This window comes from Xenorhabdus khoisanae (assembly GCF_001037465.1).
Lineage (GTDB): Bacteria > Pseudomonadota > Gammaproteobacteria > Enterobacterales > Enterobacteriaceae > Xenorhabdus > Xenorhabdus khoisanae.
The window spans coordinates 1-45,438 of sequence record NZ_LFCV01000032.1; the positions used below are offsets into that span (position 1 = coordinate 1).

Here is a 45,438-nt window from a genome sequence, read left to right on the forward strand (position 1 = left end):
ATTCGATTTCAATTTCATAAGAACAGGCGGTAAGTCATCGGATGACCGATTATAACATCAATGTAGATCATTTATCCGATCAGCTTAATATTTAATAAATTAATTTTATTAAAAAAGTTACATACCCCCAGTTGTACCCCCACATTATTTTGTTACATCAAATTTGGTATATTTTGCGTAGAAATTAAATTTATAACTTTTTAATCATCACGTTAAAGCAAAAAAGCCATGAGATTTGGAAATGGTCAAATTTGGCTGCCATTTCACGCTCAAGGCTTCATATAAACATTTATCATTTTTACGAACTAGATCACAAACTAAAACGGGTTATTCCTGTGGTTTATCGCGAACCTTACGCTCAATTAACCGACCATACATATCAAAGTAACGGCTAGGCCAGATTTCAGAGGGGTGTATACCGAGATAATCCGCGATTATCCATTCACCTTTAGGCCAGGGACGACTGAGAGTGTTTGCTAGTGTAGATGAACTGAGTCCCGACTCACGAGAAACAGCCGCTAAAGTTGTACCACGTTTACGCAATGCAGCAATAATATCGGCCTGATGCCAGTCGTTTTTAACATTGTTATTCATTCCTGCTACCCCTTCCATTAATTGATCATTGATGGTGGTGATTCAAGACAGGGTTCGCGGACTGGGTTCACACCAGCGAGGCATAGCCTCCCCCGCCTGAATCACCATTGAAAAGGCGAATGCAGGCACACTGGTAAAACTTCTTACCAGTGTCTGTGAACACAAGGCCGCGACGCCTTGACCATTGGATTGTGCCAATGGCGGGAATACTTTAACTGATTGTATTATCGGACTCAATAACCGAACGGCTAAGTTTAACGACTATAAACACGCTCAACATTCCGAATGCTTAATTCTTCAATCAACCAGTCCATCAATTTTTTTACTTATACCTAACAGCATGCAATCTCTGGCGCGCGACAATTCGGACAAAACAGAAAATATCTACTTTGCCCTTGACGAATATCTGTGCGCCAGAGTGAACGCAAGTTGAGGTATTGCGGGGTATCGGTTGAGTACTCAGTACTGCCGCCTGCGTTTGCAGGTCATCCCCACCGGCTAAAAGCCAGCCTCGATATCGTCAAATTCTCCTTTTTCAATCTATAAAATGCAGTGTCAGATTCACTGCGTGGTTAATCAGGCCAGAGTCTGTCAGGGTTGAGGGATGCTATGGCTGCGGCGTCACTTTCAGCGGTAAACCTGCAAAAAGTGACGCCTTGAATTCCGCGAACAACCAGCAAAGGTTATACAAGCGTTGAAGTGCTATCAGGCACAGCAAAACGCCGTAAGGTTAAATGTCAAAACGGTAGTCATGTGAATATGGATTAGTTGTAGAAAAATTGTCTGTTGAATAATTCAAACAGGATAGATAAAAGTATGAACGGATGCGTAAAAGCCATCCTGTTGCTCATTGAAGATATATAGGATTTATGTTGATTTGAAATGCCAGTGTACGAACCCATGTTCAATACACTTTGGTAGCAAGATAAAGATATCCTTTTGGGTTATCTATTAGTTTAAAAGACCTTCATTGCCAGACGAGGGTTTAGGTGTCTTGACAATATCTGCTTCCAAAGGTGGGCAGATGTACCGCAATTCTTGCTCTCTCTTTCAGGCTACGAGAGTTTTGTTTCGCCACCCGAAGGCGATCCTGACAGGCGATGGATCATTAGTGTAAGTGAAATATTAGCGGCTGTGGTGAGTGGGGTCAATAGCTTATGTTATAGGTTAGTGGAAATTTAATCTGTCAAATATAACTTGTATTAGCGGCGATTTGCCCTACCGTTATACTACAGTAGGGCACGATTAAACTTGACTCGGCTATGAGCGAAAAGCAGGCGTCAGATGCATATTGCTTAAACTTCTGGTGTAATTGGGCAATCGACGTAACCTTACTGGTGCTGAGTGCGGCAATTAGGCTAAGTATCAATGTGTGCGGTTCAATATTCCTGATGCGTTGAATGAATCCGCATCCAAACGCTATTTTTTGCAAGGAACTACCACTAAAAAATTGCATTAATTGGTATTTTACAGAAATAATCTTCACAGACTTCATCCGTGTTTATGGTATTAGTTTGGCGACGATTATCAGATCATAAATGAAGCCTTTTTTCTATCTAAAATAACTGATTACTGCTTAAAATCCTGTATATACATTTGAGATGAGAACTACAAGCATAATTACCAACAATCAGGGGTAATTATCCGCATTCATTTATTAATCACTTAGATTTTCCTCTTTAGTATCTACATTGCATTCGTTGTTAAAATAATTTTTTGTTAGCAGAGTTGTAACTCTGAACTTCCCAAAAAATAGGTGATTAATAGTTATATTTGATTTAAATGAAGAATTTTCACTTATAGAAATAAAATCCACCCCCATGATATTCACTTTATATATCTCCTCACTAAATCCTTTTTTTACTTTTATTGAACACTTCAATAATTCATAGGCTGAATTATCTTCAAAATAGCTTTTAAATTGATTAAAAAAGAAGTCATTCGTTTTTTTTGGCAATGAATTTTCATTGTTAAAGTCTAGATATACATTATTTATCACATATTTATTTAAATTAATTTTTTTCCCAGTTTTCTTGAATAGAACCCCTAATGTTAAACAGTTTAGGAAATTATCCATTCTTTCAGTATCAACTGGAACACTGACTCCTCTTGCGCTAAACTTAGAGTTTTTGAAAATAGTTCTTTGTAGCGCCTTGTTATTATGCTGCAACTGTTCAATTACACTTTTGCTGAAAACTTTATTAATATTTTGTTCTTCATCAGAAGTTAAACAACACAAACAAATTTGAGTTAAGGCATAAATATCATCTTTAGTTTTTGAGTTGTTGTGATCCTCACATGACTTAACAGTCATTAAATTTAGTTTTTTATCACTAGGGAAGAATGACTTGGGTGGGATATGCTCTTTAGTATTTGCAATTTTTTCACAACCTGGATAATAACAGCTAGTCATTGTTTGATCCTATTAGCCAATAGATTATTTTATTTATCGAGTGTAATTTATTTACCAATACATCATTCCCCATAATGCTTGCCTTATCAACTCATTAAGTTAAAAAATTGAGGAGATCAACAAAAAACTGCTTCCCAAGGGAAAAATGCGTTAGGGGAACGAATAATTTATGAATACCTATTAGTTAGCCCAAGAAAACATGTTGGATAGATCATGGCGTGTTTGACCGGCCTAATTCAGAGACACCCGTTTCTGGCATAGTGCGGACATATGTTTCTAACTTATTTATATCCCGTGACGGGTTAAGGCAAAAGGATGCGAAGCTCGGCTTGGTGTTTTTACCTTACGAAAAATTATGGATGCGTAACAGAAAAAATTTATACCGTGCAGTTATTTTATTGTGGATATAATCACTTGAATTTGCTATAAATGCGCTGGGGCTACCGTCTACTACCAACAACAAATGCAACAGTTACAGCTTGTAAATGGTTTGCAAGGGTTGTCAGTGACTATCACTGTCGCAGATATGCGAGGTGGCTAACATGAAACCTAAAGTGGTTAACGTTAGAAGATATCAACGCTATCGACGGGGAAAATGGGAAGATGTTTGTCAACATCTTCGCTCACTCCCTAGACGGTAGGTGTCATCGGTAGCCCCATCTAGCTTCAATTAAGCAGGATCTGCTTCTGCGACAACCTCACCCGTGTTTTCAATCCCTATCATGCTATTGTAGTGCTCTTCGAAACCAGTTTCTACAAATATCTGTTTGAATTTTTCAATGTATTTTTCAGCATTGATCCTTTCAAAGTCTACTAGGTTAATCGAATTAGAATGAGACTCCCTATTTATGTACCTAAATAAAGGCTTAAAGTCTGCCTCTGTTTGCCCTAATTGCTCCAATGTTTTCTTTAGCGACTCTTTCTTATGAACAAAATTGAAGTAGTGCTCCAGAATATTTCTCATCGCGTTGGGTAGCATGTGTGCGTAGCTTGGATTAGAAGTGCTGTCTTTGACGATTTGCCAATACATCTGGTAATCATTTTGAAGTTCATCTCTTTTTAAATCATAAAGTTGACTAAACTGCGACTTGGTAACTCTATAGAGTTTATATCCAGCTGGGCATTTGTTAGATGCGTTCTTGAGCATCAATAACTCGTGAAAAAAGAACAGGTTATGAGTCAGCAAGAAAACTTGTTTGAAATTTTCGCTAAAGACTTTGTGATGTATCAGGGCTGCAATGTCATAAACGTAGTTGTGCGACAAACTAGAAATAGGATCATCAATTACAACGATTCGGTTGCTCAGCAAAACAGGAGAGGATTCGTTTATTGAACCTGAAGCATACTCTAGGAAGTAAAGAAAGCTAATGAGTGTTTTTTCTCCTTCACTAAGGGTGTTATATACGTTAACACTTTCACCTGAAGGGCGGGCAATTTTATATCGTTGCTGATCGTTTGCTGCTTTAACAATTTTAAAACTGTGTATACCTAGCTCAGAAAGTTGTTGATTGATATTGTTTATCGATGAATCAATGTTAGTTATTTTTTTCTGATTTTCAGTGATAATATTTCTTTGATCAATTTTTTGGCTACGAAGCAGCTCTATTTTATCGGATAGTTTTTTTACTTCAGCATGAAGGTCGTTAACCTTTTCATCTGAAGCTACAATGAGATCACTAAACCGCCCATTAAGAATAACCCAAAACTCCGAAGCTATTCTATCTAAATGGCTTTCCTTGTTTCTGATCCTATCGTTGAATAGATCTATGTCTCTTTGTATTTCAGCTATCGCAGTATTAATATCTGCAACTAGATCGCTCGTATCGGTAAGCGTAACAACTGTACTCGGGTTGCTTATTTTAAGATCAATCTGAGATAAGTTGGCTGATAACTTTTCGAGCAGTAGTTCTCTCTTATCTACGAAGCCATATGTAATTACATAGTCTTCAAAAGTGTATACTGGAGCCGATAATTTGCTCTTAATATCCTCAACTAAAGCTTTATAACTGCTATACAACCCTTTAATCTGGCTGATTTTTTGGGAGTATGTCTCATCAAATAGTTGATTGATCGCTTCAGTAATCGATGAGCTTAACTCTTGTTGGCAGAAAGGACACGGATTATAGGGTTTCATATATTCCAGACCTGATTTTACCCAGTCAGAATTGCCCAGTTTTTCGACTAAATCGGATAGATATGAGTCCTTAGACCCCACGATAACTTGAGTCAAAATCGGATCATTTTCAAAGCTCCGGACATCAAGACTAATCTTGGGCACGCTTGGAAGTAGACTACCGTCTTGTCCAGATAACTCACGAGCCTCTTTTTGTAGCAATTCAATCGTAGATGTGACACTTCCACGGCTTGATCTGACCTTGTTCAGAAAATCAACTTTGTTTCTTCGTAGTCTATCTAGACAAAAATCTAGTGCGCCATTTTCATATATAGTTTTTGCTTTCCAGACAGATTCCTTTAGTGAGGTCTCTTCGTTCTTTATGTCACTTTCTTTGCGACTTTTCTTTGTTTCAGAAACCTCGATGTTTTGACTTAGGTGAGCTATTTTCTCTGTTGCTTCTTCAATTGCTTGTTCGGCTTCTTTGTTTTCTTCGCTCAGAGTGAAAACACCCTGAAAGTCGGGGATCTCATAGAAGTTTCTACGTATAAATTCTTGATTATAAACTAATATTTCCTCACCTAACTCATGGGGTTGAATGGAACAGTTTCGGTATTCTGGTAATTCAGGAGAATGTAAAAATTTACCTATTGTTGATTTACCAGAACCGTTTAAACCATAGAACAAGTTTATCTTCTTGTTGTCAGTTTGAATAACCACTGGCGAAGTTGGTGAGTAACTAGCTACACCTTTTAATGTTATGGTATTAATCATTTTCTTTAGCTCTTTTACAATTTAGCGCACAATTACAATCAGTTGCATTTTTATTTTTCTCGCCTAGAAAAGCCGTGACGTAGATCAGTTCCTGCGACTTTGGGTACTTATGCAAGGATGGTTACAATATTTCATCTAATCCGTAACTTACTAATTTAGTAAAGCGTATAGCTCACTTTTGTCCAGAATCAGGCTAAAGGTAATTTCTAATGATTTAGATGTAGTAGCTCAAACCCACACTGACGCGCTGCGCTTGTCTTCTCCGAGTTACCGGGCTAATGCATTAGCCCGGTAACTCGGAGAGCTAAAAGATCACCTGCCAGAGAAAACATTTTTACCTATACCCCCTCCCTATTAAAGAATTATGGGTAAAACTGTTCACCCTGTTCACCTTTGAATAATCTTATTTAAATTCATATTGTTAATGGGTGATGAGTTGAATTTAAACTCTTCACTACTCTTCACCCAACCGTTCACCTCCAACCAGAATAAAGGTGAACAGTGATGAATAGTTGTGAACAGTTTAAAAATAACTGTTCACCCTATAATATATTGATATATCTGGTTTAAATAATAGGGTGAACAGTGATGAACACTTTTTTATATTTCTTTGAAAAATACCTGTAATCAGAAAAAAATTATTCTTCTGGCTGGCTATTCCTTGTCAGTTTCGGCATCCATTCGATAGCAGTATCAAGATTCAGGCTCAGATTGCTACGAATTCCCTGTTTGCTTTTCTTGCGTAAATATTGCTGGCTGTATTCTGCCAATGCGCCGGGCATATCCATGCCAAAACGAGTCACGGAAACAGGTTTATTCAGGTTATTGCCTTTCATATAAGCAAGATAGGAGTGATAAAGGTACTTACAAGGATTGAACGGCATAATTTCCGCATTGCCGATTAATAAACCGTCAGCTTCATGGGAAGCAATAAGATAACCGCAAAAATCGACCAGTGGATCTGTGCCGCGTTTGATATCCAGCGCCTCCGCCGATTTCTGTTGCTCTGCCAGTAAACGCCTTGCGGCTTGTGGATCAGTGAACCGATGTAACAGATGCCGGATAATCACAGGCAATTCTGCCGCAATTTTATCCCGCAGGAGTGGATCACGTTCATTTTCTGGCACGACTTCGGAAAAATTAAAAATCACGCGACGCCGCGATACCCCACCACTGCGATCACTGAAACTCATGGCATTATTATTTACTGCCAGCACCACCGCAGGAATGCGGGTTGAATAGGGCTGTTTATGCTTTGGATCGATAGCAACTTCATCACCACCCGTAATTGCCTTGATACCGGAACCATCACCCACATAGCGGGTCTGGTCTGGCAGGATGATCAACGAATAGCCAACAATCAACGCCCGTTCTCGTGGGTTTTCCAGTGCTGCCATACTTGCGGAAACGGTATTACCTTTACCTGCCAACATGGAACAAATTTCGGCAAAGATACTTTTGCCATTGCCTCCGGCTCCGGTGACTTCCAGAAAAAGTTGCCAATCATAGCGATTCGCCAGCACCATAAACAGCGCCGCTAGTACTCTATCTGCTTTGCTTTCACAGTTGGCTGTTGCCTGATTAAGCCAGCGCCAGAACTGTGGCGCGTGATCTTGCAGGGTTTCCCTCAAAACAGGGGAATTGAATTCAACGTCATTGGCAAGCAATAGCCAATCATTTTTGCGGTGAGGCCGGAACTGACAAGCTTTCAGATCAAATACTCCGTTACTAAATCCGATTAAGTAGCGTTCTGGAGACTGCATCATGGGAAGCTGTAATTTCAGGGCATCCACGGCAGAGCTGATACCATGTGGCGAGTATGGTAGTTTCTCTTCCATAAAAGCAGCGACCATCTCCCGTCTTAAATCGCGGTCACTGACCGGACGCCAGATAATATCGTCATAGTAATGAACGGTTTCCGAAGCACCATCTAGTGCTAAATCACCGTTATAACGTGACAGCAACACTTCCCCGCGCTGGCTGGCTCCCATCTGACATAGTGTCAATTTTGAAGGCTCGGCATCATTATTAAGCTGAGTAACTGATTTTTTCTTGGTTGATGTCGGTTGATAAAGCCCCTGAGCAAAGGCTTGTTGTGCTATTTCCACACCGTGTTGCTGGCGATAATCGTCCCAATCGGCTTTATACTCTGTAGGTGGTAATGTTACCCATCCGTTGATCGCTATGGCGGTTTTCTCTGCTGCAACCTTGCCGATATTCTTTTTCAGCCTGCTATTTTTGTCTCGTTCATCCGGTTCGTGCCAGTCGTTATCAGCGGCAATTATGATTCTGGAGTTTGGATACTGCGCCCTAACCTGCCCGGCAACAATTAATAGGTTACTTTCATCAATCGCTGCCAGTACCACGCCTTTATGTAGTTGACTGACAGTTAAAGCTGTAGCGTAACCCTCGGTAATAATGAAAGTATCCGGCGTTCCGGTAATCTCAGATACAGGGATAAAACTGCTTTTTTTCTGCGAACCGGAAACAAGACGTTTTTCGCCGTTCGGCTTGATGATCTGTGCGCCTGTGATTGTGCCACCCAACGTTTGAGTAACCAACAATAACGAACCGTCTTTTAACAACCGCTGATTAGGGCATTGCAATCCCTTTTTCATCAGATATTGAGATTCCCCCGTAACAACAGTGGCAACCAGTTCTGTGATGTGTTCTGTAATCGGTTTAGCGTTATGAATCGGCGTTTTGGCCGGCTTGGATTCAGACAAAGGAAATGCCAGAGCATCTGCAACAACCTTTGCTGCTTCAAAAATTGAGATCCCTTTGGTTTTAGCCACTAAATCCAACCCATCACCATAGTTCGGAGCGTCACACTGGCGGCAATGCCAATTGCCGTGATGGTGATCGTCGATAAAGTGGAAACGGTCAGTACCGCCGCAGAAAGGACAAGCGCCATGTTTACCTTTTGCCGGAATATCAATACCACATGCAGGTAGCAGATTTTCCCAGTGATACATGGCGGATTTTTTCACGGTTTGGATAAATTCGAGCGGTTTTTGTTCGTCTGCTTTATCTGAAGATGTAAATTTAGGGTGAGTTTGGTTAGACTGTGTATCAGCCATCATCGTTACCTCGTATAACGGTTATTGGTCAGACGCCTCAGATGTGTGACAGCACTCTGGGGCGTTGCTTTTTATGTTACTTTTCTTAAAAAATCTCTATCGTTATGCCCTTTTGCCAAATTTTCCGATCAGCACATTTTCTTCGCCTCGTTCCAGCATCTCCATATAATCGGCATACCATTGCAGCATTTCCCGACGACCATCCAGATATTGAGCGTGGTTGTAAGTACCCCGAATGCTGTTTTTATCGACGTGAGCAAGCTGTTTTTCAACCCATGCAGTGTTGAAGTCTTGATCATGCAGGATAGTACTCATGGTGTGGCGGAAGCCGTGACCTGTCGCTCGTCCTGAATATCCCATACGGCGGATCATGGTATTGATTGCCATATCAGAGAGATGCTTTCTGTAATCTGTCCGGCTTGGAAATACATATTGATAACTGCCGCTGATAGGCTGAATTTGCTTCAATAAATCGATAACTTGCTCTGACAATGGCACTATATGAGTGCGGCGCATTTTCATTTTTTCGGCGGAAATTGTCCAAACAGCTTTATCTAAATTAATTTCTGACCATTCAGCTTTGCGAAGTTCTCCCGGACGAACGCCCGTTAATATCAGCATTCGCAAAGCCGTTCTGACTATCTGGCTTCCCATATATTTATCAATAGAGCGCAGAAATTCAGGTAATTCATCTACTGAAAGGTGAGCGTAGTGTTCGCGTTGATGGGGGATAAAAGCACTCGCTAAATCTGGAGCCGGGTTATATTCAGCTCTGCCAGTAATAATTGCATATGTCCAAACTTCACCACAGCGTTGGCGGACTTTTTTTAATTTATCGGTGACGCCTCTCTTTTCCATAATAGAAAGGAGGTCTAATAATTCGAGGGGTTTTATTTCAGCAATCGGGCGATGACCAATATAGGGGAAAACGTCTTTTTCGAATGCGTCCATCATATCTTCACGATAACCAACAGACCATCTGTCTTTTCTTCCCTCGTACCATTCACGCGCAATGCTTTCAAAGGTGTTACTGATTTCTCCCTGAGCCGCCAGTTTTTTCTGTTTTTTATCTTGGTTGGGATCAATGCCTTCGGCTATCAGTTTCTTGGCTTCATCACGCTTTCTTCTGGCCTCTGCCAACGTAATAAGCGGAAAAGTGCCAATGGCTAGTAACTTTTCTTTTCCTGCAATGCGGTATTTCAACCGCCAATATTTAGAACCGGTTGTCTTTACCAACAGATACAAGCCACCGCCATCCGACAGCTTAAAATCTTTATCTTGGGGTTTTACTGTTTCGACTTGTCGGGCTGTTAGTTTCATATTTCTAGCATCCTTGCCCCTCACAGTAACGGGGGTATTTTTTTAGGGGGTACAGAAAGTTACCCCTATATATACCCCCTGACTGGGGTACATTGCAATAGATGCCAGTAGACGTTAGTAGAGCTTTACTTGGGAGTTTTCGTTGATTTTACTGGGGAAAGTAGACTTTAAGAGATGCTGCTAGAAGTGTAGATGGCGGAGGAGGAGAGATTCGAACTCTCGGATGGTTTCCCATCGGCGGTTTTCAAGACCGCTGCCTTCAGCCGCTCGGCCACCCCTCCGCGATGTCGAGCACTATAAACATCACTGTTCCCAATGTAAAGCATTTATCTGTTCAACTGCCGTCAATTTATTCACATTGCTATCTGTTGGTCTATTTATTCAGCATATCTAGCAATCTTTCTTGGGAATAATGGTGATTTTTGCTAAATTGCAGCCATCGTAATGAGATGGTTAAAAAATTATGTTGGTATTTGAAGGCCGTGAAATCGAAACCGATGCGCAGGGTTATCTAAAAAATAGCAGTGACTGGCAAGAAGCCATGGCTCCTATTCTTGCTGAACAGGAAGCAATCACTCTAACCGAACAGCACTGGGAAGTGATACGTTTTGTGCGTGAATTCTACGAGGAATTTAATACTTCTCCCGCTATTCGTATGTTAGTTAAGGCAATCTCTCAAAAATATGGTGAGGAAAAAGGGAACAGCCGTTACCTCTATCGACTATTCCCCAAAGGGCCAGCAAAACAGGCAACAAAAATTGCGGGCCTTCCGAAACCAGTCAAGTGTATTTGATCTCTTCATCCGTCTTAATGGCGGATGCTAAAATCAGCCATCTCTTCTACTTCACAAAATTGTGACTGGAAATGTTCGATCTTGGCACCCGGTGGCCCTCCCTGTTCCAACCAATGCGTTAACATTTTGATTTGCGTGTCATCACCACAAGCAACAATTTTAACGCTGCCATCATTCATATTACGAACATATCCCACCAGCTTATTTTTCTTTGCCCAATGGTAAGTTTGATAACGGAATCCAACGCCTTGTACCCGACCGTAAACATAAATAACAATGCTGTATTTGGTCATCATTACGTCCCTCCCAAAGCAGATAGTAAGAACTTTAAAACGTTAAACCCACTTTTGGTATTGTATTTTATATACGCAACAGCTAACCTGAAATTATGGGGTGGCGATCACATGCCATCTTAGTTTCAAAAATCATGCAAAAATTCCGGCTACCGGGTATGCACTTGAAATTTACCTTACTGTCCTTATATAAGAGTCATTGCAAGGTTTCTTTGGAGGTGACTATGATGATCGCCAGCAAATTCGGTATCGGCCAGCAAGTACGACATAGGCTGCTGGGTTATTTGGGTGTTGTTGTAGATATTGATGCTGAATATTCTTTAGAACAACCGCAGGAAAATGATATTGCATCTAATGCTACTTTACGTTCAGCTCCGTGGTACCACGTTGTGATGGAAGGTGATGATGGGCAACCCGTCCATACTTATCTGGCAGAAGCTCAATTGACTTATGAAACATCAGATGATCACCCAGAACAACCTTCCATGGATGAGTTGGCCGAGTCAATCCGCAATCAATTGCAAGCCCCACGACTACGCAATTAAACGCTCTTATTTACCCTTGTTCAAATTATTCCAGTAAGGTGGTGCATAATAAAATGATCACCACCTTATTTATTTCTCCATGCCTAAGCGTGGGATTTCAATTTTAGGGCAACAATCCATCACAACATCCAATCCCTCGTGTTCTGCCAGTGATTTTGCTTCTTCATTGATGATGTCTTTTTGTAGCCAAAGCACTTTTGCACCTATAGCGATTGCTTCTTCAGCAACACCGTAAGCCGCTGTCGCATTACGGAATACATCAACCATATCCACGGGTTGATCAATATCTGCTAATTGGCTTACAACAGGCTGCCCCAACAAAGTTTGCCCCGCCAATTTAGGGCTGACAGGAATGACTTTATATCCCTGATTCAGTAAGTATTCCATTACCTTATAGCTTGGGCGCTCTGGTTTATTACTCGCTCCTACCAACGCTATTGTTCTGACCTTTTTCAGTATGGCCGCTATATATTGATCATTCATTTAGCCTCCTATATTACCTTTGGCCGTTACTCCATGACGCAACAGCTATTTTCATTTGGTTTATCTGCTACAGTGTTTAGGATAATCACGGTTGTTTTTTATTATCTTGCCATTTTAAAAAATGGTAAATAATTTATTCATATAAAGGTATCACCATGGAATCAACGGTTCGCACCCTGGCAAAATCAAAAAATATCGCCCTTGTCGCACATGACCACTGTAAAAAAGCCCTACTAGATTGGGCCAATACACATAAGTCCTTATTAAGCAGGCATACACTGTATACGACAGGAACGACAGGGCATTTAATTCAGCAAAAGACGGGGCTAACTGTTACAAGTATGCCGAGTGGGCCAATGGGAGGTGATCAACAAATTGGTGCCCTAATTTCTGAAGGAAAAATCGATGTTTTGATTTTCTTATCAACTCCGCGCTTTTTGCAGAAGAAGTCGATATCAGCGTACCCGATTATCAACGCTATCTTAATGAAAGACTCCAGTAATCAGAACAGAAATGGGAGAGCCAAACTCTCCCCCATTTTTTAATCTTATTTTTTCTGATGTTGATACAACTTTAAGGTTTACGCTGAGTAGGTACTCCTAATTGCAACAATTGATGAATGAATATCGATGGATTTTTCGGTTCCTGCATCAACCAAACCTGTTTTTTTGCCCGTGTCAGTGCAACATATAAAAGACGGCGTTCTTCCGCATCAGGAAAATCTTCAGGTTGTGGCAATAAAACTTGCTCTATCACAGATTCCCTCGCGGGTGCCGGAAAACCATCTTTTCCCTGATGCAATCCCAGAATAATGACATATTCTGCTTGTTGCCCTTTAGCTGCATGAATTGTCATAAATTCAATCTGCAAATTTGGCCAGCGGGTTGATGCTTTTTTCAATAGTTCTGGCTTGAGATGATGATAGCGTGCCAATAATAAGATGGTTTCCTGCTTGGTAACATTACCGCTCATTTTATTAAGCAGTGCTTCCAACTGTTCTTCCGGCAAAATCACAACCGATTTTTTATTACCTTTTATCAGGCTATTGAGCGGCTTAGCTAATTGATGGGGGTTTTGTTGCACAAATCGGTTGGCTATTTCACCGATACGATCATTGAAACGATAAGTCATATCTAACGTGCATTCTGTGCCATCACCAAAATAAGTTGGAAAAGCTGTTATTAAAGTTAATTCAGCGCCACTAAAACGATAAATTGCTTGCCAAGCATCTCCCACAGCGAATAGATGGCTTTGCTTATTCTGCGCCTTCAACGCTGCCAATAACTTGAACCTCAGCGGTGAAATATCCTGAAATTCATCAATCAGAATATGTTTCCATGGGCTGATAAATCGCCCTTTTTGTAAGATGTTCACAGCCTGATGGATTAAACCAGAAGAATCGGTTGCGCCTTCAGATTTCAGTGCCGATTTCCAAGCCTTCAACAGAGGAGCCATAAGCCGTATACGTTTCTGAAATAGATCAGCATAAGCAGCAGGTGCCTGTTCAATCATCTCTTTCTGACTGCCGCCATGCATACGCATCAATCCCAGCCAGCGTTCCAGACGAACAGATAAGCTATCTGTTAATTGGTTATCGTGCCAATATTCACCTTCTGGTAATTGCCAATCCAGTTCTTCATTCAACCATTCCCGCCAACCTTTCGCTTGTGCTTTTTTTTCTCCACACTGCTTTTGCCATTCCTGAATGAGAAAGCTACGACGCTTCTGAGCATCAATTTCCAGTTCACTAATCTTGGTTTCTTTATTGTTTCCTTGCTGAATAATATGCAGTGCCAAGGCATGGAATGTTTTTGCTTTTACCTCTTTTGTTCCCAAGCGCTCCTGAATACGTTCATTCATTTGACCAGCAGCCTGACGATCAAAAGCCAACAGCAAGATCTGTTCAGGAAGAGCCTGTTGACGCAATAACAACCACCCAGTACGCGCCATCAAAACAGAGGTTTTTCCGCTCCCCGCACCGGCTGAAACTAAAATATTTTTCTCACCATTAATAACCGCCTGACACTGAGAACGATTAAGTGGCGAAGTTTCTATGGTTCGGAAAAATTCTTCATGTTGTGCCAAAACACGATCCATCCAACGCTGGTTCATAGTCTGAATTGTTTTTTCACCCTCATATAACCAATCCAAACAAATCTGATAATCCTCACGGCAGTTCTCAAATTGTGCAATTCGCTGTAATGGAAGAGGCAATGCCTGAAATGTTTCTTGGATTTGTTGCTGCAATGAAGTTAATTCTGCAATTTTCAACCAGCGATCTTGTTGGCCGATTTTATGAATTTCATTCATTTGAGCAGCCAATACATCCGCACTGACATCGCTCATATCGAGGCTCCATTTTTGCCATTCCTTTAATAAGTAATGGTAAAAATGTTGTGTTTGCTGCCATTCAGTACCATGCAGGCGCACCACTTTTCCTTCAGGTAATTCAAATTCCAGTTCCCCCCAGACAATCCCTCGCTTACACTGAATGCCAATCAATTGATTAAATGGAATAAGGTACTGGTGCTTATCACCACTGACTTCAATGCCAGCATTAAGCAGACGCACCCTATTATAAGGATGTTGGGCGAGGCGTTGCCCGATTTGCGTTGATTTGAGTTCCATTGTCGTGGCACCGTACCTGAAAATTGTTGAACTACTTCATCACGTAAATGTTGTTAGGGGTATTTTGTGCTAACGGTTTTATCCAGCTCCCGCCATTTTCTGTATAACAGTCATGTCCTCTATTATATCCGTATATTCATTGCACTGACAGGAACTACCCTGATCCCCTGGCTATTAGGAGAAGAACTTAAAATAACCATTCCTTTGCTGCTAGGTGTCGTTGCGGCGGCATTAACAGACTTGGATGATCGTTTAGTTGGTCGTTTGCGCAATCTCATTATTACCCTAGTCTCTTTCTTTGCCGCTTCCACTTCGATTACATTGTTATTTCCCTATCCATGGTTTTTTATGCTCGGTCTGGCAATATCAACCTGCGGCTTTATTCTGTTGGGTGCATTGGGGCAACGCTACGCTACTATTGCCTTTGGTGCTTTACTGATAGCGATTTATACCATGCTCGGCTCACCCATATTTCCTGTTTGGTATCAGCAACCTGTATTACTGCTCATTGGTGCCATCTGGTATAACTTGCTGACATTAACCGGCCATTTATTATTTCCGATTCGCCCTTTGCAAGAAAACCTGGCACGTTGTTACCAGCAACTTTCAACCTATCTTTATGCGAAAACAAGTCTGTTTGATCCTGATTCTGAAGCTGAAGAATATAAGCAAGCTGTGTTTGATGTTGCCATGGCAAATAGCACGTTAGTCACAACACTCAATCAAGCTAAGATCTCTTTATTGAGTCGCTTGAAAGGTGACAGAGGGCAGCGAGGAACGCGCCATACTTTGCATTATTATTTTGTTGCACAAGATATCCATGAGCGAGCCAGTTCATCCCATGTTCAGTATCAAAAACTGAGAGAAATTTTTCGTCACAGCGATATTATGTTTCGTATTCAAAGATTACTTTCTATGCAAGCACGAGCATGCGAGCAGATTTCGCAATCCATTATTTTGCATAAGCAATATCAACATAATCCACGTTTTGAAAGTGCGTTCAGTTACCTTGAAAGCTCCCTTGAACGCTTAAAAAACCAGCAAGTCACTAATTCCAAAATAATGGCATTTGATAATCTGCTGAAAAATTTACGGGCAATTGACGCCCAATTAGCAGGGCTTGGTTCGGATCAAGACCTTCTTTCCCCAAATACTCCCCAAAATACCCAACAAGAAGAAACGCGCTTATCCGGTGAAGATTTAACGGGTTGGCGTGATGTATGGTTCAGGATCAGCCGTAATTTGACACCAAAATCGGCTCTCTTTCGCCATGCTGTTCGAATGTCTGTCTTGCTATGTACTGGCTATGCCATTATTCAACTGTTTGATTTGCAGCGCGGTTATTGGATCTTACTAACGAGTTTATTTGTCTGCCAACCTAACTATAGTGCTACTCGCCGACGTCTGGCTTTACGTGTCATTGGTACATTGGCGGGGATTTTGATTGGCTTACCAATTCTCTATTTTGTGCCTTCTATTGAAGGGCAACTGGTGTTAATCGTCATATCTGGAGTGCTGTTCTTCGCTTTTCGCAATAGCCAATACGCACATGCAACGTTATTTATCACTCTTCTGGTCTTATTGAGTTTCAATTTATTAGGTGAAGGTTTTGAAGTCGCATTCCCCAGAATTATCGACACATTGGTAGGTTGTGGCATTGCCTTACTTGCTGTCAGTTTCATCTGGCCAGACTGGAAATTTCGCCAATTGCCTCAAGTGATTAACCGAACAATGTTGGCTAATTGCCGCTACCTTAATGCTATTTTAATACAGTACCATCAAGGAAAGAGCAACAGTCTGGATTACCGCATTGCTCGCCGTGATGCTCATAATTGCGATGCTGAATTAGCATCGGTGATCTCTAATATGGCATCAGAGCCAAAAAGTTACCGTATTTCTCAGGAAGCCGCTTTTCGTTTATTGTGCCTTAACCATACGATGCTGAGCTATATTTCTGCATTGGGGGCCCATCGTGACAGGCTCAATGATCCAGAAATTCTGGATATTCTTAATGATGCTATCTGTTCCGTTGAATCCGCATTAAAACAAGGCTGGATTGATGACGAAACACTGCAAATCATTGCAAATAACTTGGCAGATAAAATCAATCTGGTGCCTTCTGAAAGTAACAATAAAGTTCAGCTTGTGTTACAACAAATAGGATTGCTCATTGAGCTATTACCTGAAATTGTTTGTTTAACAAAACAAATTGGTGAACAAGAGCCACACTAAAAAATTATCTTATAGGGGCATTTAGCCCCTAACAATATAAGGTGGATCCGCATAATAAATGCAATACCATTACTCTCGGACTAAACGAATACGTATTAAATAATTCATTGGGTGATTTTGAGCATGGCCCGGCTATATTAAGTCATACAATTCGAGCTATTACAGAAAAACTATCTGTTACAGAAAAACAATCTATTACAGAAAAACAATCTATTACAGAAAAACAGTTCATCGCAGAAAAAGAGTTATCCCAAGAACGTCAATCGTCGCCTGATTCTGGAAAATAGGGGCCATTGCCCCTATTCATCAAATATCGCTTATTACGAATGATAGTCCGAATTTTGGTGGAGCCATTCGTCGTGCCAATTGATTAATTCATCACGCAATTGCTCCGGTAATACCGCGACATGGCATCCTTCTATTGCACCAGCCAAAGCAAGTAACAAACTGACATTTGTTTTTTTCCTGTGCTGTTGTAGTTTGAGATAAGTTGCTTTGGCTCCCAGCATTTTCAAATCTTCTACTTTAGAGATGCCCACTTTCCATAGTTGTCTCTCTAAAGCAATTCCTAAATTGGGGAGATCTTTAAGCCTGAGAGGCATTTTCTGTCTATCAACAATTTCTTCCATAGTATACTGATAGGCTAATTGCATATATTCAAACAACTGTTTTTGATCTTGCCAAAGTGATTCATTAACGCGGTAATACCGCAAAGTCACAGGTATCCCCCTTTTTGAATAAATAAATTTTTCCATGCCACTAGCCTTAAATAACACTTCAGCACGGCTACTTCCTCGTAGATAAAGTTCCCCCTCAGAGCTGATAGCAAATAAAACACCGTCAATTAACAACCCAATGCCACCAAATTGAGATTTCTTCTTAAGCTTTCCCAATAAAGATACGCCGTATTGTAATTGGGTAAAACGCGGTTCGGATAAAAACATTTTTATCACTCCATGAATCACATTCCAACATAATGTTTAACCATGCCTGCTATTAATAAAATAGATAACAAGAACAATTAATTAAAACCATACGCAATCTATTTCCAACTGCCAACCGTTAAGTCGGAAAAATCCGAATTTCTGTGAATTTTTGCGAAGCGCTTTGAAAAAAAGAGACTTGCTTTTAATCAAATAGCGTTATACTGTATAAATATACAGTTCATTATGGCGAGGAACATTATGGGCACTCAATCATCGTGGAGATATCTCACTAAGCATAAAACGGTAACTGTGGACACGGCAGCTAACGAACATAAAACAGACAAAACAATGGTTGGGATGACCGTGAAAAGACTGTCTTTTGTAGAATCACTCCAATGCTCTTCATCAACTGTCACTTCATCAATTGTAAAAGGTATGGTCAGTGAATTGATTTACAACGAGCACCAACCAACGATTAATCACATTCTGCTTCCTTTATTACGTCAGACTGGAAATGAAAATCGATGGCTACTTTGGGTAACGCCCAACAAGAGGTTAAGCCGCCAGTGGTTGATAAGCTCAGGGCTTCCTTTAAATAAGATCGTCCAGCTAAACCAGATCCGCCCCATTGCTTCGATTAGTGCCATGGAAAAGGCTTTAGCAAGTGGTAATTACAGTATTGTATTGGGTTGGTTGCCTGAATTGTCTGAATATGAAGTGAACAGATTACAATTGGCGGCGCAAAGAGGCACTGCGCTCGGTTTTATTATGCGGCCACAAAATTTAACTCATCAATTGGTTTCACCATCAAATAGGTTACATATTCACTCTATTTACTATCACTAACAAAATTTAGGATTTATCCCAATATTTTTTATAAAAAATAAGCTACTAATTGATAATCAGTCCTCTTTACAATAAAAATCAACATATTGATAAGGTCAATATTGTAAATGTTTGTCAGAAATATTTTTTATTTGTATAGCGCTAATTAAAAATTTTGTGTCACTAGTCACAGTGTACTTGTAACTTTTTAAGTTCGTTGTAGACTTTACACAGTTTAGGTTTGTGCTTACTACTCTTATATTTCAGGAAACATCTTCTGACAGGAGCACAGTTACCTAATCGAACATTTTAACCAATGGCTAATAATAAGGCTTTTAAGGCCAATTGCCTATTTGGATGATAACGAGGCGTAAAATGAAAAAGACAGCTATCGCAGTAGCAGTGGCAGTGGCAGCTTTCGCAACTGCTGCTCAAGCAGCTCCAAAGGATAATACCTGGTATACCGGTGCTAAGCTGGGTTGGTCTCAATACCATGATGTAAATTTCTACGGTAATGGCTATGATAATCGAATTGGCAACGGCCCAACTCGCAAAAGCCAACTAGGCACAGGTGCCTATGTCGGTTATCAGGCAAATCCATATCTGGGCTTTGAACTGGGTTATGATTGGTTAGGTCGCATGACTTATAAAGGCAGCGTTGATAACGGTGCTTTCCGTGCTCAAGGTGTTCAACTGACAACAAAATTGAGCTACCCAGTGATGAACAATCTTGATGTCTATACACGCCTGGGTGGTATGGTGTGGCGTGCAGACTCTTCTGCAACTTATGACGCCAATGCTGCATCTCCTAAACAAGTAAATAAGAAAGACCATGACACGGGTGTTTCTCCTTTGGCTGCGATTGGTGTTGAATACGCATTGACCAAAAATCTGGCAACCCGTCTGGATTACCAATGGGTTAATAACATCGGTGATGCAACTACCGTTGGTGCACGTCCAGATAACGGCCTGCTGAGCGTTGGCATTTCTTACCGCTTCGGTCAAGATGAAGCTGTCGCTCCGGTTGTTGCTCCAGCAGCTCCGGCTCCAGTCGTTCCAGCACCAATTGTTGAAAACAAGAGCTTTACTCTGCGCTCTGACGTTCTGTTCAACTTCAACAAATCAACGCTGAAAGAAGAAGGTAAACAAGAGCTGGATAACCTCTACAACCAACTGGCTCAAATCGACCCAAATCAGGGGAACGTTGTAGTAATTGGTTATACTGACCGCATCGGTAGCCAGAATTACAACCTGCCGTTGTCTCAAAAACGCGCTCAATCTGTTGTAGATTATCTGGTTGCTAAAGGCATCCCAGCAAACAGCATTCAAGCAGAAGGCCGCGGTAAGGAAAGCCCTGTCACTGGCTCTACCTGTGACAACATCAAAGTTCGCGCTAAACTTATCGACTGTCTGGCGCCAGATCGCCGTGTAATTATCAATATTCAGGGCACTAAAGAAGTTGTTACTCAACCAAAAGTAGCACAGTAATCTTGTTCTGATAGATTGATCAACAAAACCCCATTTCAGATGGGGTTTTGTTTTTTCTGCCCATATTTTCTTTTCTGTGCGTAGATTGAGTTTGTGAGTAAGTTGAGACTATTTTCTCAATATAGCTTCTAAATCCTGCTTCAAATTCGACATCTGGTGCACATACTTTTCTCTATATTCAGCGTCTTCCAGCAACTGTATTATCGTTTCCGATAAAGTATTACCCCGACGTCGAGAGAGAGCAGAAAGTCGCTGCCAAACATGGAAGTCCAGATCGATGGATTTTTTACGTGAGTGCTGGTGTTCTGCATTAAAATGACGTTTACGCCGTGCCCGAATTGTTTGTTTCATCCGGTTAGATAAATCCGAATTCATGTGCAGCGAGATCCATTCCAACACCTTAATTGGTTCACGTTCCAGCTTCATCAATTCATTGACTGCATCCTGCGCTGCACTTTTTTCAATATATTTGGTAACCTGTTCACCTTCACGGTGTTTTTTTGCCAAATATGCCCATTTCCAGCCACATTCCAGATTTTCCAATTGTTGATATTTCATTTCATCTCTCAGTGACAGCGTAACTTAAATTAAGCATAGCAATTATTTCTTTGAATTGCTCATAGCAACACAAAATATTGGCTTATTTTACAAGCAATAAATGTGTTAGCTCAAATGTCGTTTCTTTTAAGATTCTGGCATGTTGGTTCATTGTCTAATCTTGTATAATAAATGTTTCCCTTTTCACTATATGTAGCTACCACTTTGACGAATATAAAACTAGACTGGCAAGCATTACAGCCAAACAATACGCCTTATCAAGCACTCTTTAATTCTGTCGCTGAACTGTCCCCCATCACAATGGATGAGGTTCAGCCCAGACTGCACAGTGGGTTAACTCTTTTTTGTCAGGCTAATCTGCGCCAACCTTTTATGCTGCTAAAGGCGGAAGAGAGTGATGCTTATCTGTCTCTTTTATCTCATACGATTTCCTCTCTACTACCGAAAGATCGTCCAAGTATCGGTGGCTATTATCAAATAGAACACCAAACCCTTACTTGGCATGCATCCGGGGAAGGTATGTTTGCTCCGACTGAGCGAGTTACTTATCGTGAGTGGATTGAACCAGAGCAATTATTTGGCAATATCTATACGCATCAAGGTGTAATTCAATTGCAGCCCGGGCTTATCCATCAAGTAAATGGTGGTATTCTGATTTTGCCTCTTCGGACTCTGCTTTCTCAGCCATTAATGTGGGTTCGTCTCAAACAGATGATTACCCAACGCCGATTTGACTGGCTGTCACAAGATGAAAACCGCTCCCTTCCCTTTCCTGTACCATCAATGGAATTGAATCTGCGTCTGGTTTTAGTGGGAGACAGGCTAAGTCTTGAAGAATTACAATCCCTTGAACCCGAACTGGCAAGCAACGCACTGTACGGTGAATTTGAGCCGGATATCCTCTTTCACGAAGAGGAAGATCTGGCAGTGTGGTGCCGCCATGTTAATGGCGTCATTCAACAACAGGGTCTGCCTCCACTGAGTGCCGATGCCTGGCCTGAACTGATCAAACAAGCGACTCGTCATACCGAAGATCAACTCTGTCTGCCTCTGGATATTCAGTGGTTGCAACAAAAATTGGAATCAGCAGCCAACTACCAGCAAGAAAACCAGATCACCGAGCATTCCCTGCAACAAGCAGAAGAGAATCGTACTTGGCGTCATGGTTATTTATCCGAACGCTGTATGGATGAAATGCTAAAAGGCCAAGTTTTGATTCGCACACAAGGTTCAGTTATCGGTCAAATTAATGGGCTTTCAATACTCGAATATCCAGGGCATCCTGACCCAATAGGAGAACCCTCCCGTATCAGTTGCGTTGCTCACTTAGGGGATGGTGAATTTATTGATGTGGAACGTAAAGTAGAATTAGGTGGCAATATTCATGCAAAAGGCATGATGATTATGCAAGCTTACTTAATTTCTGAATTGAAGTTGGATCAACCACAGCCATTCTCTGCTTCCATTGTATTCGAGCAATCCTACGGCGAAGTAGATGGTGACAGCGCATCACTGGCTGAATTATGTGCCCTGATCAGTGCCTTGTCACAACAGCCTATCGATCAGCAAATTGCGGTTACAGGGGCGGTAGACCAATTTGGTTACGTACAACCAATTGGTGGAGTCAATGAGAAAATTGAAGGATTTTTCCGCATATGTCACTACCGTGAACTCACTGGCTCTCAAGGCGTTATTATTCCAACAACCAATGTGCAACACTTGTGCCTAAGCCAGGATGTCGTTGATGCGGTAAAAAATGGGCAGTTTCATATCTGGGCTGTCGAGCATGTCTCTGAGGCCGCATCACTACTAACGGGTATTCCTTATTACGATCCACAAAAAGAACATTTGTTAGCTATGATATATGAACGTATTGCACAGGCTAATAATCAAGAGCGACCTCGGTTACCTTGGTTTCTACGTTGGTTAGGTTAGTTCTGCCATTATCTGATCGGAGTTGTTCGGCGTACAAGTGTACGCTATTCTCTAGCCCTACATGATTAGTAAGGCTATCTGAGAATATGTTTAAACAACAAGAATCCTACACAAAAGAAGAACTTCAAGCCTCTGGACAAGGTAAATTGTTTGGTGAGAATGGGCCGCCACTGCCTTCTGGCAATATGTTGATGATGGATCGCATCATTAAAATGACAGAAAACGGCGGTACTTACGATAAAGGATATGTCGAGGCTGAGTTCGACATCAATCCTGAGCTATGGTTTTTCGACTGCCATTTTGTCAATGATCCCGTGATGCCGGGCTGCCTTGGCCTTGATGCAATGTGGCAGCTTGTTGGCTTTTTCCTGGGCTGGGTCGGTGGAGAAGGTAAAGGCCGCGCGCTTGGTGTGGGTGAAGTGAAATTCACAGGGCAGATATTACCGACAGCAAAAAAAGTGACTTATCGCATTAATTTCAAGCGAGTCATTAACCGCAAGTTAATTATGGGTCTGGCTGATGGTGAAGTCTTGGTAGATGGTAAACTGATTTATACTGCGACTGATTTGAAAGTAGGTTTGTTCAAAGATACCAGCGCCTTTTAATGATCCCGCTTTGGTGACTAACTTTTTTTCTCCGATGCTGAACACCTCCGCCATTGCGGAGGTGAATTTCTCATTTAATATCAATAGATTTATTTGCCATCAAACGTGATCTTCTTTCGCCTGACGCCATCCCCCCAACCAATACGAACGAGCATCCAATGAATGATAAGGACAATTCTCCCGCGGTCGTCCCAAAATGCCAGCTTGATAGCCTCTGGAAAGCGCTCTTGCTAAACGGTCTCTTTTTTGTCTTTTCATGCCTTAATTTCCTCATTTGTTACCATGAAGATGAAACGTCGATCGTTTTTTATTCAATTGGTGCTAGTGATACCTTTATATAAAATGAATAGCAAGCAAAGATATTCATAGAATTGTCATAATAAACATTTGCACTACTCAGTTAGTCAGTTAGTCAGTTAGTCAGTTAGTCAGTTAGTCAGTTAGCGTTGAGAAGCTATCTGCCTGGCAATGGATTTAGTCAACTGGTTGTAACCTTTTGCTAATGTAAGCACTAATTCAGAATAACCATCTTTTTCCTGTTTCAATTCGAGACTGAACGGTCGTTTAGTTACATTATCCGGGTTAGACAATATCCAGTATCCCTCAATCAATACCCGCCCATCATATCGCCCATGAAAAGCAGTTATTGTGATATCTAACGCATCTGCATCTTTTTCCAGTTCTTGTCCAGAAACCAAACGATGCGGGAATGCCGCGCTCAGTTCAGAAATCAGAATTTGCTTTAACTGCTGCTGTAATGGGCTGGCCCACAAATGATTTGATGCGTTGATATAGCTGACCTTGCCAGTTTGATACGCAATTCCAGGTGCAGCAAGGTAGTCAGAGAGATTAACATCTTTTATCCATAGTTGCCGTTCATGTTTAGCCCCCAGTTTGCTCTCCTGTGATGCTAAGTTTCCCGAAGATACTGGTTTTTCCGATGATGTCTCAGCTAAAACCGGCAGTTGATAATACGTTTTTTGTGGCTGACTACCGCTGCATCCTGAAATAAACAGGCTTCCAACAACAAAAACACTGACAGAGATAAAAAATGCCAATTTTGGAATCAATTTTTTCATTACTTAGGTGCCTTTTTAGGTTCAGGATCTTTTATCGCTTCCGCTTCAAATACCAATGCATTGCTCTTATTATTCAGTATTTTCAAGACAGGCTGCAATTCCCGCATTACTTGATCCAGCCGCTGCATATTGTCAACCAACTTGTTATAAGCCGGAGAACCAGGCTGAATGCCCTGCATACTACGATTTAACTCATTCAGCGTATTTTGGATATCTTTAGGAAGCCCCTGAGTTTCTTTACTCGCAAGAATGCGGTTTAATTCGTCCATTGTCTTTTGTGCAGTTTTAATAGTTTTCTGGCTTTCTTCGAGTGTTCGCGTTGCCTGAATAAATACCGGTTCAATTGGCATGTTATTGATCTTATCCAGCGCCGTAATGACTTTTTGTTGAATTTGTGCCAAACCACCGCTTACTGTAGGCAGAACGTCATAACCAGAAACTTTATGTGGATTTTTCCAGTCTTTTTCATCAGGAAAAAAATTCAGGTCAATAAACAGCGCTCCTGTCAATAAATTGCCCGATTTCAAGGAGGCTCTCAGACCTCGCTCAATAATTTCTTTCAGTTCTTTGTCCGTATCGAACCCATCTCCCAGCTCTTTCTTGAAGCGCCCCGGCTCTATGTGAATCAATACAGGAATACGAAAATCACTATCGACACGCTGTTTGATACTCTCGGTATAAAAAGGAACTTTTACTACTGTTCCCACTCGGATACCACGAAACTCAACAGGCGCTCCCGACTGTAAACCACGCACTGAGTCAGAGAAAAATAATAAAAAGCCTTTATGTTCTGTATAAAGTGAGTTTTGGATATTTTTCTCATTGTCATAAAGTTTAAAGACTTCTTTTTCTTTGACAGGATTGCCCAATCCCCAACCCTCCGGCACATCAAAACTGACACCACCGCCAAACAGCGTTGATAATGAGGCAACGTCAACCCGTATACCTTGTGACGACATATCAAATGCTACGCCGCTGTCTTTCCAAAACCTGACATTGGTTGTCAATAAACCGTCATAAGGTGCATTAACAAAAATTTGATAGCGAACTAACCGAGATATTGGATCAAAAGTACCAGCTTCAACTGAGCCTACACGATATCCCCTAAATAACACCGGATCACCGGGAGAGAGCCGCCCTGCTTTTTCACTTGTCAGTATAATACGAATCCCTTTTGCATCAGGGGAAGCAAGTGGCGGTGAATCAAGCAGTGAGAATTTTTTTTCCTCACCGCCTTGTGTACCAGGTTGTAATTCAATAAATACGCCTGACAGCAATGTACTCAGGCCAGAAACACCTTCACGCCCAATCTGAGGTTTTACAACCCAAAATGCAGTATCTTTGTGTAAAAGCCGCTCCATACCATCATTCAAGCGAGCTTTAATGATCACCTGCCCCAAATTATCGCTTAATGAAACTTTTTCGACGACACCAACGTCCACACTGCGGCTTTTAATTTTCGTTTTTCCCGCCTCAATGCCTTCTGCGTTAGATGTAATCAATATCACTTCAGGCCCTTGATGGCTGAAATGGTAAAACAGTATCCAAGCGCCGATAAGCACAGTGATAATTGGTACTATCCATACAGGTGACCAACTCTTGAGTTTGCTGATTCTGGCCTGAGCCTGATCTTCTTCTTTATCCGTCACCTTACGACTCCTCATTGTCATGTAAAGCAAATTTACTATTGGCTTTATCCCAAGTTAAACGTGGATCGAATGTCATTGACGCAAACATCGTCAGGATAACAACCAGAGCAAACAGCACTGCCCCTGTAGCAGGATAGATACTCATTAGCTGCCCCATGCGAACCAGTGCCGATAATACGGCAATAACGAACACATCAATCATGGACCAACGACCAACAAATTCCACCATTTCATAAATAAAGTGCATTGTTTCAGAATCATGGCTACTTTGGCTTTTTGCATCCCAGCATAGCCAACTAATGGCCAGCATTTTCAATAAAGGCACCATGATGCTGGCAATAAAAATGACTAGTGCAACAGGATAAGAACCCGAACTCCAAAGTAAAATAATCCCTTCCAGAATGTTGGAGTTGATGTGGCTGCCCAATGCCTGAGTCACCATAATTGGCAGAACATTCGCCGGAATATAAAGTATGACTGATGTAATCAGTAACGCCATTGTGTACTGAAGGCTATGGCGACGACGGGCATGCCCTTTTGTGTGACAACGCGGGCATTCGGATTGCTGAGCAGGTAAAATAGCGGTACAACATTGACACAGTCTGATCCCTTGCACCAGGCCAGGTTTCCCAGCCTGTAAAGGTTGGCAAATTGCAGGAGCTGGTTCTATTTCATTCCAAAACCAATGCCTGTCAAGGCATTGAAAAGCCCTGACCTGAAACAAGCAAAAAAGGCAATAAGGCAGGAAACTCAAACCAATATTAACTTCGCCATATGCCATGAGCTTAACAAAGCTCACCAGCACTCCCGCAAGGAAAATTTCTGCCATGCACCATGTTTTCATCTTAAACAGGATACGCGCCAGTTCTATTTTCAAACGGCGCGCCATCCTGACGTGTTGGCATAAGAGAATAATGGCAACCATGCAGAATGCCGGCACAAGCTGAACAAAGATCAGGAAAAACACCGCCATGCTTGAATAGTCTTCACTATACATTACCTTGGGGATCTGAGTCAGTGTGATTTCACTGACAATCCCCGCGACACTCATGCTGACAAAAGGAAACAGGCATGCAAGCAAGAGCATCATTAATGCACTTATTGCATAACCTGTTGGCTGATTGCGTGGCTCTTTCCACTTTGCTGTCAGCAAAGTACTACACCGAGGGCAAACCGCTTTTTTCCCTTGTTCCAAATCAGGCACAGCCACCAGCATGTCACACTGGGGACAAAGAACCAGCTTGTCATACTGATGGTTATTGGAACACAAAGTATTTCTCCTTTAGCAAAGCCTACATGGTTTTTTTATGTAGCAGCTATCATCCATTTTTCATCATTTCCAATTCCTGCCAACGATCAAAAGCTTTTTCCAATTCTTGTTCTTTATTTGCCAATCCATTCAGAACATTTTGTGTAATTTCATGTGATTGGTTGAAGAATTCAGCGTCACTGACCTGAGATTGCAGTTTCTCTATTTCTTCTTCTAACTTTTCTAATAATGATGGTAGTTGTTCTAACTCACGCCGTAAATGATAGCTTAACTTATTGTTGGTCTTTTTCGGGGTATCTTTCGGTTTTACAACCTTAGTTTCAACACTGACCTTTTTCTCTGCGATCTGGCGCAAGGAAATACGCTGCTCTCGTTGTTGTTGAGCATCGTAATAACCTCCCACATAATTGTTGATTTCACCGTCACCTTCAAAAATCCAGCATTCAGTGACTGAGTTATCAACAAATTGACGATCATGGCTTACCAGAATCACAGTTCCGGTATAACCATCAACCATTTCTTCGAGTAGTTCCAATGTTTCAACATCAAGGTCATTGGTTGGTTCATCAAGAATAAGTAAGTTGCTTGGTTTCAGGAACAGACGCGCCAACAACAGACGGTTGCGTTCACCGCCGGAAAGTGCCCGTACAGGTGTCATGGCTCGTTTGGGATGGAAAAGGAAATCCTGTAAATAGCCCAGTACATGGCGGGAGCGCCCGTTAACCATCACTTCCTGTTTGCCTTCAGCAAGGTTATCCATAACGGTTTTATCAGGGTCTAACGCTGCACGATGCTGATCAAAATAAGCGACTTCAAGTTTTGTACCGCAATGCATGCGCCCACTGTCTGCTGACAAATTGCCTAACATCAGTTTCAATAGCGTGGTTTTACCACAGCCGTTTGGCCCCACTAACGCAATCTTGTCGCCACGTTGAACCTGAGCCGAGAAATTTTTAACTAATGTTTTATCACCAATCTGGTAATTTACATTTTCCATTTCAAACACGATCTTACCGGAACGTGTTGCTTCCCCGACCTGCATTTTCGCGGCGCCCATAACATTGCGGCGTTCAGAATGCTCTACACGCAACGCTTTCAATGCTCTTACACGGCCTTCATTACGGGTACGTCGGGCTTTAATACCCTGGCGGATCCAAACTTCTTCCTGCGCCAGTTTTTTGTCAAATTCGGCATTTTGCAATTCTTCAACCCGCAATGCCTCTTCTTTGCCTTCAAGATACTTATCGTAATTTCCTGGCCATGATGTCAATTTTCCACGATCCAGATCGATAATACGTGTCGCCATATTGCGAATGAATGACCGATCATGGGAAATGAAAACAAGACTTCCGTTGAAATCTTTCAGAAAATTCTCCAACCATTCGATCGTGTCAATATCAAGGTGGTTGGTCGGTTCATCCAGAAATAACACTCTTGGCGCACAAACCAACGCCCTGCCCAATGCCGCCTTGCGCAACCAACCACCGGACAGTGAAGATAATTTCGCGTCTGCGGGTAAGGACAATTGTTTCAATACATCGCTAATCCGGCTATCCAGTGACCAAAGACCTTGAATATCCAGCACTTCCTGTAATTCTGCAAGGCGATTGAGGTTCTTTTCGCTCGGATCGGTTTCCACCAAGCGCGAAGTATGGTGGAACGCTTTAATACATTCGGCCTGCTCTTTTACCCCTTCGGAAACAAAATCAAATACCGTGCCTTCTACATCGCGGGGAGGATCTTGCTGTAAGCGGGCGACAATCAAATCCTGCTCATAAATAACCAACCCGTCATCCAAAGGTTGCTCTTTTGCCAGCACGCGTAACAGTGTCGATTTTCCCGCGCCATTACGCCCGACCAGACACACTCTTTCATTTTCTTCTATATGCAGTTCAGCATTATCCAACAACGGTGCATCACTAAAAGACAACCAGGCACCAGATAAACTAATCAATGACATAATATTATTTTTCCTCGCCAGCGTGACGTAGCAACCAGCAATTATGAATCTGACGGTTACGGGCAAAATCCTGAGATAACGTTTTTTCTGTTATTTCTTCTGCAACCAACCCTAATTTTTCCAATTCAGCAAAATCCATTTTGAAGCCCCGCTTATTATTGGAAAACATCAAAGTCCCACCACGACGTAACAGGCGTTTTAATTGCTGCATTAATGTAATGTGATCACGCTGAACATCAAAAGTATCTTCCATTCGTTTGGAGTTGGAGAATGTTGGAGGGTCAATAAAGATCAAATCGAATTGTTCACGCGTTTGTGCCAACCATCCCAAACAATCAGCCTGAATTAAACGATGCTGACGTCCGGCTAAGCCATTTGCCTGTAAATTTTTCTCTGCCCATTCAAGATAAGTACGGGACATATCTACGGTGGTTGTCGAACGAGCTCCGCCCAATCCTGCGTGAACCGTCGCCGAACCGGTATAAGCAAATAAATTGAGGAAATCTTTATCTTGGCTCATTTCCCCTAATTTTCGGCGGGCAATGCGGTGATCAAGGAATAAGCCCGTATCCAGATAATCAGTCAAGTTAACCCAGAATTTCGCCCCATATTCATTAACCAAAAAGAACTCTTTCTTTTCGGCCATCTTTTCATATTGGCTACTGCCTTTCTGACGTTGACGAGTTTTCAGGATCAGTTGGCTGGATGACAAACCAAGTACATTCATTGTTGCACTGATAACATCAAATAAACGTTGGCGTGCTTTATTCGCATCCACAGATTTCGGGGGCGCATACTCCTGAACAATGACTTTATCCGCATAGCGATCAACTGCAACATTGTATTCCGGTAAATCTGCATCATATAACCGATAGCAATCAATACCTTGCTGTTTGGCCCATTTACTGAGTTTTTTCTCATTTTTACGCAAACGGTTTGCGTAATCCTCAGCAATACCAACATCCAAAGACTGTGGTTTATCCGACAATTGATAATTCTTCTGGATACAATCCAGCGGGCCATTTTTCGCCTTGAACTCTCGTTCTGCACGTAATTGCAAGCAGCTCAACAGTTCTGGCGAAGCACTGAATAATGATAAGCGCCAGCCGGGGAAGCGGCTTTTCATTACGCGGCCAAATACACTATGCAGTGCAATCAACGCAGGCTCACTTTCAAGACGTTCACCATAAGGCGGGTTGCTCAGTACCGTTCCCGTAACCCCTTCCGGCAATGGATTTTCCAGCTTGCTGGCATCCCCCTGTTGGAACTGGATCAGTTGGGATACTCCTGCCCTGCGCGCATTTGAACGAGCCATATCCATGACGCGGCGATCAATATCTGTTCCGAAAAAGCGGGAAGTGGTTTCCTGTAACCCTTTACGGAAACGTACTTGTGCTTCTGTGGTCACTTCACGCCAGATAGTTTCATCGAATTTCAGCCATGAGGTGAATCCCCAATATTTGCGATGTAAACCTGGTGCACAATCTGCCGCCAGCATAGCGGCTTCTATTAACAATGTGCCTGAACCACACATTGGATCAATCATTGGCGTTCCTACATTCCAGCCAGAACGCAAAATAATTGCTGCCGCAAGATTTTCTTTCAGTGGCGCTTGCCCTGCCAGATCACGATAACCACGGATATGCAAACTGTCTCCACTGAGGTCAAGTGAAACCGTCGCTTTTTCTTTATTCAAGAAGACATTGACACGGACATCAGGTTGTTGTTTTGCAACATCAGGACGCTGCTTTATTTTACGTACAAAACTGTCAACAATGGCATCTTTGACTTTCAATGCGCCATATTGTGTATTTCTGATTTCTTCATTCGTGCCGCTGAAATGCACAGAAAACGTGCTATCGACCGAGAAAATTTCACTCCAATCAATGGATTGGACACCAAGGTACAGATCTAAGTCACTATAAACCTTGAACTCATTGAGCGGCATCATGATACGAGATGCCAGCCTGCTCCACAGCAGGCTTTTATACATCACCCGATCATCACCCTGAAAATGAACCCCGCCTTGGGCAATCTTGCAGGATTGCGCTCCCAGCATTTCCAGTTCGTTTTTTAACAGTTCTTCCAGTCCACGTGCCGTGCTGGCAAAGAGAGCGTTCATTTTATTAATCACCACAAAAGTTCAATACAAAAAATTGTGGCACATTATAGCCAATACCGACGACATGTCATAAAGTTGCTTATTCAATTAAAAAATAAAAATGCTCTGGAGATAATGGATGATAACTTTGTCGCGCCTCTATACTTATCCCGTCAAGTCTATGCGTGGATTGCAACTTTCACATTCCCTCGTCAATGAAAGTGGCCTTACGTTTGATCGCAACTTTATGATAACCACAACAGACGGTACTTTTATTACTGGCCGCCAATATCCACAACTGTTGTTGTTTACGCCAACGATGCTCCATAACGGTCTCTATCTACAGGCACCAAACGGAGAAAGTGCAACTGTACTTTATACTGATTTTAAAGAAGAGCGTTTACCCACCGAAGTCTGGGGGACTCATTTTACTGCTTTAGTTGCCCCGGATCTTATCAACACTTGGTTAAGTGGTTTTTTTGATACCCCTGTGCAACTCCGCTGGCTAAGTGAGGAACTCACCCGAAGAGTCAAAAAATTCCCGGATATTGCTTTATCATTCGCGGATGGTTACCCCTATTTAATGATCAATGAAGCCTCTTTCCATGCTTTACAACAACGCTGTCCCGCAAGTATTAAAATAGAGCAGTTTCGTGCCAATATGATTGTCACAGGGGCTGCGCCCTTTGAAGAAGATAGCTGGAAAGTCATCCAAATTGGCGATGTTATTTTCGACCTTCCCAAACCGTGCAGCCGTTGTATTTTGACAACTGTCAGCCCTGAAAAAGGTCGTAAAAATCCTAAAGGTGAGCCACTGGCAACATTACAGTCTTTTAGAACTGCCAAAGAAAATGGAGCTGTCGATTTTGGGCAGAATGCCATTGCCCGTAATAGCGGCATTATTCGCGTTGGCGATCGTGTCACCATTTTGGAAAAGAAAACCCCGCGTGAATATGGCAGCGGTGAGCAAGCGAATGATTTAAATATACAGAAAATTGCTGAACAATCTATTTCTATTGAATTCAATGGGCAGCGTTTTATTGGAAACAATCAACAAATAATTCTAGAGCAGCTCGAAAACCAAGGTATTAGAGTTCCTTATTCATGTCGTGCTGGCATTTGTGGTTCTTGTAAGCTATCCCTGCTTGAAGGGGATGTACAGCCATTAAAATCAACATCCATCAAAGACAATGGAAAAATTCTGGCATGTAGTTGTATTCCCAAAAGTGATTTAGTGATTGAATTAAACTAATCATTAATAATATATAGTGATAATAGCTAGATCAGGCAGTATGAATAAAATCATCTGTCTGACTTTTTATCCCTATCTTACTAATTTTAATTATATTTTTATTTTAAAACTTCAGATGGGAAAACTTTCCGGAAGCAAAATCATTCAGGTAAATGACATTATAAATATACCTGTTCAGGTATGATTAATTGAGTTATACATTCAACAATTGAATGAAATTAAATCGCCCTGTCATATACCGACACCTGAGTTAATTCGATATAAGGTAGCAAGCGATCGTTCATTACCTTAATAGCATCACAAAAACTCATCACACGATCATTCAGTTCCAATTTTTGCTGCGCTAATAAACATAAACTCGCATTGTCACCGACTTCCACCACCATAAAAAGTGCTTCAGTATCACTATCCTGCAAACGAAGTTGAACAATTTCACCATGTTCAGGTTTTTCTACTAAAGAAAAAGGGGAAAAATGCCAGCTTCTGGGCATTTGTGGTTTCATAAAGCGGAATGCCACCACGCCATTCAGGGCTAATTCAGTTCTGAGCGCTGGTGCAATATTAATACGACGCGAATGTTCTTCGAAAGCATAATAAAACGCAGCATCGTCGACAGAGAAAGACATTTCTTTCATTGTCATTGCATAGTCGGTCAACATTTTGGCAGGGAAATGAGAACGAAAAACCATGCCATTAGCAAGATCGAGCATGACACGACTATGTTCATGATCGAAATACCAGCGCCACTGATCATCAGGTCTAATTTTCATTGATTACCCTTTATACTCACAATAGCTTTTTTGGTTAAAAATAAACATCACTACTGAAATAAAAATTCAAAAGAAATAATAAGGATTTAAGCTGCTAGACAAAATATAGACGAGTTGGGGGAAGAAATAAACCCCCAACCCCGAATTGCGGCAAATATTCAGATATGATTAACTATATCTTTGATGAGTTTTGGCCCTTTATAGATAAAACCAGAATATATTTGAATCAACGAAGCACCCGCTTCCATTTTTTCTCTGGCAGCAACAAGCGAATCAATTCCACCAACACCAATAATCGGTATTTCACCTTTTAATTCTTGAGAAAGGCGTCGAATAATCTCTGTACTACGTAATTGAACAGGACGCCCGCTTAATCCGCCCGCTTGTTGACAGTGGTTCAATCCTTCAATAATCTTTCTATCCAATGTCGTATTAGTTGCAATAACACCATCAATCTGATAACGCATTAAACTATCAGCGATTTTAATTAATTCCTCTTCTGAAAGATCTGGAGAAATTTTTACAGCAACAGGCACATATTTTTGGAACTTCTGTTGAAGCTCTCCTTGCTTATTTTTAATCGCAGATAAGAGATCGTCCAGCGCTTCCCCATATTGCAAGGTTCTCAGGCCGGGGGTATTGGGAGAAGAAATATTGATAGTGATATAACCTGCATGCGGATAAACCTTATCCATGCAAATTAAATAATCGTCTTTTCCATTCTCTACTGGTGTATCTTTATTTTTGCCAATATTGATCCCGATAATCCCGTCGTATTTTGCTCGTTTAACATTCTCAACCAGATTATCCACACCAAGGTTATTAAACCCCATCCGATTGATGATCCCTTCTGCCTCGACTACACGGAATAATCTTGGTTTATCATTCCCCGCTTGTGGGCGTGGAGTCACTGTGCCAATTTCAACAAAACCGAAGCCCATTGCACCAAAGGAATCAATGCAATCACCATTTTTATCAAGACCAGCAGCGAGACCTAATGGATTTTTGAACGACAGCCCCATACAAGTAACGGGCTTAGTAGCAACTGATTGGCGAATAAGGAATTCGAAAGGAGTACCGGTGACGCGCTTGAGCTGACGGAAAGTAAGCTCATGTGCTTGTTCAGGATCAAGCTGGAACAATGCCTTCCGTACCAGAGAATAACACATTTAGATTAACCTATTGTTTTTTATACAGGAATTGTCAATTATATATTTTGGGTTATGCACAATCCCATACATATATGATTGCTGCTTTATCGTGACTGGCAAAGACCGCTAATTTACCATTATCTGCATAAACAAAAAAGCCTTCTCTTTATCGGCAAAAGCCGATCATTCCTTCTCTTTTATCTGAGTCAATTATTTTGGTGGACTTGTTTTAGTGGGCTTGTTTTAGTGGGCTTGTTTTAGTGAAATTATTTTACAGAATTATTTGGGCTTATTGGAATGAAATTTTCTATACACTCAATATTCCGGATTTGCCCGACGATTGGTATGGGAGATACTGAAGAAGTTCAGGTCAATATCCTCCGGCTATCACCGGAGGATATATCACATATTAACTTTCAAGTGCCTTGGTAATTTTTTCGAACAAATCACCGGACAAGTTTTCCAGTTCTTTCAACTGTTCCAGTGCCGCACGCATCAGGACCTGACGTTTCTCATCGTAACGTTTCAGACGAATCAATGGATTAATCAAACTTGATGCTACTTGAGGGTTTCGGCTGTTCAGATCAGTCAACACTTCCACCAGGAACTGATAACCACTGCCATCTTCAGCATGGAAAGCCACAGGATTACTGATAAAGAATGTTCTCAACAGTGAATAAACACGGTTTGGATTGCTCAAACTGAAAGAACGATGCTTCATCAAGCCACGTACTTGATCAAGCGCATCAAAGGCCGGGTTGGTTGCTTGCAGTCTGAACCATTTATCCATGACCAAACCATTCTGATGCCAACGTTGATCAAATTCATCCATTAATTGATAACTGCAAGGCAATTCAGCAGATACTGCCGCAGACAAGGCAGCGATACTGTCAGTCATGTTATCAGCCTGATAATATTGTGCTGCCACTAATTTATCAGCCAGCTCTTTGTTATCAATAAAGGCCAAATAGTAGAGACAGGTATTACGTAAATCACGTTTCGCAATATCCTGATGATCCACACGGTATGCCCCTGTATGAAGGCTGTGATAAACCGCAGTAAATTCATCTGCCATTTCATTAGCCAGCGCCTTCGTCATTGCACCAATGACATCATGGATGGCTTTAGGATCGACAACCGTAAACAGTTCTGCTATTTCATTTTCAGACGGCAAAGTCAGGATCAATGCAGCTAATGCCGGATCGATCTCTTTATCCAGCAATACCGCACGGAAAGCGTCAATGACATGCATTGGCAATTCCAGTGCCTGAGATTTTTGATTTCGGACAACATTCAGCTTTACATAATTGGTTAGCAGTGCCTGCGCCGCATCCCAACGAGAGAATTCGTTACGTGCATGTTTCATCAAGAATGAAAGTTGCTCATCACTATATGGATAATCCAATTTTACTGGTGCAGAGAATTCACGCAGTAAAGAAGGAACAGGACACGATGAAACATCATCAAATACAAATGATTGTTCTGCATGAATGACATTCAGAACATGATGCACAGGCTGACCATCACGACGCAGCGGGATTATTCTTCCTTGTTCATCATAAAGCTCGATGTCCAGAGGAATGTGCAGTGGCAATTTTTCTTTCTGATCCAGCGTTGGTGGCGTCATTTGACTGACGTGCAAAACATATTGCTGTTTTTCTGCATCGTATTCGTCGCGGACAGTCAGCACAGGTGTTCCTGATTGGCTGTACCAGCGGCGGAAGAGTGTCAGATCAACGTTTGACGCATCTTCCATTGCCTGAACAAAATCATCACAGGTTGCAGCGCTACCATCATGACGGTGGATATAAAGCTGCATACCCGCCTGAAATTGTTCTTCACCCAACAAAGTGTGGATCATCCGAATCACTTCCGAACCTTTTTCATAAACGGTCAACGTATAGAAGTTATTCATTTCCATCACCTGATCGGGACGGATAGGATGAGCCATCGGGCTGGCATCTTCAGCGAACTGTGCAGCACGCATAACACGCACGTTATTGATACGGTTAACCGAACGAGAACCCAAATCAGAACTGAATTCCTGATCACGGAATACGGTCAGCCCTTCTTTCAGGCTTAACTGGAACCAGTCACGGCATGTAATGCGGTTTCCTGTCCAGTTATGGAAATATTCATGTCCAATGACGGCTTCAATGGCAAGGTAATCTTTGTCAGTTGCGGTTTCCGTTTTTGCCAGAACATATTTGGAGTTGAAGATGTTCAGCCCCTTGTTTTCCATCGCGCCCATATTGAAGAAATCAACGGCAACGATCATATAGATATCAAGGTCGTACTCCAAACCAAAGCGGGTTTCATCCCACTTCATCGAATTTTTCAGCGATGTCATGGCCCAGTCAGCACGATCTAAATTACCCCGGTCGACAAACAGTTCCAGTGCAACTTCACGGCCACTACGGGTTACAAATGTGTCCCGCAGGACATCAAAATCACCTGCCACCAGCGCAAATAGATAAGCCGGTTTTGGGAATGGGTCCTGCCATTTCACCCAATGGCGCCCATCATCCAATTCTCCCTGTTCAATGCGGTTACCATTGGAAAGCAAGAAGGGGTATTTGGCTTTATCAGCGGTAATGCGCGTAGTAAAGCAAGCCAGAACATCTGGACGATCCAAATAATAAGTGATGTGACGGAATCCTTCGGCCTCACATTGGGTGCACAAGGCATCTCCGGAGACATATAAGCCTTCAAGTGCTGTATTTGCTGATGGGCTAATTTCATTCACAATCTTCAAGGTAAACTGGGCTGGTAGCTGCTCAATCAACAGCTTACCATCCTGTTCCTGATAATGTTCCCACGCTTTATCATCTATGTAGATACTTTTTAACGTGAGATTTTCTCCATCCAGAATCAATGGAGTAATATCATTAGCCAGACGTTTTACCTGACTGATTGCCGTTACCGTGGTTTTATCTGTATTCAACTCAAAATCGAGATCAATGTCGGTAATTGTATAATCTGGTTTTCTGTAATCCAGACGGTGTTTTACGAGTCGCTGTTGTGTCATAGGGAACCTTTTCCATTATTTTTTAACAGGCATATTTGATAACATCTGCATAACTTTAGCTACAAGGCGCCTGGCATATTGTGTTTCCATAGAAACTTTCCAATCGCTAACGCTGCCATAGAGAAACCATCCTTTCAATCAATAAGTCTCTTTTTCTGAATGTTAATAACTTATTAAATAAAGGTATAAATGATGTAGTCAGCATATTAGTACTTTCGTGCGAATTGTCATCTCATATCTCATTTAACATGATATTATCTATAAATGGATTAACCTTAATCTTTAGATTCGGGAAAATATATGCAGCTACATAGCTTCATTAACCCAATAATCACGGTATACTCTCCCGACTTTATCGATTTAGCAGACACGAATATGCTCCGCGAGGATGCCTGACGCGCCATGACTTTAGACGCTACCCCGATTATCAAATCACTGCTTGATACAGATGCTTATAAATTTCATATGCAGCAAGCAGTGTACCACCATTACAACAATATTCCTGTTGTTGCAGAATTTCGTTGCCGTGGTGATGAGCTGCTCGGAGAATACGCCGAGGCGTTGCGCCATCAAATTAATATGATGGCTGATTTAAGATTAACAGAACGCGAATTCGATTATCTCTCTCGGCTCCCGTTCTTTAAAGAGGATTACCTGAACTGGTTCAAGACATTCCGCTTTAACCCTAAACAAGTAGACGTTTCTGTTACCCATAAAGGGCAATTGGCTATCCGCATTTCCGGCCCATGGCACGAAGTTATCCTGTGGGAAGTGCCTTTACTTGCCCTCATCAGCGAATTAGTTCATCGCCATCGCTCACCTGAAATAAAACCAGAAGATGCGGTTATTCAGCTCAGAAAACTGATTGAGCTGTTCCACAAAGATGCGAAAGAAGAACATATTGATCTGTCCGGCTTTAAGTTAATGGATTTTGGCACTCGTCGCCGTTTTTCACACGAAGTACAGTATGCCATTATCAATGAGCTGAAAAATAGCTTCCCTTATTTAACCGGAACCAGTAACTATCAACTGGCAGAGCAGCTTGATCTTCCTCCGCTTGGTACACAAGCTCATGAATGGTTTCAGGCTCATCAGCAGATTAGCCCTGAACTGGCTAATAGTCAGCGAGCTGCGCTACAAACATGGCTGAATGAGTATCCAAATCAGCTAGGTATCGCTCTGACAGATTGTATCACTATGGACGCTTTCCTGCGGGACTTTGACAAACCCTTGGCGACAGCTTACCAAGGCCTGCGTCATGATTCCGGTGATCCTATTGAATGGGGTGAAAAAGCCATAGCACACTACCAGTCACTAGGAATCGATCCAATGACGAAAACACTGGTATTCTCTGACAGTCTGGATTTGCAAAAAGCATTAGCGCTATATTGCCATTTCCATAAGAGAATCAATGTCATTTTCGGTATTGGTACACGACTGACCTGCAATATTCCAGGTGTAAAGCCACTGAATATTGTTATCAAGCTCGTCGAGTGTAATGGCAAACCGGTAGCGAAACTCTCCGATAGCCCCGGAAAAACCATCTGTGAAGATGATGAATTTGTCGATAGATTACGCCGGGCGTTCGACATTCCTTATATAGAAAAAGCAGTATAATCTGGCTGATTGTTCCTTGCGTAACCAGCTCTATGCTGGTTACGCAAGTAAAAAACAACTTTTCCCCTTATTTCCTCGCTAAGACGCGAAATTTCTTCTTGTTTCCTGAGAGATGACAAGTAAGATAGAAGATCTGCCCCTGAAGATGGGGCATTTATGGTAAATCTATCTAGTTATCTAATTCACTAATAAAAGAAGAGAGAAATTTATGAGCGTAGCGCCTGTAGTCGATGTACTGCAAGGCCGTGTTCCGGTTGACAGCGAAGTCACCGTTCGCGGTTGGATACGTACAAGGAGAGATTCTAAAGCTGGTATCTCGTTCCTCGCCGTCTATGACGGTTCCTGCTTTAATCCATTACAGGCTGTCGTTAATAATAATTTACCTAATTATCAGGATGAAGTTCTGCATTTAACCACAGGCTGTTCTGTAGAAGTGACAGGAACAGTGGTTGAATCCCAAGGTAAAGGTCAATCTTTTGAATTGCAGGCAACTAAAGTTGTTATCGTTGGCATGGTTGATGATCCTGATACCTATCCAATGGCAGCCAAACGCCACAGTATCGAATACCTGCGTGAAGTTGCTCATCTTCGTCCGCGCACCAATTTGATCGGCGCAGTTGCTCGTGTTCGTCATACACTGGCACAAGCCCTGCACCGCTTTTTCCATGAAAAAGGCTTTTTCTGGGTATCATCTCCGTTGATCACTGCATCAGATACTGAAGGTGCCGGCGAGATGTTCCGCGTTTCCACGTTGGATCTGCAAAACTTGCCACGCACAGATAAAGGCGAAGTGGATTTCAGCCAGGATTTCTTCGGTCGCGAAGCTTTCCTGACCGTATCTGGTCAGTTAAACGGTGAAGCTTATGCTTGCGCGCTGAGCAAAGTTTATACTTTTGGACCAACTTTCCGCGCAGAAAACTCCAATACCAGTCGTCACTTGGCAGAATTTTGGATGGTTGAACCCGAAGTGGCGTTTGCCGATCTGAATGACATCGCCAAACTTTCCGAAGATATGCTGAAATATGTTTTCAGAGCTGCTCTGGAAGAACGTGCTGATGATTTGGCTTTCTTTGCAGAACGTGTTGATAGCGAAGTTATTACTCGTCTGGAGAAATTTGTCGATTCAGATTTCGTTCAATTGGATTACACCGATGCAATAGAAATTCTGGAAAATTGCGGCCAGAAATTTGAAAACCCTGTTTTCTGGGGCGTGGATTTGGCATCAGAGCATGAGCGCTATTTGGCAGAGAAACACTTCGAAGCGCCAGTGATCATGAAAAACTATCCAAAAGACATTAAATCCTTCTATATGCGCCTGAACGAAGATGGTAAAACCGTTGCAGCGATGGATGTGTTAGCTCCTGGCATTGGTGAAATCATCGGTGGTTCTCAGCGTGAAGAGCGTCTGGATATGCTGGATCAGCGTATGGAAGAAATGGGGCTGAATAAAGAAGATTATTGGTGGTATCGTGATCTGCGCCGTTATGGCACCGTTCCTCATGCTGGTTTCGGTTTGGGCTTCGAACGTTTGGTCGCTTATGTGACTGGAGTATCCAACGTTCGTGACGTTATTCCATTCCCACGGACACCGAGAAACGCAAGTTTCTAATGAATCAGCTCAATAAACGAGCACAATTCAATCCTCTGAAAAGCCAGCGAAAGTTGGCTTTTTTTATTTTATAGTAAAAAGCACACAAAAAAAGTTCCCTGACATTTACATTTTGAAACACCTATTTGCACTTTGTTACCGATTTTGCGCTTTTGTAGCATTTTGAGGGTAGATAAAATTCATTACCAATGGAACACTGGTCGCCGACTAATAAGACACTCGATACCCACAAATAGTTCCAAAATTTTTTAGTGTTCTATTTCTGGCAGTGGCAGGTGTCTGCATAACACCAATGAGGGTAATAATAATGAAGCGCAATATTCTTGCAGTGGTAATCCCGGCTCTGCTGGTTGCTGGTACAGCAAACGCAGCTGAAATCTTTAACAAAGACGGCAACAAACTGGATCTGTACGGTAAAGTAGACGTTCGTCATCAACTCGCAGACGAAAGAAGCGGTGAAGATGGTGATGCTTCTTATGCGCGTATCGGCATCAAAGGTGAAACTCAGATCTCTGACCAACTGACTGGTTTCGGTCGTTGGGAATACAACCTGAACGCTAACGACGTAGAAGGTAAGCAAGAGACTAAAACTCGTCTGGCTTTCGCTGGTTTGAAATTCGCTAACTACGGCTCACTGGATTATGGCCGTAACTACGGCGTAAACTACGACGTTAACGCATGGACTGACGTACTGCCAATCTTTGGTGGTGACTCCATGTCTCACACTGACAACTACATGACTGGCCGTTCTACTGGTCTGTTGACTTACCGTAATACTGACTTCTTCGGTCTGGTTGATGGCCTGAACTTTGCTGTGCAATACCAAGGTCAAAACAGCGAAGAACGCACCAAAAATGGTAAGAACCGCGACCAAAAAACAGCAAACGGTGATGGCTACGGTTTGTCTACCACTTATAACGTAGGTTACGGTATCACTGTTGGTGGTTCTTACGCCAATTCTAATCGTGGAAACAATGATTGGAAAAATGTTAATGCTCACGGTAAGCGTGCTGAAGCATGGAACATCGGTGCTAAATACGATGCTAACAACGTATACCTAGCAGCAATGTACGGTGAAACCCGTAACATGACCCCAGGTAAAGGTGGCAATGAATACCGTGGCGTAGTGAAATCTTTTGACGGTATCGCTAATAAAACTCAAAACATTGAACTGACTGCACAATATCTGTTCTCTGACTTAGGCCTGAAACCGTCTCTGGCTTACGTTCAATCCAAAGGTAAGGATCTGAAACGTAACGACGGTGCCAAAGGTTTCAACGCAGATCTGGTTAAATACGTTTCTGTAGGTACTTACTACTACTTTAACAAAAACCTGTCTACCTACGTTGATTACAAAATCAACCTGTTAGACAAAAACGAAGGCGGCGATACAAACGCTCGTAACGTATTCGGTGTTGGTCTGACTTATCAGTTCTAATTACTGTTGATGAATTATTTAGCGAAACGCTAATCGATTTATCTCAGAAAAAGCAGCGCTCCGGCGCTGCTTTTTACGTTTTATTCCCCTGTTTTTATTATCTTTTTTCTTTACTCCGTAAACTACTTCACAAGATTTTATTCTTTTTGCTACAAGTGGTTGGCAAATAGGTTCCTTAAGGTTACCCTGAGCAGCGTATAACTTACTTTGGGCTTAACTCTCCGAGACTTGGAATCAAAAAAATGTTTGAAAAAATCACAGCAGCGCCTGCCGACCCTATTCTTGGTTTAGCCGATAGCTTTAAAGCAGATCCACGTGAAAACAAAATCAATTTAGGTATCGGCGTCTACAAAGACGAAACCGGTAAAACCCCTGTTCTGACCACCGTTAAAAAAGCAGAAAAATTCCTGCTGGAAAACGAAACCACCAAAAATTATCTGGCAATTAGCGGGTTACCTGAATTTGGTCGTGTCACTCAGGAACTGCTATTCGGTAAAACCAGCCCTATCGTAACCGACAAACGTGCCCGTACTGTACAAAGCCCAGGCGGAACTGGCGCACTGCGCACTGCCGCTGACTTTATTGCTAAACAGACCAATGCAAAGCGTGTTTGGATCAGCAACCCAACATGGCCAAACCATAAAGGTGTTTTCTCCAGTGCTGGTTTAGAAATCCGCGAATACAACTATTACAATGCAGAAAAACATGCTTTGGATTTCGATGGCATGCTGGCAAGTCTGTCTGAAGCGCAAGCCGGTGATGTTGTTTTACTGCACGGTTGCTGTCATAACCCAACTGGTATTGATCCAACTGCTGAACAATGGCAAAAACTGGCGGATTTATCTGCTGCAAATGGTTGGTTGCCGGTGTTTGATTTCGCGTATCAAGGTTTTGCTAAAGGATTGGATGAAGATGCAGAAGGTCTGCGTATCTTTACCAAAAACCACAATGAACTGATCGTTGCCAGCTCTTATTCCAAAAACTTTGGTCTGTACAATGAGCGTGTTGGTGCCTGCACCATCGTTGCAACAGATAGCGATACCGCAGAAAAAGCATTCAGCCAAGCGAAATCCATTGTTCGTACCAACTACTCTAACCCACCAGCACACGGTGCTTCCGTTGTTACGACAATTTTGTCTAATGATGATCTGAAAGCAGAATGGGTTCAGGAATTGGCAACAATGCGCGAGCGCATTCAGCGCATGCGTCAATTATTTGTGAACACTTTACAAGAAAAAGGTGCGAAACGAGATTTCAGCTTCATTATCGCTCAAAACGGCATGTTTTCATTCAGCGGCTTGACTAAAGAACAAGTTGATCGTCTGCGTGAAGAATATGGTGTTTATGCGGTTAGCTCTGGTCGTATCAATGTAGCGGGTTTGACACTGGAGAACATGGTTCCTCTGTGTGAAGCTATTGTTGCAGTGCTCTAATTTATACCTAACTATCTGATATCTATTCCAAAAAAGCCGCTAAAGAAAGCGGCTTTTATATTTACGTGATGCTTTGCACATTTCCAATTAATCTTGCAAGAATGGATTGGTTTTCCGTTCGTGTTCTAAAGTTGACATCGGCCCATGACCGGGAATGAACTGGTAATCATCGCCTAACGGCAATACTTTTTCTTTAATAGATTGAATCAGTTCATCATAATTTCCACCCGGGAAATCAGTACGACCAATACTCCCTTTAAACAGCACGTCTCCCATTGAGATTAATTTATCCACGTGATTAGCAAGGATGATATGCCCTGGTGTATGCCCCGGACAATGCAAAACGGATAATTCAACATTGCCAATTTGCAATGTATCCCCTTCATCTAACCAACGATCAGGCGTGAAAGATGGACATGGCTCAACACCAAACATTTGGCACTGAATTTCCAACCCTTCTATCCAAAAAGCATCCCCTTTATGTGGCCCATAAACAGGTACATCAAAACGGTTGGCAACTTCAACGGTAGCACCAACATGATCGTAATGACCATGTGTCAGCAAAATTTGTGTGAGTTTCAGTTCACGACGCTCTATTTCGGCGATAAGTTGCTCGGCATTGCCGCCCGGATCAACAATCGCTGCTTCCTGAGTTTCTTCACACCAAAGCAATGTACAATTCTGCATCGCCATCGTGACGGGGATAATGTGGTATTTCATTATATTGTTTAGCTCCACAATCAAGACTCATTTTTAGTAATAAGATTACCACGTCCTGACCGGGCCTGTATCAATATGAATAAAATTACTTTTTGGATAAAACCCAACTCCCCCTGCCCGCATTTTCAGTGCCGCTTTACGAATATGCGCTAATTGAACACCATCAATATGGAAATCCATTGCCTGCCCGCGCGTATGATAACTATGTTTTGCGACCCCAGCACTAGCTTGGCGCAGTATATTATTTGTCGTCAATGAACGGTAACCAGAAACGAGTTGAACAGATTTATTTGTTCCCATCAGCATCTGTAATAAATAAATTTGATCAAACAATTTCGGATCAATAGTTTTGATCTTATTCTGACGGAAATCCCGGAATAAATAATTCAAACGAGCTAATTCCGATTTGTTATAACGGCGACCATCAAAGAATTCAGCTTTGAGTGTTTCTCCCGTATGCAGATTATCAAAGCGTAAAATTCGGGGACGCGGTGTCGTCAATGCGGCCAAAGCAGGTTGAGGTAATAAACCCAACCCTAGCGCGGCCACGCTTACGCCGAGCCACTTTCGGCGATCGTGGTCAATATCATTCATGGATAAAATGCCCTGCTATTCTATGATGTATTAATAATATCTAAACTACATTAATAGGTGAGTTTAACCAATTAATGAGACATCAACAAATAAAAAGTAGTTTCAATTATTTTTGTATATTACTGTAAATTTACCAGACTATAATTGTGACCAATCTAACAG

General features: G+C 41.9%; 35 protein-coding genes, 1 tRNA gene and 1 pseudogene. 14 read left to right on the plus strand and 23 right to left on the minus strand.

The genetic code is table 11. From position 1 onward, the window contains the following. Positions 1-327: 327 nt before the first annotated feature. The 7 genes from AB204_RS06010 to AB204_RS06040 form a co-directional block, all read right to left on the minus strand. A complete protein-coding gene (locus tag AB204_RS06010; protein ID WP_038209717.1) occupies positions 328-594 on the minus strand; it encodes a helix-turn-helix domain-containing protein in 267 nt (88 codons plus the stop codon). Between the two features lie 42 nt (positions 595-636). Further along, positions 637-831, minus strand: a complete 195-nt coding sequence (locus AB204_RS22270) for a hypothetical protein (protein ID WP_152671502.1) — start codon at positions 829-831, stop codon at positions 637-639. A 1,420-nt stretch (positions 832-2,251) separates the two neighbouring features. Next, on the minus strand, positions 2,252-3,007 hold the full coding sequence (locus tag AB204_RS06020) for a hypothetical protein (RefSeq protein ID WP_047962479.1): 756 nt from the start codon (positions 3,005-3,007) through the stop codon (positions 2,252-2,254). Between the two features lie 670 nt (positions 3,008-3,677). Next, the gene (locus tag AB204_RS06025; protein WP_047962480.1) at positions 3,678-5,894 is read right to left on the minus strand and encodes an AAA family ATPase; all 2,217 of its coding nucleotides are present in this window, start codon (positions 5,892-5,894) and stop codon (positions 3,678-3,680) included. Positions 5,895-6,532: 638 nt separating this feature from the next. Beyond that, positions 6,533-8,974: a DUF5906 domain-containing protein gene (locus AB204_RS06030; protein ID WP_411354705.1), complete on the minus strand. Its 2,442-nt coding sequence runs from the start codon at positions 8,972-8,974 to the stop codon at positions 6,533-6,535. A gap of 102 nt (positions 8,975-9,076) precedes the next feature. Beyond that, positions 9,077-10,294 (minus strand): tyrosine-type recombinase/integrase, encoded by a 1,218-nt coding sequence (locus AB204_RS06035; RefSeq protein WP_047962481.1) that lies wholly within the window; start codon positions 10,292-10,294, stop codon positions 9,077-9,079. A gap of 193 nt (positions 10,295-10,487) precedes the next feature. Further along, positions 10,488-10,575: transfer RNA gene (locus AB204_RS06040), tRNA-Ser, on the minus strand. A 182-nt stretch (positions 10,576-10,757) separates the two neighbouring features. Between AB204_RS06040 and tusE the strand changes: the two genes are divergently transcribed. After that, the gene (gene tusE / locus AB204_RS06045) at positions 10,758-11,087 is read left to right on the plus strand and encodes a sulfurtransferase TusE (RefSeq protein ID WP_047962482.1); all 330 of its coding nucleotides are present in this window, start codon (positions 10,758-10,760) and stop codon (positions 11,085-11,087) included. A gap of 14 nt (positions 11,088-11,101) precedes the next feature. Here tusE and yccX read toward each other — a convergent pair whose 3' ends face one another. Beyond that, complete coding sequence (gene yccX, locus AB204_RS06050; protein ID WP_047962508.1) at positions 11,102-11,380, minus strand: acylphosphatase; 279 nt, start codon at positions 11,378-11,380, stop codon at positions 11,102-11,104. Positions 11,381-11,604: 224 nt separating this feature from the next. Here yccX and hspQ point away from each other — a divergent pair, with 224 nt between their 5' ends. After that, on the plus strand, positions 11,605-11,925 hold the full coding sequence (gene hspQ, locus AB204_RS06055; protein ID WP_200898205.1) for a heat shock protein HspQ: 321 nt from the start codon (positions 11,605-11,607) through the stop codon (positions 11,923-11,925). A gap of 69 nt (positions 11,926-11,994) precedes the next feature. Here the strand turns inward: hspQ and AB204_RS06060 are convergent, their stop codons facing one another. After that, on the minus strand, positions 11,995-12,408 hold the full coding sequence (locus tag AB204_RS06060) for a CoA-binding protein (protein ID WP_047962483.1): 414 nt from the start codon (positions 12,406-12,408) through the stop codon (positions 11,995-11,997). A 155-nt stretch (positions 12,409-12,563) separates the two neighbouring features. Between AB204_RS06060 and AB204_RS06065 the strand changes: the two are divergent. After that, positions 12,564-12,910: pseudogene (locus tag AB204_RS06065) on the plus strand (methylglyoxal synthase). Positions 12,911-12,981: 71 nt separating this feature from the next. Here the strand turns inward: AB204_RS06065 and helD are convergent. After that, the gene (helD, locus tag AB204_RS06070) at positions 12,982-15,036 is read right to left on the minus strand and encodes a DNA helicase IV (RefSeq protein ID WP_047962484.1); all 2,055 of its coding nucleotides are present in this window, start codon (positions 15,034-15,036) and stop codon (positions 12,982-12,984) included. Positions 15,037-15,102: 66 nt separating this feature from the next. Here helD and yccS point away from each other — a divergent pair, with 66 nt between their 5' ends. Both yccS and AB204_RS23395 read left to right on the plus strand, forming a co-directional pair. Further along, entirely contained in the window at positions 15,103-17,268 is a 2,166-nt protein-coding gene (gene yccS / locus AB204_RS06075; RefSeq protein WP_047962485.1) for a YccS family putative transporter, read from the plus strand. Between the two features lie 41 nt (positions 17,269-17,309). After that, the gene (locus AB204_RS23395; protein ID WP_047962486.1) at positions 17,310-17,555 is read left to right on the plus strand and encodes a hypothetical protein; all 246 of its coding nucleotides are present in this window, start codon (positions 17,310-17,312) and stop codon (positions 17,553-17,555) included. Positions 17,556-17,588: 33 nt separating this feature from the next. Here AB204_RS23395 and AB204_RS06085 read toward each other — a convergent pair whose 3' ends face one another. Continuing rightward, a complete protein-coding gene (locus AB204_RS06085; protein WP_047962487.1) occupies positions 17,589-18,212 on the minus strand; it encodes a TfoX/Sxy family DNA transformation protein in 624 nt (207 codons plus the stop codon). A 330-nt stretch (positions 18,213-18,542) separates the two neighbouring features. Between AB204_RS06085 and sulA the strand changes: the two genes are divergently transcribed. Together sulA and ompA are read left to right on the plus strand one after the other, a co-directional pair. After that, positions 18,543-19,040 carry an SOS-induced cell division inhibitor SulA gene (gene sulA / locus AB204_RS06090; protein ID WP_411354706.1) on the plus strand — a complete coding sequence of 166 codons (498 nt, stop codon included), beginning with the start codon at positions 18,543-18,545 and terminating at the stop codon, positions 19,038-19,040. A gap of 354 nt (positions 19,041-19,394) precedes the next feature. Further along, the gene (gene ompA, locus AB204_RS06095) at positions 19,395-20,507 is read left to right on the plus strand and encodes a porin OmpA (RefSeq protein ID WP_047962489.1); all 1,113 of its coding nucleotides are present in this window, start codon (positions 19,395-19,397) and stop codon (positions 20,505-20,507) included. A gap of 108 nt (positions 20,508-20,615) precedes the next feature. On the opposite strand, the gene matP is transcribed toward ompA, so the two are convergent. Beyond that, entirely contained in the window at positions 20,616-21,065 is a 450-nt protein-coding gene (gene matP, locus AB204_RS06100; protein ID WP_047962490.1) for a macrodomain Ter protein MatP, read from the minus strand. Between the two features lie 204 nt (positions 21,066-21,269). Here matP and AB204_RS06105 point away from each other — a divergent pair, with 204 nt between their 5' ends. Both AB204_RS06105 and fabA read left to right on the plus strand, forming a co-directional pair. After that, positions 21,270-23,000 (plus strand): AAA family ATPase, encoded by a 1,731-nt coding sequence (locus tag AB204_RS06105; RefSeq protein WP_047962511.1) that lies wholly within the window; start codon positions 21,270-21,272, stop codon positions 22,998-23,000. A gap of 86 nt (positions 23,001-23,086) precedes the next feature. Next, entirely contained in the window at positions 23,087-23,605 is a 519-nt protein-coding gene (fabA, locus tag AB204_RS06110; RefSeq protein ID WP_047962491.1) for a bifunctional 3-hydroxydecanoyl-ACP dehydratase/trans-2-decenoyl-ACP isomerase, read from the plus strand. 99 nt (positions 23,606-23,704) lie between these two features. On the opposite strand, the gene rmf is transcribed toward fabA, so the two are convergent. The 6 genes from rmf to rlmKL form a co-directional block, all read right to left on the minus strand. Beyond that, entirely contained in the window at positions 23,705-23,863 is a 159-nt protein-coding gene (gene rmf, locus AB204_RS21240; protein WP_072061398.1) for a ribosome modulation factor, read from the minus strand. Between the two features lie 182 nt (positions 23,864-24,045). Beyond that, on the minus strand, positions 24,046-24,684 hold the full coding sequence (gene pqiC, locus AB204_RS06115) for a membrane integrity-associated transporter subunit PqiC (protein WP_047962492.1): 639 nt from the start codon (positions 24,682-24,684) through the stop codon (positions 24,046-24,048). After that, positions 24,684-26,348, minus strand: coding sequence for an intermembrane transport protein PqiB (gene pqiB / locus AB204_RS06120; protein WP_200898206.1), 1,665 nt, complete (start codon positions 26,346-26,348; stop codon positions 24,684-24,686). The genes pqiC and pqiB overlap by 1 nt, the downstream gene beginning before the upstream one ends. Continuing rightward, a complete protein-coding gene (gene pqiA / locus AB204_RS06125) occupies positions 26,335-27,549 on the minus strand; it encodes a membrane integrity-associated transporter subunit PqiA (RefSeq protein WP_235428036.1) in 1,215 nt (404 codons plus the stop codon). Before pqiA ends, pqiB begins: the two co-directional genes overlap by 14 nt. A 103-nt stretch (positions 27,550-27,652) precedes the next feature. Further along, entirely contained in the window at positions 27,653-29,563 is a 1,911-nt protein-coding gene (locus AB204_RS06130; protein WP_047962495.1) for an ABC transporter ATP-binding protein, read from the minus strand. Between the two features lie 4 nt (positions 29,564-29,567). Continuing rightward, complete coding sequence (gene rlmKL, locus AB204_RS06135) at positions 29,568-31,685, minus strand: bifunctional 23S rRNA (guanine(2069)-N(7))-methyltransferase RlmK/23S rRNA (guanine(2445)-N(2))-methyltransferase RlmL (RefSeq protein WP_047962496.1); 2,118 nt, start codon at positions 31,683-31,685, stop codon at positions 29,568-29,570. Positions 31,686-31,803: 118 nt separating this feature from the next. Between rlmKL and AB204_RS06140 the strand changes: the two genes are divergently transcribed. Further along, positions 31,804-32,916 (plus strand): YcbX family protein, encoded by a 1,113-nt coding sequence (locus tag AB204_RS06140; protein ID WP_047962497.1) that lies wholly within the window; start codon positions 31,804-31,806, stop codon positions 32,914-32,916. Positions 32,917-33,134: 218 nt separating this feature from the next. Here AB204_RS06140 and AB204_RS06145 read toward each other — a convergent pair whose 3' ends face one another. From AB204_RS06145 to pepN, 3 genes are all read right to left on the minus strand, one after another. Then, positions 33,135-33,686 carry a cell division protein ZapC gene (locus tag AB204_RS06145; RefSeq protein ID WP_047962498.1) on the minus strand — a complete coding sequence of 184 codons (552 nt, stop codon included), beginning with the start codon at positions 33,684-33,686 and terminating at the stop codon, positions 33,135-33,137. Between the two features lie 158 nt (positions 33,687-33,844). Then, entirely contained in the window at positions 33,845-34,855 is a 1,011-nt protein-coding gene (pyrD, locus tag AB204_RS06150; RefSeq protein ID WP_047962499.1) for a quinone-dependent dihydroorotate dehydrogenase, read from the minus strand. A 391-nt stretch (positions 34,856-35,246) separates the two neighbouring features. Beyond that, the gene (gene pepN / locus AB204_RS06155; RefSeq protein WP_047962500.1) at positions 35,247-37,865 is read right to left on the minus strand and encodes an aminopeptidase N; all 2,619 of its coding nucleotides are present in this window, start codon (positions 37,863-37,865) and stop codon (positions 35,247-35,249) included. 402 nt (positions 37,866-38,267) lie between these two features. On the opposite strand from pepN, the gene pncB reads away from it, so the two are divergent. The 4 genes from pncB to AB204_RS06175 all read left to right on the plus strand — a co-directional run bounded on the left by pncB (position 38,268) and on the right by AB204_RS06175 (position 43,962). Further along, complete coding sequence (gene pncB, locus AB204_RS06160; protein WP_047962501.1) at positions 38,268-39,482, plus strand: nicotinate phosphoribosyltransferase; 1,215 nt, start codon at positions 38,268-38,270, stop codon at positions 39,480-39,482. 208 nt (positions 39,483-39,690) lie between these two features. Continuing rightward, positions 39,691-41,091 (plus strand): asparagine--tRNA ligase, encoded by a 1,401-nt coding sequence (gene asnS, locus AB204_RS06165; RefSeq protein ID WP_047962502.1) that lies wholly within the window; start codon positions 39,691-39,693, stop codon positions 41,089-41,091. A 307-nt stretch (positions 41,092-41,398) separates the two neighbouring features. Beyond that, complete coding sequence (locus tag AB204_RS06170) at positions 41,399-42,529, plus strand: porin (RefSeq protein ID WP_047962503.1); 1,131 nt, start codon at positions 41,399-41,401, stop codon at positions 42,527-42,529. A 242-nt stretch (positions 42,530-42,771) separates the two neighbouring features. Beyond that, positions 42,772-43,962 (plus strand): amino acid aminotransferase, encoded by a 1,191-nt coding sequence (locus AB204_RS06175; RefSeq protein ID WP_047962504.1) that lies wholly within the window; start codon positions 42,772-42,774, stop codon positions 43,960-43,962. 87 nt (positions 43,963-44,049) lie between these two features. On the opposite strand, the gene AB204_RS06180 is transcribed toward AB204_RS06175, so the two are convergent. Continuing rightward, positions 44,050-44,682, minus strand: coding sequence for an MBL fold metallo-hydrolase (locus tag AB204_RS06180; RefSeq protein WP_047962505.1), 633 nt, complete (start codon positions 44,680-44,682; stop codon positions 44,050-44,052). Between the two features lie 45 nt (positions 44,683-44,727). Next, a complete protein-coding gene (locus AB204_RS06185) occupies positions 44,728-45,276 on the minus strand; it encodes a YcbK family protein (RefSeq protein ID WP_047962506.1) in 549 nt (182 codons plus the stop codon). Positions 45,277-45,438 lie beyond the last annotated feature (162 nt).

Coding starts and splice junctions, on each gene's coding strand:
- AB204_RS06010 (WP_038209717.1), bottom strand. CDS start 594: ATGAATAACAATGTTAAAAACGACTGGCATCAGGCCGATATTATTGCT.
- AB204_RS06020 (WP_047962479.1), bottom strand. CDS start 3,007: ATGACTAGCTGTTATTATCCAGGTTGTGAAAAAATTGCAAATACTAAA.
- AB204_RS06025 (WP_047962480.1), bottom strand. CDS start 5,894: ATGATTAATACCATAACATTAAAAGGTGTAGCTAGTTACTCACCAACT.
- AB204_RS06030 (WP_411354705.1), bottom strand. CDS start 8,974: ATGGCTGATACACAGTCTAACCAAACTCACCCTAAATTTACATCTTCA.
- AB204_RS06035 (WP_047962481.1), bottom strand. CDS start 10,294: ATGAAACTAACAGCCCGACAAGTCGAAACAGTAAAACCCCAAGATAAA.
- tusE (WP_047962482.1), top strand. CDS start 10,758: ATGTTGGTATTTGAAGGCCGTGAAATCGAAACCGATGCGCAGGGTTAT.
- yccX (WP_047962508.1), bottom strand. CDS start 11,380: ATGACCAAATACAGCATTGTTATTTATGTTTACGGTCGGGTACAAGGC.
- hspQ (WP_200898205.1), top strand. CDS start 11,605: ATGATGATCGCCAGCAAATTCGGTATCGGCCAGCAAGTACGACATAGG.
- AB204_RS06060 (WP_047962483.1), bottom strand. CDS start 12,408: ATGAATGATCAATATATAGCGGCCATACTGAAAAAGGTCAGAACAATA.
- helD (WP_047962484.1), bottom strand. CDS start 15,036: ATGGAACTCAAATCAACGCAAATCGGGCAACGCCTCGCCCAACATCCT.
- AB204_RS06085 (WP_047962487.1), bottom strand. CDS start 18,212: ATGTTTTTATCCGAACCGCGTTTTACCCAATTACAATACGGCGTATCT.
- sulA (WP_411354706.1), top strand. CDS start 18,543: ATGGTTGGGATGACCGTGAAAAGACTGTCTTTTGTAGAATCACTCCAA.
- ompA (WP_047962489.1), top strand. CDS start 19,395: ATGAAAAAGACAGCTATCGCAGTAGCAGTGGCAGTGGCAGCTTTCGCA.
- matP (WP_047962490.1), bottom strand. CDS start 21,065: ATGAAATATCAACAATTGGAAAATCTGGAATGTGGCTGGAAATGGGCA.
- fabA (WP_047962491.1), top strand. CDS start 23,087: ATGTTTAAACAACAAGAATCCTACACAAAAGAAGAACTTCAAGCCTCT.
- rmf (WP_072061398.1), bottom strand. CDS start 23,863: ATGAAAAGACAAAAAAGAGACCGTTTAGCAAGAGCGCTTTCCAGAGGC.
- pqiC (WP_047962492.1), bottom strand. CDS start 24,684: ATGAAAAAATTGATTCCAAAATTGGCATTTTTTATCTCTGTCAGTGTT.
- pqiB (WP_200898206.1), bottom strand. CDS start 26,348: ATGAGGAGTCGTAAGGTGACGGATAAAGAAGAAGATCAGGCTCAGGCC.
- pqiA (WP_235428036.1), bottom strand. CDS start 27,549: ATGCTGGTGGCTGTGCCTGATTTGGAACAAGGGAAAAAAGCGGTTTGC.
- AB204_RS06130 (WP_047962495.1), bottom strand. CDS start 29,563: ATGTCATTGATTAGTTTATCTGGTGCCTGGTTGTCTTTTAGTGATGCA.
- rlmKL (WP_047962496.1), bottom strand. CDS start 31,685: ATGAACGCTCTCTTTGCCAGCACGGCACGTGGACTGGAAGAACTGTTA.
- AB204_RS06140 (WP_047962497.1), top strand. CDS start 31,804: ATGATAACTTTGTCGCGCCTCTATACTTATCCCGTCAAGTCTATGCGT.
- AB204_RS06145 (WP_047962498.1), bottom strand. CDS start 33,686: ATGAAAATTAGACCTGATGATCAGTGGCGCTGGTATTTCGATCATGAA.
- pyrD (WP_047962499.1), bottom strand. CDS start 34,855: ATGTGTTATTCTCTGGTACGGAAGGCATTGTTCCAGCTTGATCCTGAA.
- pepN (WP_047962500.1), bottom strand. CDS start 37,865: ATGACACAACAGCGACTCGTAAAACACCGTCTGGATTACAGAAAACCA.
- pncB (WP_047962501.1), top strand. CDS start 38,268: ATGACTTTAGACGCTACCCCGATTATCAAATCACTGCTTGATACAGAT.
- asnS (WP_047962502.1), top strand. CDS start 39,691: ATGAGCGTAGCGCCTGTAGTCGATGTACTGCAAGGCCGTGTTCCGGTT.
- AB204_RS06170 (WP_047962503.1), top strand. CDS start 41,399: ATGAAGCGCAATATTCTTGCAGTGGTAATCCCGGCTCTGCTGGTTGCT.
- AB204_RS06175 (WP_047962504.1), top strand. CDS start 42,772: ATGTTTGAAAAAATCACAGCAGCGCCTGCCGACCCTATTCTTGGTTTA.
- AB204_RS06180 (WP_047962505.1), bottom strand. CDS start 44,682: ATGAAATACCACATTATCCCCGTCACGATGGCGATGCAGAATTGTACA.
- AB204_RS06185 (WP_047962506.1), bottom strand. CDS start 45,276: ATGAATGATATTGACCACGATCGCCGAAAGTGGCTCGGCGTAAGCGTG.